54 protein-coding genes (1 of these 54 cut by a window edge) are annotated in these 55,777 nt (G+C 65.8%); 20 read left to right on the forward strand and 34 right to left on the reverse strand.

The window, feature by feature from the left end:
* Positions 1–336: 336 nt before the first annotated feature.
* The 3 genes from ACNSN7_RS11335 to ACNSN7_RS11345 all read left to right on the forward strand — a co-directional run bounded on the left by ACNSN7_RS11335 (position 337) and on the right by ACNSN7_RS11345 (position 3,227).
* Positions 337–825, forward strand: a complete 489-nt coding sequence (locus ACNSN7_RS11335; RefSeq protein WP_418282400.1) for an Lrp/AsnC family transcriptional regulator — start codon at positions 337–339, stop codon at positions 823–825.
* Positions 822–1,961 carry a pyridoxal phosphate-dependent aminotransferase gene (locus ACNSN7_RS11340; protein WP_418282401.1) on the forward strand — a complete coding sequence of 380 codons (1,140 nt, stop codon included), beginning with the start codon at positions 822–824 and terminating at the stop codon, positions 1,959–1,961. The genes ACNSN7_RS11335 and ACNSN7_RS11340 overlap by 4 nt, the downstream gene beginning before the upstream one ends.
* A gap of 111 nt (positions 1,962–2,072) precedes the next feature.
* A complete protein-coding gene (locus ACNSN7_RS11345) occupies positions 2,073–3,227 on the forward strand; it encodes an acyl-CoA dehydrogenase family protein (protein WP_418282402.1) in 1,155 nt (384 codons plus the stop codon).
* 58 nt (positions 3,228–3,285) lie between these two features.
* Here ACNSN7_RS11345 and ACNSN7_RS11350 read toward each other — a convergent pair whose 3' ends face one another.
* On the reverse strand, positions 3,286–3,879 hold the full coding sequence (locus ACNSN7_RS11350; RefSeq protein WP_418282479.1) for a trimeric intracellular cation channel family protein: 594 nt from the start codon (positions 3,877–3,879) through the stop codon (positions 3,286–3,288).
* A gap of 242 nt (positions 3,880–4,121) precedes the next feature.
* Here ACNSN7_RS11350 and hisF point away from each other — a divergent pair, with 242 nt between their 5' ends.
* Together hisF and ACNSN7_RS11360 are read left to right on the forward strand one after the other, a co-directional pair.
* Positions 4,122–4,940 carry an imidazole glycerol phosphate synthase subunit HisF gene (hisF, locus tag ACNSN7_RS11355; protein WP_418282403.1) on the forward strand — a complete coding sequence of 273 codons (819 nt, stop codon included), beginning with the start codon at positions 4,122–4,124 and terminating at the stop codon, positions 4,938–4,940.
* A gap of 167 nt (positions 4,941–5,107) precedes the next feature.
* A complete protein-coding gene (locus ACNSN7_RS11360) occupies positions 5,108–5,293 on the forward strand; it encodes a DUF7511 domain-containing protein (protein ID WP_418282404.1) in 186 nt (61 codons plus the stop codon).
* A gap of 172 nt (positions 5,294–5,465) precedes the next feature.
* Here the strand turns inward: ACNSN7_RS11360 and gatB are convergent, their stop codons facing one another.
* Entirely contained in the window at positions 5,466–6,953 is a 1,488-nt protein-coding gene (gatB, locus tag ACNSN7_RS11365) for an Asp-tRNA(Asn)/Glu-tRNA(Gln) amidotransferase subunit GatB (RefSeq protein WP_418282405.1), read from the reverse strand.
* 531 nt (positions 6,954–7,484) lie between these two features.
* Between gatB and ACNSN7_RS11370 the strand changes: the two genes are divergently transcribed.
* The 4 genes from ACNSN7_RS11370 to ACNSN7_RS11385 all read left to right on the forward strand — a co-directional run bounded on the left by ACNSN7_RS11370 (position 7,485) and on the right by ACNSN7_RS11385 (position 10,503).
* Positions 7,485–8,189, forward strand: coding sequence for a phosphoribosyltransferase (locus ACNSN7_RS11370; RefSeq protein WP_418282406.1), 705 nt, complete (start codon positions 7,485–7,487; stop codon positions 8,187–8,189).
* A gap of 18 nt (positions 8,190–8,207) precedes the next feature.
* The gene (locus tag ACNSN7_RS11375) at positions 8,208–9,074 is read left to right on the forward strand and encodes an HD domain-containing protein (RefSeq protein ID WP_418282407.1); all 867 of its coding nucleotides are present in this window, start codon (positions 8,208–8,210) and stop codon (positions 9,072–9,074) included.
* Between the two features lie 65 nt (positions 9,075–9,139).
* Positions 9,140–9,508 (forward strand): hypothetical protein, encoded by a 369-nt coding sequence (locus ACNSN7_RS11380; RefSeq protein ID WP_418282408.1) that lies wholly within the window; start codon positions 9,140–9,142, stop codon positions 9,506–9,508.
* On the forward strand, positions 9,508–10,503 hold the full coding sequence (locus ACNSN7_RS11385) for a YeiH family protein (RefSeq protein WP_418282409.1): 996 nt from the start codon (positions 9,508–9,510) through the stop codon (positions 10,501–10,503). The genes ACNSN7_RS11380 and ACNSN7_RS11385 overlap by 1 nt, the downstream gene beginning before the upstream one ends.
* Before the next feature lie 71 nt (positions 10,504–10,574).
* On the opposite strand, the gene ACNSN7_RS11390 is transcribed toward ACNSN7_RS11385, so the two are convergent.
* The 9 genes from ACNSN7_RS11390 to ACNSN7_RS11430 all read right to left on the reverse strand — a co-directional run bounded on the left by ACNSN7_RS11390 (position 10,575) and on the right by ACNSN7_RS11430 (position 18,760).
* Positions 10,575–11,015, reverse strand: coding sequence for a DUF7313 family protein (locus tag ACNSN7_RS11390; RefSeq protein WP_418282410.1), 441 nt, complete (start codon positions 11,013–11,015; stop codon positions 10,575–10,577).
* Between the two features lie 49 nt (positions 11,016–11,064).
* Positions 11,065–11,817, reverse strand: a complete 753-nt coding sequence (locus ACNSN7_RS11395; protein ID WP_418282411.1) for an NAD(+)/NADH kinase — start codon at positions 11,815–11,817, stop codon at positions 11,065–11,067.
* A gap of 169 nt (positions 11,818–11,986) precedes the next feature.
* Positions 11,987–12,616: a DUF420 domain-containing protein gene (locus tag ACNSN7_RS11400; protein ID WP_418282412.1), complete on the reverse strand. Its 630-nt coding sequence runs from the start codon at positions 12,614–12,616 to the stop codon at positions 11,987–11,989.
* A gap of 120 nt (positions 12,617–12,736) precedes the next feature.
* Positions 12,737–13,783 carry an NAD(P)-dependent glycerol-1-phosphate dehydrogenase gene (locus tag ACNSN7_RS11405; RefSeq protein WP_418282413.1) on the reverse strand — a complete coding sequence of 349 codons (1,047 nt, stop codon included), beginning with the start codon at positions 13,781–13,783 and terminating at the stop codon, positions 12,737–12,739.
* Positions 13,784–13,944: 161 nt separating this feature from the next.
* The gene (locus ACNSN7_RS11410; protein ID WP_418282414.1) at positions 13,945–14,637 is read right to left on the reverse strand and encodes a LysE family translocator; all 693 of its coding nucleotides are present in this window, start codon (positions 14,635–14,637) and stop codon (positions 13,945–13,947) included.
* 240 nt (positions 14,638–14,877) lie between these two features.
* Complete coding sequence (locus ACNSN7_RS11415) at positions 14,878–15,453, reverse strand: response regulator transcription factor (protein ID WP_418282415.1); 576 nt, start codon at positions 15,451–15,453, stop codon at positions 14,878–14,880.
* A 216-nt stretch (positions 15,454–15,669) separates the two neighbouring features.
* On the reverse strand, positions 15,670–17,157 hold the full coding sequence (gene guaB / locus ACNSN7_RS11420) for an IMP dehydrogenase (protein WP_418282416.1): 1,488 nt from the start codon (positions 17,155–17,157) through the stop codon (positions 15,670–15,672).
* A gap of 210 nt (positions 17,158–17,367) precedes the next feature.
* Positions 17,368–17,673, reverse strand: coding sequence for a PRC-barrel domain-containing protein (locus ACNSN7_RS11425; RefSeq protein ID WP_418282417.1), 306 nt, complete (start codon positions 17,671–17,673; stop codon positions 17,368–17,370).
* 157 nt (positions 17,674–17,830) lie between these two features.
* Positions 17,831–18,760: a ZIP family metal transporter gene (locus tag ACNSN7_RS11430; protein ID WP_418282418.1), complete on the reverse strand. Its 930-nt coding sequence runs from the start codon at positions 18,758–18,760 to the stop codon at positions 17,831–17,833.
* 243 nt (positions 18,761–19,003) lie between these two features.
* Between ACNSN7_RS11430 and gyrB the strand changes: the two genes are divergently transcribed.
* Genes gyrB through ACNSN7_RS11445 form a run of 3 tightly spaced genes read left to right on the forward strand, consistent with a single transcriptional unit; the run spans position 19,004 to position 25,575 of the window.
* Positions 19,004–20,920: a DNA topoisomerase (ATP-hydrolyzing) subunit B gene (gene gyrB, locus ACNSN7_RS11435; protein ID WP_418282419.1), complete on the forward strand. Its 1,917-nt coding sequence runs from the start codon at positions 19,004–19,006 to the stop codon at positions 20,918–20,920.
* Positions 20,920–23,466 (forward strand): DNA gyrase subunit A, encoded by a 2,547-nt coding sequence (gyrA, locus tag ACNSN7_RS11440; protein WP_418282420.1) that lies wholly within the window; start codon positions 20,920–20,922, stop codon positions 23,464–23,466. Before gyrB ends, gyrA begins: the two co-directional genes overlap by 1 nt.
* 57 nt (positions 23,467–23,523) lie before the next feature.
* A complete protein-coding gene (locus ACNSN7_RS11445; RefSeq protein WP_418282421.1) occupies positions 23,524–25,575 on the forward strand; it encodes an AMP-binding protein in 2,052 nt (683 codons plus the stop codon).
* Between the two features lie 31 nt (positions 25,576–25,606).
* On the opposite strand, the gene ACNSN7_RS11450 is transcribed toward ACNSN7_RS11445, so the two are convergent.
* Entirely contained in the window at positions 25,607–25,885 is a 279-nt protein-coding gene (locus tag ACNSN7_RS11450) for a transcriptional regulator (RefSeq protein ID WP_418282422.1), read from the reverse strand.
* 140 nt (positions 25,886–26,025) lie between these two features.
* Between ACNSN7_RS11450 and ACNSN7_RS11455 the strand changes: the two genes are divergently transcribed.
* Positions 26,026–27,000 carry a nucleotidyltransferase family protein gene (locus tag ACNSN7_RS11455; RefSeq protein WP_418282423.1) on the forward strand — a complete coding sequence of 325 codons (975 nt, stop codon included), beginning with the start codon at positions 26,026–26,028 and terminating at the stop codon, positions 26,998–27,000.
* A gap of 24 nt (positions 27,001–27,024) precedes the next feature.
* Here ACNSN7_RS11455 and ACNSN7_RS11460 read toward each other — a convergent pair whose 3' ends face one another.
* The 6 genes from ACNSN7_RS11460 to tpiA all read right to left on the reverse strand — a co-directional run bounded on the left by ACNSN7_RS11460 (position 27,025) and on the right by tpiA (position 33,063).
* Positions 27,025–27,546 (reverse strand): macro domain-containing protein, encoded by a 522-nt coding sequence (locus ACNSN7_RS11460; RefSeq protein ID WP_418282424.1) that lies wholly within the window; start codon positions 27,544–27,546, stop codon positions 27,025–27,027.
* 72 nt (positions 27,547–27,618) lie between these two features.
* On the reverse strand, positions 27,619–28,365 hold the full coding sequence (locus ACNSN7_RS11465; RefSeq protein ID WP_418282425.1) for an AMP-binding protein: 747 nt from the start codon (positions 28,363–28,365) through the stop codon (positions 27,619–27,621).
* 109 nt (positions 28,366–28,474) lie between these two features.
* The gene (locus tag ACNSN7_RS11470; protein ID WP_418282426.1) at positions 28,475–28,795 is read right to left on the reverse strand and encodes a cupin domain-containing protein; all 321 of its coding nucleotides are present in this window, start codon (positions 28,793–28,795) and stop codon (positions 28,475–28,477) included.
* A 76-nt stretch (positions 28,796–28,871) separates the two neighbouring features.
* The gene (gene dnaJ, locus ACNSN7_RS11475) at positions 28,872–30,020 is read right to left on the reverse strand and encodes a molecular chaperone DnaJ (protein WP_418282427.1); all 1,149 of its coding nucleotides are present in this window, start codon (positions 30,018–30,020) and stop codon (positions 28,872–28,874) included.
* A 128-nt stretch (positions 30,021–30,148) separates the two neighbouring features.
* Positions 30,149–32,104 (reverse strand): molecular chaperone DnaK, encoded by a 1,956-nt coding sequence (gene dnaK / locus ACNSN7_RS11480; RefSeq protein ID WP_418282428.1) that lies wholly within the window; start codon positions 32,102–32,104, stop codon positions 30,149–30,151.
* A 314-nt stretch (positions 32,105–32,418) separates the two neighbouring features.
* On the reverse strand, positions 32,419–33,063 hold the full coding sequence (tpiA, locus tag ACNSN7_RS11485; RefSeq protein WP_418282429.1) for a triose-phosphate isomerase: 645 nt from the start codon (positions 33,061–33,063) through the stop codon (positions 32,419–32,421).
* Between the two features lie 136 nt (positions 33,064–33,199).
* Here tpiA and ACNSN7_RS11490 point away from each other — a divergent pair, with 136 nt between their 5' ends.
* On the forward strand, positions 33,200–33,961 hold the full coding sequence (locus ACNSN7_RS11490) for a DICT sensory domain-containing protein (protein WP_418282430.1): 762 nt from the start codon (positions 33,200–33,202) through the stop codon (positions 33,959–33,961).
* A gap of 131 nt (positions 33,962–34,092) precedes the next feature.
* Here ACNSN7_RS11490 and ACNSN7_RS11495 read toward each other — a convergent pair whose 3' ends face one another.
* The 5 genes from ACNSN7_RS11495 to ACNSN7_RS11515 form a co-directional block, all read right to left on the reverse strand.
* Positions 34,093–34,413, reverse strand: a complete 321-nt coding sequence (locus ACNSN7_RS11495) for a transcription factor S (protein ID WP_418282431.1) — start codon at positions 34,411–34,413, stop codon at positions 34,093–34,095.
* Positions 34,414–34,507: 94 nt separating this feature from the next.
* Positions 34,508–34,765, reverse strand: coding sequence for a DUF5789 family protein (locus ACNSN7_RS11500; RefSeq protein ID WP_418282432.1), 258 nt, complete (start codon positions 34,763–34,765; stop codon positions 34,508–34,510).
* Positions 34,766–34,864: 99 nt separating this feature from the next.
* Positions 34,865–35,293 (reverse strand): HTH-type transcriptional regulator LrpA1, encoded by a 429-nt coding sequence (gene lrpA1 / locus ACNSN7_RS11505; RefSeq protein ID WP_418282433.1) that lies wholly within the window; start codon positions 35,291–35,293, stop codon positions 34,865–34,867.
* Between the two features lie 87 nt (positions 35,294–35,380).
* Complete coding sequence (locus ACNSN7_RS11510; protein WP_418282434.1) at positions 35,381–36,319, reverse strand: thiamine pyrophosphate-dependent enzyme; 939 nt, start codon at positions 36,317–36,319, stop codon at positions 35,381–35,383.
* 2 nt (positions 36,320–36,321) lie between these two features.
* Entirely contained in the window at positions 36,322–38,217 is a 1,896-nt protein-coding gene (locus tag ACNSN7_RS11515) for a 2-oxoacid:acceptor oxidoreductase subunit alpha (RefSeq protein WP_418282435.1), read from the reverse strand.
* A gap of 170 nt (positions 38,218–38,387) precedes the next feature.
* On the opposite strand from ACNSN7_RS11515, the gene dph5 reads away from it, so the two are divergent.
* The 3 genes from dph5 to ACNSN7_RS11530 all read left to right on the forward strand — a co-directional run bounded on the left by dph5 (position 38,388) and on the right by ACNSN7_RS11530 (position 40,225).
* Positions 38,388–39,179 carry a diphthine synthase gene (gene dph5 / locus ACNSN7_RS11520; protein WP_418282436.1) on the forward strand — a complete coding sequence of 264 codons (792 nt, stop codon included), beginning with the start codon at positions 38,388–38,390 and terminating at the stop codon, positions 39,177–39,179.
* Positions 39,180–39,340: 161 nt separating this feature from the next.
* Complete coding sequence (locus ACNSN7_RS11525; protein WP_418282437.1) at positions 39,341–39,739, forward strand: CBS domain-containing protein; 399 nt, start codon at positions 39,341–39,343, stop codon at positions 39,737–39,739.
* A 111-nt stretch (positions 39,740–39,850) separates the two neighbouring features.
* Positions 39,851–40,225, forward strand: a complete 375-nt coding sequence (locus ACNSN7_RS11530) for a CBS domain-containing protein (protein WP_418282438.1) — start codon at positions 39,851–39,853, stop codon at positions 40,223–40,225.
* Positions 40,226–40,358: 133 nt separating this feature from the next.
* Here the strand turns inward: ACNSN7_RS11530 and ACNSN7_RS11535 are convergent, their stop codons facing one another.
* The 7 genes from ACNSN7_RS11535 to ACNSN7_RS11565 all read right to left on the reverse strand — a co-directional run bounded on the left by ACNSN7_RS11535 (position 40,359) and on the right by ACNSN7_RS11565 (position 49,972).
* Complete coding sequence (locus tag ACNSN7_RS11535) at positions 40,359–41,549, reverse strand: MgtC/SapB family protein (protein ID WP_418282480.1); 1,191 nt, start codon at positions 41,547–41,549, stop codon at positions 40,359–40,361.
* A 232-nt stretch (positions 41,550–41,781) separates the two neighbouring features.
* On the reverse strand, positions 41,782–42,753 hold the full coding sequence (gene artA / locus ACNSN7_RS11540; RefSeq protein ID WP_418282439.1) for an archaeosortase A: 972 nt from the start codon (positions 42,751–42,753) through the stop codon (positions 41,782–41,784).
* A gap of 114 nt (positions 42,754–42,867) precedes the next feature.
* A complete protein-coding gene (locus ACNSN7_RS11545) occupies positions 42,868–45,594 on the reverse strand; it encodes a hypothetical protein (RefSeq protein WP_418282440.1) in 2,727 nt (908 codons plus the stop codon).
* Between the two features lie 591 nt (positions 45,595–46,185).
* Positions 46,186–46,527, reverse strand: coding sequence for a hypothetical protein (locus ACNSN7_RS11550; protein WP_418282441.1), 342 nt, complete (start codon positions 46,525–46,527; stop codon positions 46,186–46,188).
* Positions 46,520–46,933, reverse strand: coding sequence for a MarR family transcriptional regulator (locus tag ACNSN7_RS11555; protein WP_418282442.1), 414 nt, complete (start codon positions 46,931–46,933; stop codon positions 46,520–46,522). The genes ACNSN7_RS11550 and ACNSN7_RS11555 overlap by 8 nt, the downstream gene beginning before the upstream one ends.
* A 250-nt stretch (positions 46,934–47,183) precedes the next feature.
* Positions 47,184–49,841 (reverse strand): DUF7827 domain-containing protein, encoded by a 2,658-nt coding sequence (locus tag ACNSN7_RS11560; RefSeq protein ID WP_418282443.1) that lies wholly within the window; start codon positions 49,839–49,841, stop codon positions 47,184–47,186.
* The gene (locus tag ACNSN7_RS11565; protein ID WP_418282444.1) at positions 49,838–49,972 is read right to left on the reverse strand and encodes a hypothetical protein; all 135 of its coding nucleotides are present in this window, start codon (positions 49,970–49,972) and stop codon (positions 49,838–49,840) included. The genes ACNSN7_RS11560 and ACNSN7_RS11565 overlap by 4 nt, the downstream gene beginning before the upstream one ends.
* 253 nt (positions 49,973–50,225) lie before the next feature.
* Here ACNSN7_RS11565 and ACNSN7_RS11570 point away from each other — a divergent pair, with 253 nt between their 5' ends.
* Positions 50,226–50,495, forward strand: coding sequence for a hypothetical protein (locus ACNSN7_RS11570; RefSeq protein WP_418282445.1), 270 nt, complete (start codon positions 50,226–50,228; stop codon positions 50,493–50,495).
* A 114-nt stretch (positions 50,496–50,609) separates the two neighbouring features.
* On the opposite strand, the gene ACNSN7_RS11575 is transcribed toward ACNSN7_RS11570, so the two are convergent.
* On the reverse strand, positions 50,610–51,017 hold the full coding sequence (locus ACNSN7_RS11575; protein ID WP_418282446.1) for an ArsR/SmtB family transcription factor: 408 nt from the start codon (positions 51,015–51,017) through the stop codon (positions 50,610–50,612).
* A 98-nt stretch (positions 51,018–51,115) separates the two neighbouring features.
* Here ACNSN7_RS11575 and ACNSN7_RS11580 point away from each other — a divergent pair, with 98 nt between their 5' ends.
* Entirely contained in the window at positions 51,116–51,733 is a 618-nt protein-coding gene (locus ACNSN7_RS11580) for a DUF7509 family protein (RefSeq protein ID WP_418282447.1), read from the forward strand.
* Between the two features lie 83 nt (positions 51,734–51,816).
* Here the strand turns inward: ACNSN7_RS11580 and ACNSN7_RS11585 are convergent, their stop codons facing one another.
* Positions 51,817–52,260, reverse strand: coding sequence for a VanZ family protein (locus ACNSN7_RS11585; RefSeq protein WP_418282448.1), 444 nt, complete (start codon positions 52,258–52,260; stop codon positions 51,817–51,819).
* Positions 52,261–52,414: 154 nt separating this feature from the next.
* On the opposite strand from ACNSN7_RS11585, the gene citZ reads away from it, so the two are divergent.
* A complete protein-coding gene (citZ, locus tag ACNSN7_RS11590; protein WP_418282449.1) occupies positions 52,415–53,566 on the forward strand; it encodes a citrate synthase in 1,152 nt (383 codons plus the stop codon).
* Positions 53,567–53,907: 341 nt separating this feature from the next.
* Here citZ and ACNSN7_RS11595 read toward each other — a convergent pair whose 3' ends face one another.
* Positions 53,908–55,071, reverse strand: coding sequence for an acyl-CoA dehydrogenase family protein (locus ACNSN7_RS11595; protein ID WP_418282450.1), 1,164 nt, complete (start codon positions 55,069–55,071; stop codon positions 53,908–53,910).
* A gap of 329 nt (positions 55,072–55,400) precedes the next feature.
* On the reverse strand, positions 55,401–55,777 hold the end of the coding sequence (locus ACNSN7_RS11600) for an ABC transporter substrate-binding protein (RefSeq protein WP_418282451.1). The gene runs 862 nt beyond the window's last position; the window shows 377 of its 1,239 coding nt (coding positions 863–1,239); its start codon lies beyond the right edge, outside the window; its stop codon occupies positions 55,401–55,403.

A 55,777-nucleotide genomic window follows, 5' to 3' on the forward strand; every position in this document is an offset into this window, starting at 1 on the left:
CGAACGGCCTCGCGCGAGGGAGTCAGGGGCGGTCGCCGGAACCGCTCGGCGACCGCCCCTGACGAGGCTGGGGAGGCGTGAGGTACGGGTGCGGTCCGGTCGGGGTTGGGCTTTGCAGGTGTTTATCGTCGATCGAACGAGGTCACTTATAAGCGAGCGGCTGGGGCTTTGCGGGTGTGTATCACAGAGTTGTCGATCATTTATAAACACCCGCCAGCAACACCCCAGTTCCACGTATAAGCCGTCCTCGAACGTGTGGGGTGAGCACCGAGCGTGTGGAGCGACTCGTTTGTGCAGGCCGCCATATTGAAACCCTCCCCGCGACTCACACGACGTATGGAAGCCGAGCGCGAGGTACTCGACGTGTTGGCGCGGAACGCCCGCGAGGACGCCGCCGACATCGCGGCCCAGACGGGTCTCGACGTCGACGAGGTCGAGGCGGCGATCGCGGCACTGGAGGCTGACGGCGTCGTTCACGGCTATCAGGCGGTCGTCGACTGGGACGGCGTCGACGAGGGCAAGATCCGGGCGCTCGTCGAGATCAACGTCGAACTCGACCGCGAGACGGGCTACGAGCAGGTCGCCGATCGGATCGCGAAGTTCCCCGCGGTCGACGCCTTACACCTCGTCTCCGGTGACTACGACTTCGCGGTCGAGGTGCTCGGCGAGACGATGCAGGACGTCTCGCGGTTCATCTCCGAACAGGTCGCGCCGATGCCGGAGGTCACCCAGACGGTGACCCACTACATCATGGAGACGTACAAGGACGGCGGGATCCGGTTCGAGGACGGCGACGACGACGATCGACTCTCCGTGTCGCCATGAGACTGTCCGAGCGCGCGAGCGACCTCCCGGCCTCCGGGATCCGGAAGTTCTTCGAGCTCGCGGAGGCACGCGACGACGTGATCTCACTGGGCGTCGGCGAGCCCGACTTCTCCGCACCGTGGTCGGCCCGAGTCGCGGCGATCGATTCGCTGGAACGCGGGAAGACCTCCTACACCGCGAATCGCGGGATGGCGGAGCTGCGCGAGGGGATCGCCGACCATCACGACCGCTACGACCAGCCGTACGACCCCGACGACGAAATCCTCGTCACGACGGGCGCGAGCGAGGCGGTCGATCTCGCCTTCCGCGCGCTTGTCGATCCCGGCGACACGGTGGCCGTCCACGAGCCCACGTACATCTCCTACGCGCCGGGGATCGAGCTGGCTGGCGGCTCGCCCCTCGCGGTACCGACCCGCGCCGCCGACGACTTCGCGCTCACTCGCGAGCGGCTCGATGCCGCCGGTGCGGCCGACGCGGACGTACTGGTCCTCTGTTACCCGAACAACCCGACCGGCGCGACGATGTCCGACGAGGAGCTCGCCGAGGTCGCCGCGTTCTGTCGCGACCACGACCTCCGGGTGATCGCCGACGAGATATACGCCGCGTTGACGTACCGCGGCGACCACGCGTCGATCGCGACCAAGCCCGGCATGCGCGGGCGGACCGTCGTCGTCAACGGGTTCTCGAAGGCGTACGCGATGACGGGGCTCCGGCTCGGCTACGCGCTCGGCCCGGCCGACGCGATCGGTGCGATGAACCGGATCCACCAGTACACGATGCTGTCCGCTCCGACGACCGCCCAGTACGCGGCGTTGGAGGCGCTCGATCGGTGCGACGACGAGGTGACCGAGATGGTCGACGAGTACAACCGCCGCCGCCGACTCGTCGTCTCGCGGTTCAACGAGATGGGACTCGACACGTTCGAGCCGACCGGCGCGTTCTACGCGTTCCCCGACTGCGGCGGCGACGACGAGGCGTTCGCCGAGGAGCTCCTCGAGGAGCAGGGCGTCGCCGTCGTCCCCGGTTCCGTCTTCGGCGCGGGCGGTGAGGGTCACCTCCGGGTGTCGTACGCGACCTCGATGCGTGAACTAAAGGAGGCGACCGATCGGATCGCCGCGTTCGTCGACGGACGATAGCCCGGGTGTCGGGGGCGCGTGCGTCGGAACGCCCGCCGAGAGAACTTTCAACTCGTATCGAATTGTTCCGGGTTTGGGAACGATTAACATTCGGTGCGACGGAGTACCGGTATGGAGTTCCAGCTTTCCGACGAACAACAGCAGCTTCGCGAGGAGGTCCGACGGTTCGCGGACGAGGAGATCAAGCCGGTCGCGACCGAGTACGACGTCGACGAGGAGTACCCTCACGATCTGATGGACCAGGCCGCCGAGATGGGGCTGCTCGCCCCGCACATCCCCGTCGAGTACGGCGGCGTCGACTACACCGCCCTCGAGAACGCGATCCTCACGGAGGAGCTGTTCGCCGCCGACCCGGGGATCGGACTGTGCATCTCCAGTGCCGGCTTCGGTGCGGAGGCGATCATGGAGTTCGGGACGGACGAACAGAAAGCGGAGATCCTGCCGGAAGTCACGGCCGGCAACGCGATCATGGGCTCGGCGATCAGCGAGCCGCAGGCGGGATCGGACGTCACGTCGATCGCGACGCGTGCGGAGCAGGACGGCGACGAGTGGGTGATAAACGGTTCGAAGATGTGGATCACCAACGGCACCGTCGCGGACTACTTCGTCGTGGTCTGTGAGACGGACCCGGAGATCGAGGACCGATACTCCGGCTACTCGCAGATCCTCGTCGAGGCCGACCGCGACGGTCTCACCCGCGAGAAGATCACGGGCAAGCTCGGTATCCGCGCGAGCGACACCGCCGAGCTCGTGTTCGACGACGTGCGCGTTCCCGAGGAGAACCTGATCGGTCAGCGCGGGATGGGGTTTCTCCAGCTCATGCAGTTCTTCGACGAGACGCGGACCGCGGTCGCGGCACAGGGCGTCGGCATCGCCCGCGGTGCCGCCGAGCGGGCGCTCGAATACGCCGAGGAGCGCGAGCAGTTCGGCCGCCCGATCAGCGACTTCCAGGCGATCAAACACAAGCTCGCGGAGATGCACACGAACACGGAGGCGGCCCGCTGGCTCACCTATCGCTCCGCGTGGGCGGTCGACAACGAGCCCGGTGATCTGACGGCGCTCGCCTCGATGGCCAAGGAGTTCGCCTCCCGAGTCGCCGTCGACGTCGCCGACGAGGCCGTCCAGGTCCACGGCGGAGCCGGCTTCGTCAACGACCACGACGTCGAGCGGTTCTACCGCGACGCGAAGATCACCCAGATCTACGAGGGGACCACGGAGATCCAGAAGAACATCATCGCCCGAGAGCTGCTCGACGAGGGGTTCTGACGCACGGTGAGCGCCGGGAGTCCGGCATCACGGGGGTTCCGCTCCGCGCGTGCAGTCGTCACCGGTTCGGTATCGTTGGGAGACGCCAGCCGTACGCGACCGCGAGCAATCGACTTCCGACGGTCACCGCCGCACACGCGGCCGCAGCGACGCCGCCAGTCGTGCCCACGCTACCGAGGACCCAGTAGGTACACCCGCCCAACACCGCACAGCTCGCGTAAAAGTCGTCGAACAGGATGAAGGGAGACCGGTCGAGAAGCACGTCCGCGAACGCGCCGCCACCGACCGCGTTGATCGTCGCGATCGCGACGACGCCGAACGCCGACACGCCCGCCTCGCTGGCGACGATGGCACCGGTCGTCGCGAAGGCGGCGAGGCCGATGGCGTCGGCGACGAGCGCGGTCGGACGGTCGTCGGGCGACGTGAGAACCAGGCTCAACGCCACCGCGAGGACGACGCCGAACAGCCCTAACGCGATCTCGATCGGTGACTGAAGCGCGAGTGGAACCCGGCTCACGAGGAGATCTCGGGTCACGCCACCGGCGAACGCCATCGCCAGCCCGACGACGGTGACGCCGAAGAGGTCGAACTCCTCACGGATCGCCTTGGTCGCCCCCACGAGTGCGAACGCAACCAAACCGATCGTGTTCATCACGGCGAACGGGTCACCGGCCAGTATCGTGACGGGATCCTGACTCACTGTCCACGCATATGTCGGTCCCGCTCTTGAGCACTCCGACTTGACCGCTCCGACTCGACCGCTTCGGCTCGACCGCTCCGACTCGACCGCTCCGGCTCGACCGCTCCGACTCGACCGCTCCGGCCCCCGTACCGGAGACGCGTTGCACATCCCCGCGCCTTTTAACCCCCGCCGTCGCCAACGATCGATACCGAATGGGACTCACGAAGCGAATCATCCCCTGTATCGACGTCGACCTCGACGACAGCGGCGACGCCGCCGTCTACACCGGGGTCAACTTCGAGAACCTGGAGTACACCGGCGATCCGGTCGAGCTGTCCAAGAAGTACAACGCGGCGGGGGCCGACGAGTTCGTCTTCCTCGACATCACCGCGAGCGCGGAGGGGCGCGAGACGATGCTCGACGTCGTCAACGCGGTCGCCGACGAGTGTTTCATCCCGCTGACCGTCGGCGGAGGCATCAGGACGAAAGCGGACATCAAGGAGACGCTCCGTGCGGGCGCGGACAAGGTGTCGATCACGACGGGTGCGCTCGAACGCCCCGAGCTCATCAACGAGGGCGCGGCCGCGTTCGGCAGCCAGTGTATCGTCATCTCCGTCGACGCCCGTCGCCGGTACGACGACGCGGGCGACCACTTCTTCGAGGACGACGACGGCGAGGCGGTGTGGTTCGAATGCACCAAGAAGGGCGGCCGCGAGGGAACCGGGATCGACGCCGTCTCGTGGGCGCGCGAGGCGGAGGAGCGCGGGGCCGGTGAGCTGTTCGTCAACTCCATCGACATGGACGGGACGAAGGACGGATACGACATCCCGCTGATGACGGCGATCTGTGACAACGTCTCCACGCCCGTCATCGCTTCCTCGGGCTGTGGCGGCCCCGAGGACATGTACGAGGTGTTCACCGAGGCGAACGCCGATGCCGGCCTCGCCGCCTCCATCTTCCACTTCGGGGACTACTCGATCGAGGAGACGAAACAGTACCTCGCCGAGCGCGGGCTACCCATCCGCCTGTAGGTGACGCCCCTCGATCCGCCGGGCGATGGCGCGTCACGGACGGCCGGCCGTGGTTTTGCCCGATCGATCACTTACATTACTTCTTCTCACAGTTCCTCAAGCGTGTTTTTTCACTCACGCGGATTGAAACCAACACCTCTTATGTAATGGCAGTTGTACGCTCGAACATGGCCACGTCACCGACACGTGCGTTCCGTGCGGAGCCGCCGGAGCTCGTCTGCCGACCGAGCGAGGAGGGGTCCGACGACACCGAGGTGACGTTTTACGAACCCGACCGCGATCCCGCCGAGCGGACGACGCGGTGGATCACGGCCGACGAGTCCGACTGTATCCCCGAAGCGGCGTGGCGCTGACACGCGGCGTCTCCCGAGTTCGCGGATACGCTCCGTTCTCAACACGCCGATGACGTGTCGAGTGGGTCGTTGACACGTCGTCGGGGTCGCGCTCCGTCTCGCTCGGATAGCCCATGTGATCGAGTCGTGACTCGGAGGCGTTCCGAATCGAGCAGTCGCGAACGGATCGACCTCAGCCGTCCAGTCGCTCGCGGAGCAGCCCGTTCACCTGTCCGGGGTCCGCGCTCCCGCCGGTCGCGCCCATCACCTGTCCGACGAGGAAGTTGATCGCGCCGTCGTCTCCCTCGTGGTAGTCCGCGACCGCGTCCGGATTCTCCTCGATGGCGGCGGCGACCGCCTCCTCGACCTCGCCGGTGTCGGCCTTGCCGAGCCCCTCGCGGTCGATGACGGTCTCCGGGTCCTCGCCCTCGTCGAGCATCTCCCGGAGCACGACCTCCTCCGCGTTTTTCACCGTGAGCTCCCCGGCGTCGACCAGTTCGATCAAGCGCTTGAACTCGTCGAGGCGGCCGTCGACGTCCGTGATCGCCATCTCGCGGTAGTTGAGTTCGCCGAGGAGGTTGTCCGCGACCCACGTCGCCGCGAGTTCGGGGTCGAACGCGCCCGCGACGTCCTCGAAGAAGTCCGCGACCTCCTTCGTGGAGGTGAGTTTCGAGGCCGCCTCCTCGTCGAGTCCGTACTCCTCGCTGAACCGCTCGCGGCGCGCGTCCGGCAGCTCCGGGATCGGTATCCGGGACTTCCAGTCGGACACCTCCAGTGCGGGCAGGTCGGCCTCCCGGAAGTAGCGGTAGTCCTTCTCCGCCTCCTTCGACCGCATCGAGACGGTGACGCCGCGACCCTCGTCCCAGTGGCGCGTCTCCTGTTCGATCTCCCGACCGCGTCGGAGCACGTTGCGCTGGCGAGTGATCTCGTATGCGAGCGCCTTCTCAGCGCCCTTGTGACTGGAGATGTTCTTCACCTCGGCGCGGTTGGCGTCGGCGAGGACGTCCTCGGGGACGGAGCCGTCGTCCGCCATCTCCGAGGCGGGAACCAGGGAGACGTTGGCGTCGACGCGTAAGCTCCCGTCGCGGGTCGCATCGAACACGCCGAGATACTCGAGGACCTCCTCCAGTTTCGCGAGGAACGCCCGCGTCTCGGCGGGCGACCGGAAGTCCGGCTCCGTGACGATCTCCATCAGCGGCGTCCCCGCCCGGTTGTAGTTCACGAGCGTGTGCGTCGCCGACTCGATCGACCCGCCCGCGTGTTGGAGGCTTCCGGGGTCCTCCTCTAAGTGTGCGCGAGTGATGCCGATGGTCCGTCGATCGCCCGCGACGCTCACGTCGAGTTCGCCGCCGGCGCAGATCGGCGCGTCGTACTGGGTGATCTGGAAGTTCTTCGGCAGGTCGGGGTAGTAGTAGTTCTTCCGGTGGAACGTCGTCGTCTCGGGGATCTCGGCGTCGATCGCCTTTCCGATCTTCACGGCGGCCTCGACCGCGCCCTCGTTGAGGACGGGGAGCGCGCCGGGCAGTCCGAGGCAGGTCGGACACGTGCGCGTGTTGGGCTCCTCGTCGTCGTCGGACTCGGTCGAACAGCCGCAGAAGATCTTCGTGTCGGTTTCGAGCTGGACGTGGACCTCCAGCCCGATCACGACCGCCGTCTCCTCCGCCGCGGCCTGAGTACTCATTGGCGAGTCGTTGCGCGCCGGCCCCCTAAACCGTGTCGGGACGTCCCCCGTCGCGGGTCCCTGCCCACGTTTCCGTCCTCCGGCGCGCGCGAGGAACGCGCGCGAGGGCCCGACAGCGGGCGGGAACGAAGTGAACGCCCGCGGTCGCCGGCTGGGGAGGACGAGGTGCGGACGAGGTGCGGTCGCGGTGCGGTCGCGATGCGGCCGTTGTGCGGTCGCGGTGCGGTCGCGATGCGGTCGTTGTGCGGTCGCGGTGCGGTCGCGATGCGGTCGTTGTGCGGTCGCGGTGCGGTCGCGATGCGGTCGTTGTGCGGTCGCGGTGCGGTCGTGGAACGATCGTCTCCCGACACCCATGTTCTCGGCTTGCCCCCCAGCCACGACTCCTTATACCCCCTCACGACCCGCGGCCATGGCCCCTTATACCCCCTCACGACCCGCGGCCAGCAACGGCGGGCGCTCCCGGACCGGGTGTTCGTCCTCGACGGACGGTTGCTAAACCCTTATCAGCGCGGACGTGTCACTCTCGGACGTATGAGCGACCTCCCGGACGACTTCGACTGTACAATCACCAACTGGGAGTACATTTACGGACTCTGCCGGACCGTCTCGAACGAGGTGAAACGCGCCGAGTTCGAGCCGGACGTCGTCGTCGCACTCGCTCGCGGCGGCTGGTTCGCCGGCCGATGTACCTGCGATTTCCTCGGCTTGGACGACCTCACGAGCCTCAAGATGGAACACTACGTCGGGGCCGGCATCAAGTCCGACGAGCCACAGGTCAGGTACCCGATGCCGGAGGGCAGCGTGGAGGGGAAAGACGTCTTAGTCATCGACGACATCGCGGACACCGGCGGCTCGATCCGGCGCGCACACGAGTACGTCGAGGAGCGCGGAGCCGCAGAGATCCGGACGGCGACGCTCCAACTGCTCCAGACCTCGGAGTTCGAGCCCGACTTCGTCGGCGAGCGGTTGGAGGAGTGGACGTGGGTCGTGTACCCGTGGAACTTCATCGAGGACATGATCGACCTCACCTCGGGTGCGATGGACCAGGCGGAGATGACGACGTTCGACCGGGAGTCGATCCGACACTACCTCGATGAGTTCCACGGGATCGACCGTATCGCCATGGAGATCGCACAGCCGAGCCGGCTCGACGAAGTGCTTGCGGAGATGGAGCGGCGTGGCGTCGTCGAACCCGTCGAAACCGACGGTGACGACGAGTGGCAGCTCGCGAAGTGACTCCACGGGGACGACACGATGAGGGATAGCCGAGACGACCACGATCCGGACGGCGACGACCCCGACCTCGACCCGGACGGCGACGACCCCGACCTCGACCCGGACTGCCACGACCCGGACGGCGACGACCCCGACCACGGCCCGGACGACGACGACCACGAGGGAGACGACGGCGACGACCCGGACGACCGAGACACACACCGTCCCGACGTCGCCATCGATGCCGTCCTCCACGCCTACGAACTGAAAGACGAGCGGCGGACGGGGTGGCAGCTCCGCGGCGTCGACGCCCCCGAGTCGGTCGCCGCCCACTCGTGGGGCGTCGCGTACCTCGTGTTGGCGCTCGGCGACCGGTTCCGCGAGGAGCTACCGGGCCTCGATCTCGATCTCGCGCTTCGGCTCGCGGTCGTCCACGACGTCGCCGAGGCGAAGACCGGTGACGTCGCGACGCGCGCGGACGACGCCGTCGAGCCGGTCGATCGGGCCGCGAAGGAGGCGGCCGAGCGCGCGGCGATGGCGGAACTGGCCGCTCCGCTCCCGGATCGGATCCGGGAGGCGTGGGAGGCGTACGAGGCGCGCGACTCGCCGGAGGCCGTCCTCGTCAAGGAGTGTGACCTGCTCGACACGTGTCTACAGGCCGTGATCTACGAGCGCGACGATCGCTACGATCCGGCCGACGGCGACCCGGGCGCATTCCGGGAGTACGAGGACCTCGACGAGTTCTTCGCGACCGCCGAACCGCGGATCCGAACGGTTGCCGGGCGGACCCTGTTCGAACGACTCCGCGATCGGTACCGATCGATCCGTGACGGTGACGGCGACGGCAACTGCGTCGGTGACGGCGACGGCAACTGCGTCGGTGACGGTGACGGCGACAACCCTTAACAGGGAATAGGAACTGAATTAACCGCCGAGTAGAGACTCACGTGCGAGCGGAGCCTCACGAACGAATGTCCGAACACACCGATCTCATCGGTATCGGAGGAGGAACCAGCGGATCGTCACTCCTGTACACGATATCGAGCCCGAATGGCACCGACAAACGGAGCGAGCCCACAGGCACCGACGAACGGAGCGAGCCCACAGGCCCCGACGAACGGAGCGAGCCCACAGGCCCCGACGAACGCGCCGGCCCCGACGGCCCCGACGAACGCGCCAGCCCCGCCAGCCCCGGCGGCCCCGACGGACGTACCGAACCGACCGACATCGCCGTCGGCGACCGCGTCGTCGCGTACTGGACCGGCCTCGATCGCGGCTGGCAGGCGCTGTGGTTCGGGCTGGTGATCGTCGTGGGTCAGCTCGTCATCCAAGCGTTCTGATGGGTGTCGTTACTGCGTTCAGGCCGTACGTCCCGGGACTGGCGCTGCTCGGCGGCGGCGCGCTCGCCGCCCACCTCCTCGCCGGCATAGTCGACGGGTTGCAGCCGCTCGTCGTCGCCGTCGGGGTCGGCGTCCTCGTCGGAAATCTCGTCGGGACACCGAGCGCGGCCGAGACGGGCGTGGGAGTCCACAAGCTCTTCTTGGAGACCGGGATCGTCCTGCTCGGCGCGGCCGTCGTCGTCGAGGAGTTCATCGTCGCCGGCCCGACCGTCCTCGGACTCGTCGTCGCCGCGGTGGCGGGCGGACTCGTGCTCGCCGAGGCGGTCGCCCGGCTCCTGTTCCGGCTCGACGGTGAGACGCCGTCGCTGTTGGCGGCCGGCGCGAGCATCTGCGGCGTCTCCGCGGTCGTCGCGGTCGGCCGGGTGCTCGATGCGCGGGGGTCCGCGCTCACGTTCGCCGCGGCGACGATCCTGCTTTTCGACGCGGTCACGCTGGTCGCGTTCCCGATCGCGGGCGAGTGGCTCGACCTCTCCGCCCGACAGTTCGGCGTCTGGGCCGGCGTCAGTATGTTCTCGACGGGTCCGGTCGCCGCCGCCGGGTTCGCTCACTCCCCGGAGGCCGGCCAGTGGGCGACCGTGACGAAGCTCGCCCGGAACTCGCTTCTCGGCGGCGTCGCGATCGCGTACTCGATCGCGTACACCGCACGCTCGGCGACCGAGCCGGGCGTCCGGAGGCTGTGGGCGGAGTTCCCCAAGTTCCTGCTCGGCTTCCTCGTCGTCGCCGCGATCGCCAACGTCGGACTCCTGTCTCCGGCCGCGATCGACTCCATCGGCGCGACGTCGGACGCGCTGTTCACGCTCGCGTTCGTCGGTCTCGGCCTCTCGATCCGGATCACGGAGATGCGTCGGGTCGGGGCCGCCCCCGTCGGCGTCGTGTTGGTCCACCTGCTGGTCGTGAGCGCGCTAGCGCTCGTCGCGGTTCGGCTACTGCTGTGAGCGTCCCGTTCGATTCGCCGTGCGGCGTACCGGCTCCGGGCGCGTGAGAACTCCGAAAACGTTCCGACCGCTCAGGCGATGATCGCGCCGACGAGGTCGTCGACGAGGAAGAACAGCGCGTAGTAGGCGGCGTACAGGACGACCAGCGCGGACGCGACGATCGCGCTTTTCGGGGCCTCGATCGGCATGTCGTTGCGCGCCTCAACGCTGCGCGCCTCGAGCTCGAACAGGTCGGCGATCAGCATCGTCACGACGAGCACACCGAGGATCGTGCCGCCGACCGGTGCCTGAAGCGTGTACAGGAACGTCAACAGCACGAGCCCGATGTTCGTGAACGCGTGGGGCGTAAACCGGTCGACGTCGTCGCCGGTTCTCCCCTGATCGACGTGTCTCTTGTGTTGAACGTGTCGTGTTGCGAGGTTCGCGACCGCCATCACGAGGATCGCGAACGGCAGCATCGGCCCGACGACGGTCAGCCAGTCGAGGGGGACGAGGAACTGCAGTGGGTCCATACGACACCATCCGTGGACGACTCATTAGAGTTTTTCCAATCGGCGGCGCTTACCAGTCCCCACGGGTCGCCGGAACCGACAGGAGTTCCATCCGCTCGTGGGCGGTCACGCGGACCGGCTCGTGGGGCGGGACGCGCTCGCGACGTTCGTCGTCGACGACGAGCGAGACGGGCTCCTCGTCGCGTTCGACCGACAGCGTCACCGCGCCGTCAGCGACCCACGTCTCCGCGCCGGTCGTGAAGGGCGCAACGGGGACGACTGACAGTCCCGCCCCCGGATCGATCGTCGGCCCTCCTGCAGCGCCCGCGTAGCCGTCGCTGCCGAGCGGCGTGGCGACGACGATCGCGTCGGAACGAACCGACGCCTCGTGCTCGCTCGGGAACGCGGCCCGGTACTCGGAGATGCGAGCCGGCTCGTCCGTCACGATGGCGACGTCGAAGACCGCACGTCCGACCCGATCGCCGTCGAGGGAGACGGACAGGAGGGGGTGTTCGACGCTTCGTCCCGCGCCGGAGAGCAGCTGACGGATCGCGTCCGACGCCGACGGCCGTGCCACCGCGTAGCGCCCGGATCCGACGGGGAGGATCGGAGGACGATCCACAGCGGGCTCGCTGCCGCCCGGTCCGGATTCCCCGATCGCTGCCTCGACGAGTGCCCTTTCGCCGACGGTGACGACCGCGTCGGCGTCGGACGGGTCCGAGAGTCGTCCCCCATCGTCCTCGATGGCGGCCCGAAGCCGACGGCCGTCCCGGTCGTCTCCTCCGTCATCGACGACCGCGACACGGAGACCCGACTGGCTCATGGGAACCCGTCCGCGTGGCGGCGGTGAAAAACTCTCGGTTCGGTCCGCAGATCACACGGGCGTCGTTGGCGTGAGCCGATCCGATGACGTGAGCCGATCCGACGACGGGAGCCGATCCGACGACGTGATCCCATCCGACGACGTGAGGCGATCCGGCACCGGAAGTGGGTCACGTTCCCGCGACGATCGGGAGCAACACCGTCGCTGCGGCCTCGAACGTCGAGTCGTACACGTGGTTCAACAGGACGTACGCGACGATGCCGAGCACGAGCGAGATCAGCCACGACCCGGCCGCGATCCGCCCGATCGTCGCGTGGGGCGTCTCGGTCCGAAGCTCCGTCTCAGTGTGGGTGAGTCCGAGGATCACGGCGTACAACACGACGGGAACCGACACGATGGATAACACGATGTGGATCCCGAGCATGAGCAGGTACGCGTAGTACGCGAGGTCGGGACCGACGAAGTATTTCGTGCCGCCGCCGGCGACGCGCGGGACGTACATTCCGAGGAACACGAGGATGAGCACGAACGACGTCGCCATCGCGGTCGCGTGTTTCCGGACCTCGTCACGGCGGATCCAGTACCAGCCGAGCGCCAGACAGACGACCGTGACGGAGTTGACCGCGGCGATCGCGTGGGTGAGGAACTCGACGACGCCGCGCGAGAGATCGGGAAACAGCGCCTGGAACTCCGGGACGAGGAACGCGCCGAGAACCGCGCCGTAGCCGACGACCGTGAGGAGGGCGGTGAGCGCTCCCGGCCGACGTTTCGCTCGGGCGCGCACGCTGGCAACTAACATACGAACACGTTGGGACGGGCCCGTAATTCGTCTTCGGATCCGCCGACGGACCAGATCCCGGTGGGAACCTCGGACGCGATCAGATACGCGATCAGATCCCGGTGGGAACCTCGGACGCGATCAGATGACGTCGGTCGTCGTCGCGACCGCCACGGCGGCATCCTCGCTGATCCCCCCTTGGAGGATCGTGTACCGATCGCGGATCTCGTGAGCGCCGGTGAACGCCTCGATCAGCTCCGCGTCGGAGATCCCGAGTTCGTCGGCGGTCGTCGGCGCGTCGAGCGAGGCGAGCGCATCGCGGATCGCGGCCCACTGCCCGCCCTCGCCGCTGTGGAGGAACTCGGTCATGATCGACGCGACGCCGACCTGGTGGCCGTGCAGCGCCTTGCCGGGCGCGATCCGGTCGAGCTGGTGGGAGATGAGATGCTCCGCGCCGGACGCCGGCCGTGACGAGCCCGCGATCGACATCGCGACGCCCGAGGACACCAACGCCTTCACGACGATCCACGCGGACTCCTCTAACCCGGGTTTGATGGTGTCCGCGCTCTCGACGAGCAGTTCGGCGGTCATCTCCGAGAGCGCGCCCGCGTACTCGCTGTACTCGACGTTGCGGAGCCGGTGGGCGAGCCGCCAGTCCTTGACCGCCGTGTAGTTCGAGATGATGTCCGCACAGCCGGCGGTCGTCAGCCGCCACGGTGCCTCCGCGATCAGTTCCGTGTCGGCGACGACGGCGAGCGGCGGGTCCGCCGCCACCGAGTGGCGCGTGTCGCCCTCGGGGATCGACGACCGCCCGGAGACGATGCCGTCGTGGGAGGCGACGGTGGGAACGGAGACGAAGCCGACGCCGAGGTGGTCGGCCGCCATCTTGGCGGTGTCTATCGGCTTCCCGCCGCCGAGCGCTATCAGGTAGCCGGGGTCGACCGCCTCGGCCGTGTCGATGAGCTCCTCGACCGAACGGAAGGAGGCGCTCTCGACGACAGCAGTCGCCGGGTCGTCGAACTGCGCGCGCACGCGGTCGCCGGCGATCTCGTTCGGCGTCGGGCTCGTCACGATCAGCGGCCGGCCGGTAAGATAGAGCTCGTCGACGGCCTCGCCGAGCCCTTCGACGACGCCGTGCCCCACGAGGACGTTTCGCGGGAGCTTGATCCACGTCGACTTATCGAACATATCCCCAGATCACGCCGGCGGGTCAAAGCCGTTGTCCATGTCGCCCGCGGCGACGAGTCGGGGGACGTCATCGTCGCGAGTCGGTCGCTGCGAATCGGTCACTGTGAGACGCTCGCACCCGCTACGAGTCGGTTGTTGCGAGCCGCGCGTCACCCGTCGACTCACACGGGCAGCAGCGTCGTGGCGGCGTCCGCGAGGAAGAACACGCCGAAGCCCGCGAGCACCCCAGCGGAGCCGATCGCGACGACCGGGGCGAACGTCTCGATCCGGCTCTCGGCCGCGACGAGCGCGGCGGGAAACGCGACGACCCAGCCGATCACGCCGAGGAAGAAGCCGACGATGAGCGCCGGCGAGCCGGTCGTGACCACGAGCGTCCCGGCCAGGTCGCTGCCGACGACCGGAACCCGCGCGAGCACGTCGAGCCGACCGGGCCGAAGGAGGCCGACGCCGACGGTGAGCCAGAAGAGCACCTGATACGGGTTCGTCAGCGCCAACACCAGCGCCTTTCGGAACCCCTTCCCGGCGTCGATCCGGGGCTCGTCACCGGCGGTCGGTCGGAACGACGCGCGGGCGCTGCGGACCGCACCGACCGCGAAATAACACATGAGGACGCCGCCGACCCCGACCATCACGGACTGGAGCCGTGGGGCCGATTCGACGATTCCGACGACGCCGAGATACGCCAACAGGAAAAAGAGCACGTCGGCGACCGCCGCACCGAGCCCGGCGCGAGCGCCCGCGACCCATCCACGAACGACCGACTCCTCGGCGATGACCGCGTTCATCGGGCCCGGCGGGGCCGCGAGCGCGAGCCCGAAGACCGCACCGACCGCGATCGTTCCAACCGTGTTCACGACAGCGTACACGCCCGGTTTCGTGAAAAACCCCCTGAAGGAGACGTGGTAGACGGCGACGGTTCCTCGACATCGATGAACGGATACGGGACGTACGCACCGATGTCGTACCACACGAGCGACGGCGAGCGGCCTCGCTATCTGCGACTGACGGTCCCGATTCATCTCGAAGCGCCCACAGACCCGTTTAAAACGCCCACGGCCCTCTCGAAACGCCCTTAAAAGCGATCGGCGACCCTCTCAGTCGTCGACGTCGAACTCCTGGAACAGCTTCTCGAACTCGTCGTGCTCGTCGATCTCCCCGATCGTCCGGTCGAGCTCCGCTCGGAGGTCAGCGATCCGCTCGGAGAGGTCCTGATACTCGTCGTTGTCGGCGAGTTCGCTGGCGCTCTTTTCGGACTCCAGGATCGCCTTCTTCGAGGTCAACGCGAACAGCTCTTGGACGTCGCCGTCGTAGCCGCCGCGCCGTAACAGCCCCTCGACCGTCTCGTGAAGCACCTCCTTCGTAACGGGTTTGACGAGGTAGTCGTCGAACCCCATCTCGAGGATGTCGAAGTCGGGTTCGACCGCGGTGACCATCGCGACTCGGCAGTCGATACCGCGCTCCCGTACCGCAACGAGCACTTCGTCGCCCGAGAGGCCGGGCATCCGACGGTCGAGAAGGATCGCATCGATCTCCTCGTCCAACTGCTCGATCGCCTCGTGACCGCCGTATGCAGTTCGTACTTGATACTGATCGCCGAGCCACGCAGCATACAGGTCGGCAAGGTCGGGTTCGTCCTCGGCGACGAGGATCACGGGCGGTTGTTCACTCATGGGTGATCGGAACGGCGACGGTCTCGCTCACATCTCCCATCTCTCGTCACGCTATATCAAAATACCTCTTCTCGGCACCCGGGTGCCTCGATACAAGCGGCGAGTGTTTCCGAAAGGACACGGGTCGGTCACACGTCTCCCCCTCCGATCCCTCGCATCGACGGAGCGTCGTCGACGACGACGGTCACCCGGCCGGCCAACTGCCCGATCGGTCCGTCACTCGTTCGGGCTGTAGTTCGGGGCTTCGTCGGTGATCATCACGTCGTGGGGGTGCCCCTCGGTCTGTCCCGCACTGGAGACGCGGACGAACGCCGCACGCTCGTGTACCTCGGGGATCGTGTTCGCACCGACGTAGCCCATCCCGGAACGCATGCCACCGGTGAGCTGGTACAGCTCGGAGGCGAGAGTCCCCTTGTACGGCGTCGCGGCCTCGACGCCCTCGGGGACGAACTCCTCGTCCTCGTCGGCGTCCTTGAGGTAGCGGTCGCCGCCGCCGGATTTCATCGCGCCGACCGATCCCATCCCGCGGTACTGCTTGTACTTTTTCCCTTGCATCGTGATGACGCGCCCCGGGGCCTCCTCGGTGCCCGCGAAGTACGACCCGAGCATCACGGCGTCAGCGCCGGCGGCGATCGCTTTGATCGCGTCGCCCGAGTAGCGGATCCCGCCGTCGGCGATCACCGGGATGCCGTGGTCGCTGGCGACGTCAGCGACCTCCGAGACCGCGGTGATCTGCGGCATTCCGGCCCCGCTGACGACCCGCGTCGTACAGATCGAGCCCGGTCCGATGCCGACTTTCAGTCCGTCAGCGAACCCGACTGCTGCCTCCGCCGCCGCTCGCGTCCCGACGTTGCCGACGACGACGTCGGCGTCGACCGTCTCCTTGATCGCCTCCGCGGAGTCGAGCACGTTGAGGTTGTGTGCGTGTGCACAGTCGATGAAGATCACGTCGACGTCGGCCTCGTCGGCCGCGATCGCGCGCTCCTCCTCGAACGGACCGACGGCGACGCCCGCGAGCAGGCGGCCGTCCTCGTCGCGGGCGGCGTTCTCGTGTTCGCGGCGCTGGAGGATACCCCCCATCGTCACGAGTCCGACGAGCCCGTCGCCGTCGTCGACGATCGGGACGCGTTCGATCTTGTGCTCGTACATCAGCTCCAGCGCCTCGCGCGCGTCGACGTTCTCGGATGCGGTGATCACTTCGTCGGTCATCGCCTCGCGGACCGCGTCCTCCTCGCCGACCTCAAGGTACGGCCGGATGTCGGTACCGGAGATGATGCCGAGCACGACGTCGTCGTCGTCGACGACCGGCGCGCCGGAGACGCCCGCTCGCTCCATCCGTTCGTCGGCCTCGCTCACGGTGTCGTCGGGGTTCACGGTGACGACGTCCTCGCGCCGGATGATCAGCTCGTGGGCGCGTTTGACGCGCTCGACCTCGGCGGCCGTCTCCTCGACGGTCATGTTGCGATGGAGCACGCCGAGTCCGCCCTCGCGAGCCATCGCGATCGCGAGATCGCTTTCGGTCACCGTGTCCATCGCCGCCGACAGTATCGGAACCGTCAGTTCGACGTTCCTCGAGACGCGAGAGGACAGATCCGCGTCGTCGGGCTCCACGCGGCTCTCCATCGGTCTGAGCAACACGTCGTCGAACGTCAACGCCTCTGGTACGTCGAGTTTCGCCGAGAATCGGCCGGAATCCTTCGCCATGTAAACCGTCGTGACGGATCACGCAAAAACGTTGCGAGTCTACACGGACGTGCAACACGATCACATCCGCACCCAGAAAATGTTCAGTATCGTGCGATCAGGACGGGTGCCGCAGGGTTCACCGATCACCGAGCCGCCGGCTCCGCGGGTCGATCGCCGAGAACGCTGGCTCTGTGCGCCGCGTTTCGCGTCGACGATGACGGGTCGACTTCAGCCCGACGACGGTTCGACTTCGGCCTCAACCTCGTCATCGCCGGTGTCGAGTCGTTCGATGACGTCGTTGATCAACACGACGTCGCCGACCGCACGGACCCAGCGATACGGGACGATGATGCCCGTGTTCCGCTCGATGCGACCGGCGAACAGTTCGATGTTGAGCTCGCCCAAGGCGAGTCCGGTGACGGACTGTGCGTCGAGATCGAGGCGGACGTCCTCCACCTCCCCGACGAACACACCGTTGTTCGAGTACACCTCACGACCGACCAGCGACGTGATCTCCTCCGGTGGACCGTTCATAGTTCATACGGTCTGGAGCGCGCGTATTAAGCGTTCGTTGTCGAACGACGTCCGTCTGACGCGAGACGCGAACTCGGTGGACGAGCGCGGGCCGCGACCGTCATCGAACTGCGTCGGACGGGGATCGTCCCGCGTGACCGAGCGGCGACGGCCTCCCTCAGAGGACGAGAACCTCGTCGACGACGACGAGGACGACGAATCCGAGGAGGAACGCCGTCGTCGCGGCGTCGGCGTAGCCGTGCCCGTGCGAGGAGGGGATCATCTCCCGGAAGACGACCGCGAGCATCGCGCCCGCGGCGAAGCCGGCGGCGACGGGAAACAGCCCGGCCGCGAACGAGACGAGGTAGTACCCGAACGTGGCGGCGACGATCTGCGGGACGAACCCGGACAGCGTCGTGTAAAGCAACACTCGCCCGCGATTCATCCCCGTCTCGCCCATCGGGACCGCGAACGCGAACCCGTCGGGGACGTTCTGGAGGCCGATCACGATCGCGAGCAACACCGCGACCTCCTCCAGGCCGGACGCGAACGCGACGCCCATCGCCAACCCCTCCGGCGCGTTGTGCAGGGTGATGGCACCGCCGACGAGCAGCGCCTTCCGGATCCGCGCGTCGACGCCGTCCTGCTCGCTCGACGAGGGGGACGCCGGATCCGTCGCCGATTCCGGTGACGCGATCGGATCGGTCGACCCGCGCGGGGTATCCGACTCGACCGGATCGGTCGGCCCGTCCGGATCGAACGGCATCGCGCGCTCAGAGACCGCCGTGACGTCCGCCTCGGTCGCGCCTCCTTCCGCAGTCCACTCCCGGTAGGCGGCGTGAACGTGGGGTATCGCGCGGTTCCCGGCGAGCAGCGCGAACCCGCCGATGACGAGTCCGATCATGACGGTCGCGAGCCCGCCGTCCTCCATGCCGGGGAGGATCAGCCCGAACACGCTGGCCGCGACCATGATCCCGGCCGCGAGTCCGAGCGCGGCGTCGTACGTTCGATGGCTCACGCGCGCTCGGACGAACACCGGAAGCGCGCCGATCCCGGTCGCGAGGCCGGCCGCGCCCGTGATCGCTAGCACGGTCACGATGTCGGTCATATCGCCCGATTACGCGGTGAGGAACATAAAGCCGGGAGCAACGACCTCGACGACCTCGACGACCGGAGGCCGGACCGCGCGGTCGGACCGGTTCCGGTCCGTCTCCGAACGGAGGCGGGTCGCTTCGTCCCCGGAGACGGGTCGATTCGTCCCCGGAGGCGGGCACTTCGTCCTCGGACACTTTCGCCCGCGCGCGCGTACGCCGGGTTTATAACCCGGCATTGACTACATCGGGTAAGTTCTATGCCAGAGGAGAGTGAGTACGGAGCAGGCCAGATCCAAGTTCTGGAAGGCCTGCAGGCCGTACGCAAACGTCCGGCGATGTACATCGGATCCACGGACGACCGTGGGCTCCATCATCTCGTCTACGAGGTCGTCGACAACTCCATCGATGAAGCGCTCGCGGGGTACTGCGACGGGATCGAGGTGACGATCCACGAGGACGGCTCCGTCGGCGTCTCCGACGACGGGCGCGGGATCCCCGTCGACACCCACGAGAAGTACGACCGACCGGCCCTGGAGGTCATCATGACCGTCCTCCACGCCGGCGGGAAGTTCGACTCGAAGTCGTATCAGGTGTCCGGCGGGCTCCACGGCGTCGGCGTCAGCGTCGTCAACGCCCTCTCGGAGCGACTCGAGGTCGAAGTGAAACGCGACGGCGGGGTCTACCGCCACCGGTTCGAGCGGGGCGAACCCGCCCCGGACGGCTTCGAGCGCGTCCGGGACATGGAACCGGACGAGGGGACGGGAACCCACATCCGGTTCTGGCCCGACGGCGAGATCTTCGAGACCGACGAGTTCTCTTTTTCGACGCTCGCGAACCGGCTCCGCGAGCTCGCCTTCCTCAACTCCGGCGTCGAGATCGTACTCGCCGACGAGCGCGACGGCGAGCGGGAGCGGTTCCTGTACGACGGCGGCATCCGCGAGTTCGTTGCGTATCTCAACGAGACGCGCACGCCGATCCACGAGGAGGTCATCTACTTCGCGGACGAGGCGGACGGCGTTCACGTCGAGATCGCGATGCAGGCGACCGAGGAGCTACAGGGCTCCGTCCACGCGTTCGCGAACAACATCAACACCCGCGAGGGGGGAACCCACCTCACGGGCTTTAAAACGGCGCTCACGCGCGTCGTCAACGACTACGCGAACGAACACGGGCTCGTCGACGACCTCGACGCCAACCTGAAAGGCGAGGACGTCCGCGAGGGGCTCACGGCGGTCATCTCGATCAAACACCCCGACCCGCAGTTCGAGGGCCAGACGAAGACGAAGCTCGGGAACAGCGAGGTCCGGGGGATAGTCGAATCCGCGACCCACGAGAAGCTCGGCACCTTCCTCGAGGAGAACCCCGACACCGCCCGGACGGTCGTACACAAGGCCGCCGAAGCCGCCCGCGCCCGCAAGGCGGCAAAGAAGGCCGAGGAGCTGACGCGCCGGAAGTCCGCACTGGAGTCGACGGCGCTGCCCGGCAAGCTCGCGGACTGTCAGACGCGGGATCCCGCCGAGGCGGAGCTGTTCGTTGTGGAGGGAGATTCGGCCGGCGGAAGCGCCAAGCAGGGACGAAATCGGGAGAATCAGGCGATTCTCCCGATCAAGGGAAAGATCCTCAACGTCGAGAAACACCGGCTCGACCGCATCCTCGAGAACACGGAGATCCGCTCGCTGATCACGGCGATCGGCGCGGGGATCGGCGAGGAGTTCGACATCGACGAGGTCCGGTACAACAAGATCATCCTGCTCGTCGACGCCGACGTCGACGGCGCACACATCCGGACGCTCCTCTTGACGCTGCTGTACCGGCACATGAAGCCGCTGATCGAGGCGGGCTACGTCTACGCGGCCCAGCCGCCCTTATACCGCATCCGGAAGGGCTCGGAGACGTACGACGCGATGACGGAGGCGGAGCGCGACCGCCTCATCGAGGAGCAGTGCGACGGCGATCCCGACCAGGTCCAGCGGTTCAAGGGGCTCGGCGAGATGAACCCCGACCAGCTGTGGAACACGACGATGGACCCGGAGAACCGCATTCTGAAGCGGATCACCATCGACGACGCGGCCGCCGCCGACCGCATGTTCAACGTGTTGATGGGCGACGCCGTCGAGCCGCGCAAGCAGTTCATCAAGGAACACGCGACTGAAGCCGAGTGGGTGGACATCTGATGAGTTCCGACGTACCCGATCCCGACGACGCGCCCGCGGCACGGGTGAAGAACGCACGCATCGAGGACGAGATGGAGCAGTCGTACATCGACTACGCGATGTCGGTCATCGCGGGACGCGCGCTGCCCGACGTCCGTGACGGGCTCAAACCCGTCCACCGCCGCATCCTCTACGCGATGCAGGAGGCGGGCGTCACGTCCCGTTCGGCCCACCGGAAGTCCTCCTCGATCGTCGGGGAGACGATGGGTGATTACCACCCGCACGGCGACAGCGCGATCTACGACACCCTCGCGCGGATGGCACAGGACTTCTCGATGCGGTACCCCCTCGTCGACGGGCAGGGGAACTTCGGCTCCGTCGACGGCGACCCGCCCGCGGCCATGCGGTACACGGAGGCACGGATGGCTCCCATCGCGGAGGAGCTGCTCGCGGACATCGAGCGCGACACCGTCGACTTCCAGCCGAACTACGACGACCGGCTCATGGAGCCGGAGGTGTTGCCCGCGGCGTTCCCGAACCTGCTCGTCAACGGCTCCTCGGGGATCGCGGTCGGGATGTCGACGAACGTCCCGCCGCACAACCTCGGCGAGGTGATCGACGCGACCGTCGAGCTGATCGGGACCCCCGACTGCACCGTCGAGGACCTGATGAACCACGTGAAGGGCCCGGACTTCCCGACCGGGGCGAACATCGTCGGTCGGAACGCGGTTCACAAGGCGTACAAGACCGGTCGCGGTCGCGTTCGCGTTCGCGCGGAGTTCGAGGTCGACGAGGAGGAGGGCCGGATCGTCATCACGGAGCTGCCGTTCCAGCAGAACAAGGCCCGCCTCGTCGAGCGCATCGCCGACGACGTCAACGAGGGCTCGATCGAGGGGATCCGCGACCTCCGCGACGAGTCCGACCGGGACGGGATCCGCGTCGTCGTCGAGCTGAAGCGCGACGCGATGGCCGAGGTGGTGAAAAACCAGCTGCTCGAGAGCCACCTCGAACGCACGTTCGGCGTTATCAACCTCGCGTTGGTCGACGGCGCGCCGCAGGTGCTCGATTTAAAGGAGACGCTGGAACACTACGTGGACCACCGCCGCGAGGTCGTTCGTCGGCGCTCCGAGCACGAACTGGCCGAGCGCGAGGACCGTGCGCACATCCTCGAGGGGCGGCTGAAGGCGCTGGACAACGTCGACGACGTCGTCGAGACGATCCAGGACTCCGAGGACCGCGACGCCGCGAAGGCGGCCCTGGAGGCCGGGTTCGACTTCTCGGCGGCGCAGGCCGAACACATCGTCCGGATGCAGCTCGGATCGCTGACGTCGATGGAGACGGCGGAGATCGAGTCGGAGTACGACGACGTCACTGCCCGCATCGAGCGGTTGGAGACGATCCTCGGGGATCCCGACGAGCTCGATGCGGTGATAATCGAGGAGCTGGAGGCGGTGAAAGCCGAGTACGGCGACGAGCGCCGGACGAGCTTCATCGAGGACACCGGAACCGTCACTCACGAGGACCTGATCCCCGAGGAGGAGTGCGTCGTCGTCATGAGCGAGGACGACTACATCAAGCGGATGCCCCTGGACGGCTTCCGGGCGCAGAACCGGGGTGGGAAAGGGATCATCGGCGTGGATCTGAAGGAGGGCGACCGCGTCTCCTCGGTGTTCCGGGCGAACTCCCACGACTACCTGCTCGTGTTTACGAATCAGGGACAGATCTATCGGCTCAAAACGTACGAGATCCCGGAGATGTCTCGAACCGCCCGCGGGAAGTCGGCGGTGAACCTCCTCGATCTGGGTGACGGCGAGGAGATCGAGGCGGTCGTCAACACGGACGATCTGACCGACGACGAGTTCCTCACGATGGTCACTCGCGACGGCTACATCAAACGGACCGCAGTCGGGGAGTTCGAGAACATCCGATCGACCGGGATCCGTGCACTGACGCTGGGCGACGGCGACGAACTCGTCGACGTCGAAGTGACAGATGGCGAGACGGAGATCGTCATCGGTAGCCGAAACGGAATGGCGATCCGGTTCGACGAGGACGAGGTCCGAGCGATGGGTCGGACCGCCCGCGGCGTCTACGGGATCGACCTCCGCGAGGGAGACGCGGTCGCGGGCGTCGCCGCGATCGACGAGGACCGTCACAACTGGGTGTTGACCGTCACCGAGAACGGCTACGGGAAGCGGTCCGACCTCGACGAGTACCGCCCGCAGTCCCGGAACGGAATGGGGCTCGTCGACATCAAGACCGGCGACCGCAACGGACCGGTCGTCGCCCTCGAGGCGGTCACACACGGCGACCACCTGCTCGTGATGAGCGCGGGCGGTCAGATCATGCGGACCCGAGTCGAGGAGATCTCGACGGTCGGGCGAAACACGATGGGCGTCATCGTGATGGATCTGGCGGCGGACGACGAGGTCGCCTGCGTCGACGTCGTGCCCGAGGCGGACGTCGAGAGCGGCGCTGAGATCGACGCCGACGCCGACGCTGAGATCAACGCCGACGCTGAGATCAACGCCGACGCTGAGATCGACGTCGAGAGCGACGAGGACTGACGACCGACCGATCCGCCGGAAAGCTACTTACGGTCCCCGCGGGAACCGTTCGACGAGATGGATGAGTACGAGGGGACGAGCGAGATCGTCCACGAGCCGGACCCGGCGTTCGTCGAGTCGACGAACGTCGCCGCGTTCATGCGTGAGTACGGTATCGACGACTACGAGGAGCTGATCGAACGGACCACCTCGGACGTCGACGGCGAGCCCGAGTCGGGGATCGACTGGTTCTGGGACGAACTCGTCGACTACCTCGACATCGAGTTTTACACCGACTACGACGTCGTCCGTGACGATACGGACGGCCCGCAGTTTTCCGACTGGTACCCGGGCGGCGAGCTCAACGTCGCTCACAACGTCGTCGACCGCCACGCCGCCGCCGACTCTCCGAACCGTAACCGGGTAGCGCTGATCTGGGAGGGTGAACTCGGCGACGTCCGCGAGATCACGTTTCACGAACTGCATCGGTCGAGCAACCGCGTCGCGAACTACCTGGAGTCCGTCGGCGTCGACACCGGCGACACGGTCGGACTCTACATGCCGATGGTGCCCGAGGTGGCGGCGATACTCTACGGCTGCCTGAAGGTCGGCGCGATCGCGGTCCCGATCTTCTCGGGGTTCGGCACGGACGCGACCGCGACCCGAATAGCCGACGCCGAGCCGTCGGTGATCTTCACCGGGGACGGCTTCTACCGCCGCGGGAGCGAGGTCCGACTGAAGGGGACCCTCGACGACGCGATGGCCGAGGCGGGCGGCGTCGGGCACGTCGTCGTGTACGACCGGATCGGCGCGACGCCGGAACGCGGTTCGACGCCGTCGACGGTCGGCCCCGACGACCCCGAGCGTCGGAGTCAACCGGTCCCGTGGGACGACGACCGCGACGACACGTGGGAGGCCGCCGTGGAGTCCCGCTCGGCCGACTACGACACGAAGGCGCTGCCGTCCGACCAGCCGTCGATGTTGCTGTACTCCTCGGGAACGACGGGGGAGCCGAAGGGGATAGTGCAGACGCACGCGGGGGTACAGACGCAGTGCGCCAAGGAGATCCACTTCGGCTTCGACCACAAGCCGCACGACCGGTTCTTCTGGGTGTCCGATATCGGGTGGATGATGGGGCCGTGGACGCTGATCGGCAATCACACGTTCGGCGGGACGGTGTTCATCTACGAGGGCGCGCCCGACCATCCGCAACCCGATCGTTTGTGGCGGATGATCGACCGCCACGACCTCTCCGTGTTCGGCGTCTCCCCGACCGCGATCCGGGCGCTCCGCAAACACGGGGATGAGTGGGTCGAGAGACACGACCTCTCCTCGCTGCGGCTCCTCGGCTCGACCGGCGAGCCGTGGGATCCGGAGTCGTGGAACTGGTTTCACGAGGCGGTCGGGGGCGGCCGCTGTCCGATCATCAACATCTCCGGCGGAACGGAGATCTGCGGCTGTTTCCTGATGCCGATGCCGACCCAGCCGCTGAAACCCTGCACGCTCGGTGGCCCCGGACTCGGGATGGCGATCGACATCGTCGACGAGGACGGGAACTCGGTCAGGGAGGCCAACGAGCGCGGCTATCTCGTCGCGCGCGACTCGTGTCCGTCGATGACGAGGAGTCTCTGGTCGGGCGACGAGCGCTACCTCGCGGAGTACTGGTCGACGTTCGAGGACCTGTGGAACCACGGGGACTTCGCGCAGAAGGACGCGGACGGCTTCTGGTTCCTCCACGGCCGCGCGGACGACGCGTTGAACGTCGCCGGGCGGAAGGTCGGCCCGGCGGAGATAGAGGGCGTGCTCATCGATCACGACGCCGTCAATCAGGCCGCGGCCGTCGGCGTCCCCGACGACACCACCGGCACCGCCGTCGTCGCGTACGTCGTCTTGGAACCCGGCGTCGAAGCGAGCGACGACCTCCGCGAGGAGCTCCGCGCGCTCGTCGGCGCGGAGCACGGCAAACCGTTCCGGCCGCGCGAGCTCCTGTTCGTCGACGCGTTCCCGAAGACGCAGTCCGGCAAGATCATCCGGCGGGCCATCGCGTCGGTGTATCGGGGCGAGGACCCCGGTGACCTCTCCTCGATGGAGAACCCCGAATCGCTGGAGCGGCTGCGGGACGCGAGCTGAACGGGTCGTCCATCCCTCCCGTCGAAGCCGGTCACTCGATTCGGAACGCCGGCTCCTCGATGCGCTCGCTTTTGCACTCCGGACACCGAGAGGGGTGGTTGAGCGGCTCGTCGAAGCCGTCGAAGCCGCACTCGTGGCACGCGGGCGGCGCGACGAGGAACGTCTCGCCGTCGGCGACGGATCGGGAGACGTGTTCGAGGTGGTCGTACACGACGTGAGTCGGCAGCGACAGCGCTCCCCCGAGCTCGCTCGCGGTCGCCGCGTCCTCCCGGAGTCGGTCGGCGATACGCTGGCGCGTCGTCGGCTCCATACCGGGATCTGGAGCCGATCGGGTAAAACGACGACGCTCGAGGAGATCGAATGCGGACGCAGCCGACGGAAACGTCGTCCACGTTTCACAAGGTTGTCACGGGCGCAAGAAGTATGGTGCCCGCTGCCGGGAATACGCGTATGAAGGCAGTTGTACTCGCAGGCGGCTACGCGACGCGGCTCTGGCCGATCACGAAGGATCGACCGAAGATGTTCCTCCCGGTGGGAGAGAACACGGTCATCGACGAGATATTCGCCGACCTGGAGGCGGACGACCGGGTCGATGAGGTGTTCATCTCGACGAACGAGAAGTTCGAGGAGCCGTTCGAGACGTACCTCGCCGACAGCGAGTTCGAGAAGCCGACCCTCTCCATCGAGGAGACCGTCGCCGAGGACGAGAAGTTCGGCGTCGTGGGCGCGCTCGCTCAACTCGTCGACCGCGAGGACGTCGACGACGACCTGATGGTCGTCGCGGGCGACAACATGATCAGCTTCGATCTCGGCGAGTTCGCCGACTTCTTCGAGGAGAAGGAAACGCCCGCACTGGTCGCGTACGACGTCGGATCCAAGGAGCGCGCGAAGTCGTACGGGCTCGTCCAGCTCGACGGCGACCAGGTGGTCGACTTCCAGGAGAAGCCGGACGACCCCAAGAGCACGCTCGTCTCCATCGCCTGCTACGCGTTCCCCGCGGAGACGCTCCCGGACCTGTCGACGTATCTGGAGGAGGGGAAGAACCCGGACGAGCCCGGCTGGTTCATCCAGTGGCTCCAGAGCCGACAGCCCGTCCACGCCTTCACCTTCGACGGCGCGTGGTTCGACATCGGCACGGCCGCGAGCTACCTCGACGCCGTCGAGTACGCCCTCGACGGGGGAACGCTCGTCCACGACGACGCGACGGTCACCGACTCCACGTTGGGCGACGTCGTCCACGTGATGGCGGGCGCGACGGTGACCGACTCCTCGCTCGAACGGACCGTCGTGTTCCCGAACACGGAGATCACCGACTGCGACGTCCGTAACTCCGTGATCGACGAGAGCGCAACCCTCGAGAACCTGGATCTCTCGGGCGCGCTGATCGGCTCGCACACGAGCATCACCGACGGCGGCGACTTCTGAGACCGCCGCTCCGCAACTCTCGGACTACCCGGCTTCGTCACCTGTGACGACGGCCTCGGCGACGCTTCGAACCGTCTCGTACTCGTCGTCGGAGTACGCGATGAATCGCACATCCGAGAGGTGGTCCGGCTCGAAGGCGTCGATCGTCTCGGCGATGATCCGAGCCCCCTCCCGGAGGTCGAAGCCGGCGACACCGCAGCCCAGCGCGGGGATCACGAGCGACTCACAGCCCCGCTCGTCGGCCGCGGCGAGGGCGTTCCGCGTCGCCTCCCTGACGCTTTCGGCGGTCGCCTTCCCGTCCCCGTAGTGGGGCATCGCGGCGGCGTGGACGACGACGTCGGCGTCGAGATCGAACGCCTCCGTCACCGCGACCCCGCCGAGGTCGACCGGCCCGGCCGCCATGGCCGCCTCGTTGATCGGCCCGCCCGCCCCGCGGCGGAGCGCGCCCGCCACTCCCGAACCCATCCGCAGGCTCGTGCCCGCGGCGTTGACCAGTGCGTCCGCCGACTGCCGGGCGATGTCGCCCTGTACGACGGTGAACTCCATATCCGAACCGAGGTGTGCCACTCACAAATCGTTTGGCGGGACGGCCGGCCCTCGATCGGTCCGTTCGCCGACTCAGTCGACGGGATCGATCCGACGCGGCTCCGGAACCGTCTCCGGTCCGCCCGCGTCGACGCCGGGGACGACGGCGAGGTCGCCGCGAGACGCCGCGTCCGTCCCACTCGGATCAGTCCCGGCGAGGACGGTCGCTCCGCCGCTGACGAGCGGCGCGACGACGCCGACCGCGATGGTTCCGGGCTCGGCGAACGACGTCCTGACGACGACCCGTGAGGAGTCGTCGAGACCGAACGCCTCGACGACCTCCCGCGCAGCCGAGAGCACGTCGCGGTGGCTGACCGTCCCGTCCGCGGACACGATCACGGGGTCGTCCGCGCCGACCGTCGACGGCGGGGTCCCGGGATTCTCGCTCCACAGTTCCGCCTCCCAGTGGGTGGTCCCGGCGCGCGCCGGCGGTCCGCCGAAGACCGCGAGGTTCGTCCCGGGGGAGGGAACGCGGTCCGGCTCCTCGGCGACGGGAACGAGCGCGACGCGGTCGCCCGCGTCGAGACCCGCTTCGGGGTCGAACCGGACGCACGCGCCGAGCCGCGCCGCGCCGAGGAACGCGAGCGTCGTGTGAACGCTCGGCTCCGGCGCGACCGCCACCGTCGAGCCCTCGCGAGCGCCCAGGTGCCGGAGGACGTTGGCCGCCTTGTACGCGTTCGTGATCACGTCGTGGTAGCTCCGTTCGCTGCCCTCGCGCGTGACGAGCGCGAGGTCGCGACTCCGACGCTCCCGGGCCAACAGGTCGCCGACGACGTCCATGGTCGGAACTCGGGACGACCGGGAGTTAAAAACCGCGGCTACGACCGGGGGTTCCGACGGTCGGGGGTTCCGACGGTCGGGGGTTCCGACGATCGTCCCGCGAGTCGGTTCAGGGAGCGCCCGCGATCACCATCCGCGAGCCGTCCTCGGTGAACGAGAGCGACCGCGTCGCCTCGGCGTCGACCCGGACCGCCTCACCGGGAGTCACCGCGAGGTCGTCGCCGTCGACGGTGAGCGTCGCGGCACCGTCGAGGAGGAGATACACCTCCTCCTGTCCGTCCTCGGCGTGGTCGTGTTCGAGGCCGTCCCACCCGTCGTCCGCCTCGACGACCGTCACCCCGAGCGCCGAGCAGTCGAGCGCGTCCCGCAGGAAGTACATCCCCGGCGCGCGCGGTTCCACGTCCGCGTAGTCGACCTCGTCGTATCCCATGCCCGATCCGTCGGTCCGGGCATGCAAAAGCTTCGGGCCGAGCCGACCGGATCGAGCCGAGGAGACCGCGAGGCGATCAGAAGGAGCTCTTCAGCTTCTCGAAGAAGCCGCCGCCGACGTCGATCTCCTCGCCGCCGGCCTCCGCGAACGCCTCCAGCGCCTCGCGCTGTTCCTCGTTCAGGCTCTCGGGAACCACGACGGCGACTTTGACGTACAGGTCGCCGCGACCGCGCCGTCGCAGACGGGGCATCCCCTTCCCCTTCAGCCGGAACGTCTCGCCGCTCTGCGTGCCGGCGGGAACGTCCATCTCGACGGAGCCGTCGACCGTCTCCACCTCGATCGTGTCGCCGAAGACGGCCTGCGGGAACGACACGGCCTCCGTGACACGGAGGTCGTCACCGTCACGCTCGTACCGCTCGCCGACGTCGACGTCGACCTCGATCAGCAGGTCGCCGTTGGGACCGCCGTTCTCGCCGGGCGCACCCTCGCGTTCCATTCGCAGGCTCTGTCCCGACCGGATCCCGGCCGGCACCTCGACGGACAGGGTCGCCTCCTCGCGGACGACGCCGTCGCCGCCGCAGTCCGCGCAGTCCTCGCTGTACGTCTCGCCGGTGCCCTCACATCGGGGACACGTCGAGGTCTGTTGGACGCGCCCGAGCGGCGTCTGCTGGACCTGTCGGACCTGTCCCTGCCCGTTACACTGCGGACAGGTCCGGACGTCGGCGTCGGAGGGATGTCCCTCGCCGTCGCAGGTCTCACACGTCGTCGGACGCGTGAGTGTCAGCTCCTTGGTCGTCCCCTCGAACGCCTCCGCCAGATCGACGGTGAGGCCCGTTCGGAGGTCACGCCCCTGCCGCGGGCGGGTGTCGCGACCGCCGCCGCCGCCGCGACCGCCGAAGAACTGGTTGAAGATGTCCTCGAAGCCGCCCGCGCCGCCACCGCCGCCGAAGGGACCGCCCGCGCCGCCGGGGCCGCCCCCGCCGGTCGCACCGCGCTTGTCCGCCTCGGTGAAGCGTTCGTGACCGAGTTGGTCGTACTGACGACGCTTCTCCTCGTCGGTCAGCACCTCCTTTGCCTTCTGTATCTTTTTGAACGTCTCCTCGGCGTCGTCGGCATCGCTGACGTCGGGGTGATACTCGGCGGCTTTCTTCCGGTACGCCGTCTTGATATCGTCCTCGTCGGCGTCCCGTGAAACTCCGAGGACGTCGTAGAAATCCTCACTCATGCGTTGCGTTGGTTGTGTTGGGTTAGATCGTCCGCTCGGTTAAAAAGCCCGTCCGCCGCGCGCGACGGGGTCCGATTCGTCGGCCACTCGTCGACGCACCGTCGATTACTCGTCACCGGTTCCGTCGGCTACTCCTCGTCGCTCTCGGTCTCGCCGCCGTCCCCGTCGTCGACGTCCTCGAAGTCGGCGTCGACGTACTCCTCGTCGCTTTCTCCGGCCGCGCCGCCGGGACCCGCGCCGCCGGGGCCCGCACCGCCCATGCCACCCATGCCGCCCATACCGCCGGGACCGGCACCGGGACCCGCGCCGCCCGCGCCGCCGGGGCCGGCCTGTGCGGCCTGTTCTTGATACATCTGCTTGCCGATCTCCTGGAGCTGTTCGGTGAGGTCCTCGGTCGCCGCCTCGATCTCCTCGGTGTCGGCGTCCTCGTCCTCCAGTACCGCCTCGACGTCCTCGATCGCGGCCTCGATGTCGGCCGTGAGGTCGTCGTCGACGTTCTCCTCGTTCTCCTCTAAGAGCGTCTCCGCGCGCTGGACGGACGTTTCGGCCTCGTTGCGCGCCTCGATGCGCTCGCGGCGGGCCTCGTCCTCCGCTTTGTGTTTCTCGGCTTCCTCCTGCATCTGCTCTATCTCCTCGTCGGAGAGGCCGACGCCGCCCTCGATGGTGATCGACTCCGCGTTGCCCGACCCCTGGTCCTCCGCCTCGACGTTGACGATGCCGTTCTCGTCGATGTTGAAGGAGACCTCGATCTGCGGGGTGCCGGCCGGCGCGGGCGGGATCCCCGTCAGCTGGAACGCGCCGAGCAGTTCGTTCTCGTTGGCGATCTCGCGTTCGCCCTGGAACACGCGGACGTTGACCGACGTCTGGTTGTCGGCCGCCGTGGTGAACACCTTCGACTCCTCGGTCGGGATCGTGGTGTTCTTCTCGATGAGCCGCTCGAAGAGGCCGCCCTTCACCTCGATACCCAGCGAGAGCGGAGTCACGTCCAGCAGGACGATGTCGTCGACGTCGCCGGAGAGCACGCCGCCCTGGACGGCCGCGCCGAGCGCGACCGCCTCGTCGGGGTTGACGTTCTTCTTCGGCTCCTGTCCGACGAGATCTTCGACCTTCTCTTGGACCTGCGGCATTCGCGTCGAGCCGCCGACGAGGATCACCTCGTCGATGTCCCCTTTCGCGTAGTCGGCGTCCGCGAGCGCCTGTTCGGTCGGCTCGACCGTCCGTTCGAGCAGGTCCGAGGTGAGGTTCTCGAAGGTCGCCCGCGTGATCGACTGTTCGAGGTGGACCGGACCGCTGTCGGTCGCGGTGATGAACGGGAGGTTAACCGTCGTCTCCTTTTTGCTCGACAGCTCGATCTTCGCCTCCTCGGCGGCGTCTTTCAGCCGCTGAAGCGCCTGCCGGTCCTCGCGGAGGTCGATCCCGTGATCGTTTCGGAACTCCTCGGCGATGTGGTCGATGACCGCCTCGTCCCAGTCGTCACCGCCAAGGTCGTTGTCCCCGTTCGTCGCGACGACCTCGTACACGCCGCCGCCGAGATCGAGGACGCTCACGTCGAACGTCCCGCCGCCGAGGTCGTACACGAGCACCGTCTGGTCGGACTCGTCGTCGAGGCCGTACGCCATCGACGCGGCCGTCGGCTCGTTGACGATCCGCTCGACGTCGAAGCCGGCGATCTCGCCCGCGTCCTTCGTCGCCTGCCGCTGCTTGTCGTTGAAGTAGGCGGGGACCGTGATGACCGCCTTCTCGACGTCGTCGCCGAGGTACTCCTCGGCGTCACGCTTGATCTTCTGGAGGATCATCGCCGAGATCTGCTCGGGCGTGTACTCCTCGCCCTCGATCTCGACGGCGTACCCCTCCTCGCCCATGTGCCGTTTGATCGACTGGATCGTTCGGTCGGGGTTCTGGACCGCCTGGTTCTTCGCCGGCTTCCCGACGAGCCGCTCGCCGTCGTCGGAGAAGGCGACGACGGAGGGGGTCGTCCGGTCGCCCTCCGCGTTCGCGATGATCTCGGGCTCGTCGCCCTCCATCACGGCGAACGCCGAGTTGGTGGTACCGAGGTCGATACCGAGGATCTTGTTGCTCGCCATCTTGCCCGATCCTATCGGCTTGCGTCGGTTAAAGGTTACTAGATACGGCGGCAAGCGGTTCAGACCAACCCCGACGCAGTCTTGCGGTTTCTTCGTTCGTGGGATCGGACCGGTCGGAGTATTTATACAGATCCGCAAATCCAGTCAACGCGTTCGACTCGCATCCATCTCGGTCGGCCCCCCGCACCCATCTCGGTCGGCCTCCCGTACCCATCTCGGTCGGCCTCCCGCACCGCCCCGAACCGACCAGTCCGCGGTTCGATGTCCGCCCGGCTTCCGTTCGGGGGACCCCGAAGTCGTTCGGTCGCGTCGCGTCAGATGCCCGAAACGAGGTCCGCCAGCGCCGCCTTCGGATCGTCCGCCTTGGCGACGCCGGACGCCAACAGGATCCCGGACGCCCCGAGGTCGCCGGCTGCGACGACGTCGTCGCCGGTCGAGACGCCGGCCCCACAGAACACGTCGACGTCGGGGTCGACCGCGTCGGCCGCCGTGACGGCGTCTTCCACGATGCCGGGGTCGGCGGTGGAGACGGAGACGTCGCCGCCGATGAGTTCGGGGGGTTCGACAGCCACCGCGTCGGGGCCGAGCGCCGCGGCGGCACCGACCTGCGCCGGGTTGTTCGCACAGACGATCGTTTCGAGGTCCGTGCGCTCGGCCGCGCGAACGGAGCCGTCGACGTCGGCGAGTGTGAGCCGGTTCTCGGAGTGGTTGATGAGCGTTCCCTCGGCACCGTTGTCGGCGACCGCCTCCGCGAGCGTCGAGCCGGTGTGCGAGCCGTGTGCGTTCGGCGAGACGTGCTGCGCCCACGTCTCGACGCCCGTCTCCGCCACGCGAGCGATGTCGGCCGCCTGCGGCGAGACCGCGATCCGCGCCCCGGCGTCGTCGGCCACGTCGCGTGCGGCGGTCGCGACGTCGATCGGATCGCACGGATACGCCTTGAGGTTCACCAGGATGAACATGGTTCGATAGGGGACCCGAACGTGCAAATAGCTTCATACTCCGATCCGGGAGGACTCTCACCGCCGATCCGGGAGGACTCTCACCACCGATCCGGGGGTAGTTCCATATACCCACGGAGAGTCGATCGATCACGGAATGTCGCTCATCGAGTTGATCGCCGGAGTGGAGGCGAGCGAGGCCACTCTGACGGTGTTCAATGCCGATCCCGCGGTCCGAGAGACGCTCGCGGAGCACTTCGCGGACCGCAACGTTCGAGTCGTGGCCGCGGAGACGGACGCGGGACCCGACGAGTTCGCCGTCCTCGCCCGCGACGAGGCGTTCGTGACCGCGGTGTCGATCGACGACCTCCTCCCCGAACGGAACCCGGACGCGACCGGGACGTCGTCGACCGACGGCGACGGGCGACCGAGGCGCACCGGACGACCGGTGTTGGACCGGATGGACGAGACGCTGTTCACCTCCTACTCGAACGCCGACATGGTCGCGGCCTCGCGCGAGATCGAGGACCGCGCCTGGCGCGTCGGCGACGGGGAGCTCCACGCCGGGTTCCAGACCCTCGACGTGCTCACCGGCGAGGCGCGGACGTACAGCCGGCTCGCGACGCTCGCGGATCTCGACGTCCACGCGTACGCGGCCGCGGAGGGGGACGCCCCCGAGGCCGATCGATACACGGTCCATATCGAGCGCGCGCCCGAGATACGGGAGACGTGGTTCGTCGCGTACGACGGCGGCGGCTTCGACGACGCGAAATGCGTGCTGTTGGCCGAGGAGCGCGAACCCGGCAGGTTCTACGGGTTCTGGAGCTACGATCCGGAGACCGTCGACGAGGTGATCGACTACCTGACCGACCGATACGGCTCTCCCGAACCGACCGGTGACGATGGCACGGTCGTGTAGTCGAGAACGGGAACGAACGTATCACCGGTCACGGACGCGTCATCGGACACGATCACGGACGTACCACCAAAACCGGTCACGGACGCGCCACTGGACACGGTCACGCCACTCACGCGTCGGACGCGATCCGGTCAGTGGTCGTCCTCGCGCCACTTGTGTTCACACTCGGTGCAGACGAAAAACCGGGTCTCGGACTCGTCCGCCGAGCGGATCTGCTGCATGTACCAGTACGCCTGGTCGTTGTCACACTCGGGACAGAGAGCGGTCGTCGTCGGGAGCCCCTTGTCCTCGGCGTCACTGACGTCGATGATCTCCGACTCCTCTTGGGCCTCGGTGATCCACGCGTCCGCCCCGTCGTCACGTCCGCTCTCGTACCCGCAGGAGTCACACACCCAGTGGTCCGCTCCCTCACCGGACTTCATCATGGAGCCACACTCGTCGCAGAACTTCATGGCGGAACCAACCGCGGATCGTATTTAAACGACGGGATCCGCGTCGATCGCCGCGAGTCGCCGTCCGGGTCGCTCACGGGCGACGGTCGTTCGATCAGGCGTCGCCGTCGGACTGGCCGGGTTCGCCGACCGCCTCGATCGGCACCACGTTCTGGATGGCGACGTACAGGTCGTTGGGACCCTCGAATCGCTCCTGTTCGACCGACGCGATCAGCTCGCCCAGATCGCCTTCGCCGTCCGCGTACAACACCGTGGTGCCGGCGTGTCTCTCCGACAGTTCGCTCCGCGACGACGGATACGACTCCGACCGGAACGCTTCCTCGAGTCGGGCGAATTTAACTTCATCGTTCATGATAGATTCATCGTCACGAACGTATTTAAACACGTCAGTCGGTTCGGGTTCGTCGTCGCCGTCGGTCGTCGCGGGCGTGGTCGGCGTATACCGGGCGTGTCACTTGAGCCGTTCCTGCAGGAACGAGGGGTGGGCGGCGGTGACGCCGTCGATCCCGAGGAGCTTCTCCGAGATGACGTCACCGAGCTCGTCGCCGTCGGTCGCGCGAACCTCGGCCATCAGCATGTGGTCCCCCGAGGAGGTGTACAGCGTCTCGATCTCCGACAGTCCCTTCAGATCGCGGGTCGCTTCCACGTACTGTCCCGAGTCGACGTCCATCCCGACGATCGCGATCGACTGTGACGCGAGTTTCTTGGGGTCGACGTCCGCGGAGTAGCCGACGATGACGCCGTCAGCCTCGAGTTGACTGACGTACTTTCGAACCGTCGGCTTCGAGACGTCCGCGCGATCGGCGATCTCCGCACAGGAGGCCTGCGCGTCCTCCTCTAACACCGATAGGATCCGTTCCGCCGTCGATACGGTACTCATACCGATACGTTTGTCGCCACGGAAAAAATACCTTGCGAACCCGTAAAGATCGAGTGAAGGGCCCAGAACCGGCCGTTCAACGCCGATTCAGGCGTGTTTCTCGAGGAATCGGTCGTACGAGCGTTCCCACTCGTAGTCGTCGTCCCAGTAGCGCTCCGCCAGCGGTTCCTCGGGCATCTCGCCGATCTCTCGTTTCTCCTGGCCGTAGGAGAGACGGTCCTCGTCGACGTAGTAGCGGCCGGTGAGCACTTCGCCGTCGTACAGTGCCTCCTCGGTCTTGCGCATCATCTCCGCGGCCTCGACTTTGTTCGTCGGGTCGAAGTCGTAGTCGTCGGACTCGTTGACGTCGATGTACGGGACGTACTGGCGCGCGTCCTTGTTCCAGGTCGGACACTGCGTCAGGAAGTCGACGTGTGCGAACCCGTCGTGTTCGATCGCCTCGATGATGATCTCTTTCGCCTGGTTCGGGTTCACCGCGGCCGTGCGAGCGACGTACGACGCGCCGGCGGTGAGCGACAGCGAGAGCGGCTTGAGCGGCTCCTTGGCGCTGCCGGACGGCTGCGTCTTCGACTTGTGGCCCTTCGGGCTCGTCGGGGACGTCTGTCCCTTCGTCAGCCCGAAGATCTCGTTGTTGAAGACGATGTACGTCATATCGTGGTTCTCGCGGGCGGTGTGGATGAAGTGGTTTCCGCCGATCCCGTAGCCGTCGCCGTCTCCGCCGGCGGCGATCACTTCGAGTTCGGGGTTCGCCAGTTTCGCCGCGCGAGCCACGGGCAGCGAGCGCCCGTGGATCGTGTGGAAGCCGTACGTGTCGAGGTAGCTGTTCAGCTTGCCCGAACAGCCGATCCCGGTACACAGAAGCGTCTCCTCCGGAGACCGTCCGACCTCCGGAAGCGCCTGTTTCAACGCCTTCAGGACGCTGAAGTCACCGCAGCCGGGACACCACGTGGGCTGTGGCTCGACGCCGGGCGTGTACTCGTCTCCGTCCAGTTCCCGATCCTCGTTGATCGCTGAGAATGCACTCATTGTTAGTCACCTGCCGCTTTGACGAACGTGGTCTGTTCGCCGGGGACGTCCGGCTCCCCCTCGACGATAACGGCCTCGAAGCCGTCGACGATCTCGGCGGGCTCGAACGGGTTCCCGTTGTACTTCAGCAGGCTCGATAGCTTCTCCCCGTACTGGCCGAGGTTCTTCTGGACGAGCCCGCGGAACTGTCCCGAGGCGGTCATCTCGACGACGAGCACCTCGTCGACGCCGCGGATGAACTCGGCGACCTCCTCGGACGCGAACGGCAGCATCTCGGAGACGCCGAGCGACTGGACGGAGTGACCCGCGTCGTTGAGGCGGTCGACCGCCTCCTCGACGGTCCCCTGCTGGCTCCCGAACGTCAGGATGCCGTAATCGGCGTCGTCGGGACCGCGGTAGGAGGCCGTGGACTCCGAATCGAGGTCCGCGCGGATCGCCTCGAGCTTCTCCGTCCGGCGGTCGATCTGCGCGCGACGGTTGTCCGGGTCCTCGCAGATGTGGCCGGTCTGGTCGTGTTCGTTGCCCGTCGCGAGATAGCGGCCGTCCGTCTGGCCGGGCAGCGACCGCGGCGGGACGCCGTCCTCGACGTCGTGCTGGAAGCGGTGGAACTTGCCGTCCTCGGAGTGGGGCTCCTCGGCGAGGTCGGCCTCCGACAGCGTGTTGCCGAGCGTCGGGTTCGGCTCGCGGTCGAAGTGGCTCTTCGGAACGTTGACCAACTCGCCGCCGAGCTTCTGGTCGTACAGCAGGATCGTCGGGATCTGGTACTCGTAGGCGAGCCGGAAGGCGAGCCGCGACTGCTCGTACGCCTCCTCGACGGTCGCCGGTGCGAGGACGACGCGCTGGGAGTCGCCCTGCGAGGTGTACAGGACGTGTTCGAGGTCGGACTGCTCGGGTTTCGTCGGCAGCCCGGTCGAGGGACCGGCGCGCATCGCCTCGACGAGGACGACGGGCGTCTCGGTCATCTCGGCGAGCCCGAGCGGCTCGGACATCAGCGCGAAGCCGCCACCGGAGGAGCCGGACATCGCCTTCACGCCGGCGTGAGAGGCACCGACCGCGAGCGCGGCCGCTGCGATCTCGTCTTCGACCTGCTCGGAGATCCCGCCCAGTTCGGTCAGGTTCTTCGTCATGATCGTGAACACTTCCGTCCACGGCGTCATGGGGTAGCCGGCGATGAACCGACAGCCCTCGTCGATCGCGCCGTACGAGATGGCGTCGGAGCCGGACATGAGCAGCTGCGGTTCGTCGTGCTCGCCGGTGGGTACCGTGACGTCCGGCTCGTCGACGTCGTACTCCTCGGTGACCTGGTCGTAGGCGATCTGCAGGATCTCGAGGTTCGGTTCGAGGATCTTCTCGGGCATCGCGTCGCGCATGAGGTCCTGGACGTGGTCCAACTCCATGCCGATCAGCGCGCAGGTCGCGCCGATGCCGGCGGTGTTCCGCATGACCTCACGGCCCTGCTCGCGGGCGAGCCCGCGGAGGTCGAGCGGGTACACGTGCCAGTCGTTCTCCTCGGCACGCTCCTCGAAGTCCGGAATCTCGGAGGCGTCCAGCAGCCCCTCGTCGTACACGATGACGCCGCCCTCGCGGAGCTCGTCGAGGTTCTCCGAGAGCGGCTTGATCTCTTCGTTCCCGTAGACGGCTCCCTCCTGCGGGTTTCGAGCGAACGAGTCGCCGAGCGCCAACAGGAAGTTGTAGCCGTCGCCTCGTGACCGTACCGGGTCCGAGGCCGCGCGGATCTCCGTGTAGGTGTGACCGCCACGGATCCGCGACGGGTAGTGCCGATGCGTGAACACGTTCAACCCCGAACGCATCAGGGCTTTCGCGAAGTTCTGGCTGGTGGAAGCGATCCCGTCGCCGGACCCCCCCGATATGCGCCAGATGAGTTCTTCCTCAGTCATAGTATGGTCTGGGCCTTCCGCAGGCCTAGTAAATGGAAGTTACGCCGGTCACCTCTTAGGGTTTGCTATGGATTCGCAAGGAACGATTATGAAAGACCTGCCGCTATCGGAACCCACTCGTTCGACTGCCGTTCCGCGCACCTTTAGGCGTCGGCCCGCCGAGCGACGGTATGCTCACCTTCATCGGACTCGGACTCTACGACGAGCGGTCGATCACCGTCGAGGGGGCGGAGACGCTCCGTTCGGCGGACCACGTCTTCGCGGAGTGGTACACGAGTCGGCTCGTCGGTGCCGACGTCGCCGACCTGGAGGCGTATCACGACGTCGACATCGAGGTCCGACCGCGGGAGGGAGTCGAGCAGGACCCCGAGGCGATCCTCGCGGCCGCGGAGTCGGGTGACGCCGTCTTCCTCACGGCGGGGGACACGATGATCTCGACGACGCACACGGACCTCCGCCTGCGGGCCGAGGACAGGGGGATCGACACCCGCGTGATCCACGGCGTCACCGCCCAATCCGCGGCGTCGAGTCTGACCGGCCTCCAGAACTACCGGTTCGGGAAGGCGGTCACGCTCCCGTTCCCGTACGCGCACGGCGGCGACGACGTGCCCGCGAGCGTGATCGAGACGATCGAGGCGAACCGTGAACGAGGCCTTCACACCGTCGTCTACCTCGACATCAAGGTCGGTACCGGCCCGTCGGGTCCCGACCCGGACCACGAGGAGTACATGACCGCGGAGTACGCCGCCTCCCTCCTCGCGGCGGGCTGGGCGGACGAACTCGCCGTCGTCGTCGCGCGGGCGGGCTCGCCGGACGCGGTCGTCGCCGCCGACCGGCTCTCCGCGCTGGCGACGCGCGAGTTCGGCGAGCCCCTCCACCTCCTCGTGATCCCCGGCGACCTCCACCACGTCGAGGCCGACGCGCTCGCGGGACTCGCGGACGCGCCCGAAGCCCTCCTGTAGCCGCCAGCTATCCGGTCGTCGTCAGTCGCCCAGTCGTCGTCAGTTGCCCGGTCGTCCGGTCGTCGCCAGCCGTTCAGTCGTCCAGTCCACGGTCTCCGTCCCGTCGTCGGCGTCAGATGCACCCCGTCAATTGATATATGTGTGGAAAGGTATCAGTACACATGGACGAGGTACCCGTCACTCGGATCATGTCAACGGAGCTGGTGACCGTCGACGACGATGCGACCGTGGCGACCGCCGCACAGCGGATGCTCGACGAGGCGGTCGGCTCGATCCTCGTCGTCGACGACGAGAACCGGCTGAAGGGATTGCTCACTGCGACCGACTTCGTTCGGTTAGTGTACGAGAACGACCCGGAGGACGCGACTCCGATAGATGCCTGTATGACGACGGACGTGATCACGGCGAACGAGGGAGATACCCTCGCGGACCTCGAGGAGTTGTTCGAGTCCGGCTATACGCACTTTCCGGTCACGGCCGAGGACGGCGAGGTCGTCGGGATCGTATCGACGACGGACGCCACGAAACACGTCGTGAACGCGAAGCCGGGACGACGCTGATTCACCCGCTGACGCCGCATCGGACACCGTCCCCGATCACAGCGCCGGTGTCGGTCCGGCACCGTTCCGCGATGTCGAAACATCCATGAGCCGTGGTGGCGAGAATCGAACATGGATCCTAACGATCGGACACGGGTCTCGGAGATCATGTCGACGCCGCTGGAAACGATCGCTCCCGACGCGTCGATCCGGGAGGCGGCAAAACGGATGCACGAGAAGGGCATCAGCGCGCTCGTCGTCACGACGAGTTCTCGCGCCATCGTCACCCAAAGTGACGTCATCGCCGCCGTCGGAAGCGGTCGGGACACGGACGAGACCGTCGTCGCCGACGTAATGACCGAGAACGTCGAGACGGTGACGCCCGACCTCCTGATGGAGGAGGTGGCGGCGATGATGACGATGTACGGCGTGAAACACCTCCCGGTCGTCGACGATGACTACGTCGGCATGGTGTCGTCGACGGACGTCACCGCGCACCTCTCCTAGGAACGCTCGGTTCGGGTCCGGGCTCGGTCCGGGTTCGATTCCGGTCCGGTCCAGTTCGATTCCGGTCGGTCCGGTCCAGTTCGATCCCGGTCCGGTTCCGCGGCGGCCTCGCGTCGATCCGTGCTCGACCGACTCACACCAGCAACAGCGGCGCGCCGACGAGGACGCCGACCGCGATGAGCACGAGGTTCCAGATCAACACGGGCCGGACGAGGTCGCGGGTGATGCTCGCGGCGAACACGGTTTTGACGAGGATGCTCGCGGCGGTGCCGGCGACGACGCCCGCGACCGCGGTGTCGACCGTGATCTGTCCGGTGCCGAGCAGCGAGACGGCAGTCGTCGTCGCGGTGCCGGAGGAGACGAGTCCGGCGAGGAACGCGGTGGCGACGAACCCGCCCGCGCCGAACGTCCGCTCGGCGAACACCGACAGGAGGAGGACGACGAGAAACAGGAGTCCGAACGTGAGCGCGTTCCGGAGGCTGAACGGGGAGGTGAGGTCCGCCTCCATCGTCGTCCGCCAGTCGCTGCGCAGAACGGCGATCGTCACCCCCGTCACGGCGATCGCGCCGAGGGGCGCACCGATGATGAGGGCGGCCTCGGGGACGAACGCCGCGACGATGACGGCGTTTCTGACCGCCATCGCGGCGTTCGCGAGCAGGATCGAGCCGACCGCGATGTCGAGCAGGTCCGTCCGCTCCTTGGCGCGTTTGGCCATCTCGGCGACGACCGCCGTCGAGTTGACGAGGCCGCCGAAGAAGCCGGTGACCGCGTAGCCCCGTCCCTGGTACTTCTTCACCAACACGTAGTTGACGAAGCCGATGGCGCTGATCGCGATCACGAGCGACCAGATCAGCCGCGGCTGGATCGCGTCCCACGGGTCGATCGTCTCCGCGGGAAGCAGGGGATAGATGACGAACGCGAGGATCGTGAACTCCACCGCGCTGCGCATCTCCTCGCGGGAGAGCCCCCACGCGAACTGGTGGAGCTCCCGTTTCAACACCAACAGGAGCGAGGAGAGCACGGCGACGGTCACCGCCTCGATGAGGAAGTCGTTCGCGACCAGGGCCCCGAGCCCGTACGCGACGAACATCGACACGGAAGTCGTCAGCGAGAGCCCCTCGGCGTCCGCCTCGACGAAGCTCCGGACCGCCAACAGCACCGCGATCGCGACCAGCAACAGCCCGCCGACGACCAACAGCGGGTCGTTGTCGAGGATCGAGAACACGGCCGCGAGCAGGCTGATCAGCGCGAACGTCCGGATCCCCGCCGTCTTCTGGGACCACTCGCGTTCCAGCCCGAGGAACATCCCCAGAATCGTCGCCATCACCAGTTTGAGGACGTCCGCCTCCAAGTAGACGACCACGTCGACGCCGCTCAGCGACACCGCGTCTCACCGCCCGTCTGGCCGTCGGCGTCGAGCCGATCCGACCGGATCCGCGCCCGCATGCGTGCCTCGGTGTACCGTTTACGGCCCCCTATACGTTGCCATCCGGGACGACGTGTGCTGTGGTCGACCGAACGGGCGGTCCGTCGGGGCAGCCAGTCGACGCGATCGATCAGTCGTTCGCCCCGTTCGTCGGCTCCCGCGGGAGGTCGATCGATTCGGTGAGGTCGTGTTCCTCGCCGGTGAGCACGTAGAGGACGTCCTCCAAGACGACGACGAGCTCCGGGAGCTCGCGGGCGACGAGGTAGGTGATCCCGATCAGGGCGACGACGGCGAGCAGTTGGCTGATGATCCGGTCGGAGACGAGAAACGACACGCGGTACGGGTCGGTCGCGCCGAACATCGCCAACACGAGGTCGGGCTGCCAGTGCATGTACTGGTTGCCGGCGACGATCGTGATGAACGTCGTCCGGAGGATGTTGAGCGCGTAGATGAGCGGGATCGAGACGGCGAGCGCGCGGAGCTTGCGAACGAGCGGTGCCTTCACCGCGGCGACGAGCCCGCCGAAGATGGCCATGCTGCCGAGGCCCGTACACGCCAACACGACGTGGACCCGGACGGTGTGCCCGTCGTCGAGCACCCACTCGTAGGCGGCGTCGTACCCCTCGCTGCTCGTGACGCGTTCGGGCGCGTAGCCGAGCAGGTCGATCACCATCCCCGTGTGGGTCGCGACGATCTCGATGAGCACGCGGCGCGGTTCGGGGATCGCGAGCCCGGCGACGGAGAGGGCCGGGATCGTCTCGAACGGGAGGTAGATGAACAGCATCAGCGCGACCGCGCGCGTCAGCACGAACAGCGACCCGCGGCCGCTGTACAGGAGGTAGCCCGCGTACGCACACGCGGGGACGCCGACGAGCGCGAGAAGGGACTCGACGTAGCTCTGGTGTTCGAACGCGAAGTACGGCACCATGCTTAGCCAGAACAGCCCGAACAGCCCCCACGTCCCCGCGGCAAGCGTGCGTCCCGCGTCGTGGCCGTAGCCGTCGAGCACCCACGCGATCCCGAACAGGATCGCGACGAGCCACGCGAACGTGAACGTGTCGGGGAGGGCAGCCAGCACCGCCGGCACGCTCACAGCAGTCATACCGACTCGGTCGGGTTTCGCCGGATAAAGCCCTTGTCGTTGCCCGCGCTCCGTTCCGGTGTCGCGGCCGCCGATCGCACCGGCCGCGTCGTCCGGCGACGTCGCCGCCGCCGGTCACGCCGTCCGCCGGGCCGCGGCCGCGCTCGTGGCGAGCGCCGCGAACGTGCCGAGCGGTCCGAAGCCGGGGACGTCCCCGACGGTCAGTCCCCTGCCCTCGCCGTCGTCGGCGCGGAGGTCGGACAGCGAGAGGTCGCGCTCCGGCGTGGGCTCGGCGGCGGCGTCGGCGCGCTCCCCGCCGGACGGGCGCTCGTCGACGAGGCCGGTCGAGACCAACTCCTCCTCGGAGACGATGGTCTCCTCCGTCCCCGGCTCGAACGCCGGGTCGTCGTCCCCGTCTGGAGCGGGCGTGTCGGTCGCGCCGGAGTCCGCATCGGTCGCCGGCGGGTCCTGATCGACGACGTCGGACGCGTCGGAGTCGGTGTCCGTGCTGTCGCCCGTCCCGCCGTCGGTCGACGTCGTCACGCTCGTGTCGGTGGTGTCGGCGTCCGCGTCGGTGGTGTGGATGTCCGTGTCGCCGTCGGTGTCGTCGGTGATGTCGCCGTCGGTGTCGTCGGTGTCGCCGTCCGCGTCGTCGGTGATGTCGCCGTCGGTGTCGTCGGTGTCGCCGTCCGCGTCGTCGGTGATGTCGCCATCGGTGTCGTCCTCATCAGCCGGTTCGTTGGTAGTGGTGTTCTCAACGCTAAGCGAAGTAGATCTCTCGACGTTTGATTTGAGATCAGTCGCAGTGATTCGATAGTCCCCTTCTGGTTGTGAGGAGAAACTGAAGTGTGTCTCTCCCTCATCAGTTGTATAAGTGAAATTGCTGGCGACGAGATGACCCGCCTCATTTGCCAGTGAAATGTTGACTGGACGATCCGAGCCATTCATTTCTATTTTACCTTCGATCTGTGTTTCTGTATCTACCACTGATTCCGTGGGATTGATCTGAACGTTGAGTTCTTCGATTTCTAGAGTAGTTGAAGTAGAAAACACCGATGTCGATACAGAGTATTTCTCGTTAGTTCTATTTGTCGTGTCGAAGCTTGCAATCCGGCTGTTAATCCCGGATGTGATGCGTATCGATTCACTACTGCTATTTAGATCAACTGAGAAATTATCAGAATCTTCGCTTTCAATAGCGACCTTGCTTCCTTTAAATATAGTCGCATTCTCACCGCCAGAAATCGTTTCTCCAAGGAACTGAACATCCGTAGATTTAGATTTAATACCCTCACCTTCACCTTCTGGATGGATGTTATAGAGGGTTAGACGGTTGAGAGACGGGAATACACCGCTTTTGAGTGGGCTATCGTATTCAAGTCCACTAGTATTGATGACTAGCTGGCCGTCAGTGTGGGTATATAAATTCGTATCGTTACCGAGATCAATGGTAGCCGTTTGGGACGATGTAAGTTCGACCTCAATACTTCCTCTAGTATCGTCTATAGCGATATTAAAAGGGATTTCAATAACCCCTCGAAGCGAATCGTTTGTTGTATTAGTCGAGGTAGCAAAATGGAGTGGAATATTTTGCAGAGCGACATCTCCATCCACCAAGCTGGGCGATATCTGAACAGATGATGTTGATGTATCTTCATTGCCAACGCCATCACGAAGAGAAACGTTAACCAGATACTCACCACTGTCGTGTGGATTTTCGACTCCGTCGTATGCAAGGATCAGTTGGTCACCATCAGAGAGTTGTGGAGCAGTTTCAAGCGGAGAAAAATCAAAAGTGACGGTGTTATTTGAGGAGGAAATATTAATATTGTCCTGATTTGAGAGGTCTGTTGTTCCTTCTCCCGTATAGTGTACTAGCTCTACTAGTTGTCCCTCAGACTCAACCGCAGAAGAATTTCCTTTTGAATTCACAAACTGCTCGTCATATTCGATCGTCACTTGTTCGAGATGATCACCAGTCGCTGCAGATTCACCTGTAACTGATATATTAACAGAATGTGTTGAGTCACTAGTAGCCGCATGGTCTGGGTCTGCAGTGACATTCGTAGTGTTAACAGATCCATTTTCAGGAGCGTCTACATTCGCGATATCACCAGCATAAATTACGTTCTCATTTGGAGTCCCGTCATCTGGATGGACCGCAGCAATTAATTCAACCTCACCAGTGAGCTCTTCAACGTCAATAGATACTGAATCCTGCTGGCCCTGTACTGTACCTAGTTTTCTTGCGGCTTCCCCATCTTCATCAGTCTCCCATATGACGACGTGATCCTTTTCAGGATCTTCTAGCTGAACGTTCGAGACGGAGATTGTGTTCGTTGTATGGTCATACGCTTCCGAGTCGATGTCTACAGAAGCATTAGATACAACTGAGAATGTACCGATCTCATACCCGTCTCGTTCGATTTTATACTCTAGATCGGTGGCAGTAGCTGAAAGAGAACTATCAAGAGTACTAACATTTGTCGTGTCTATATTAGAAATCGTGAAATCAAATTCATCATGGCTACTATCCGTAGAGGTTTCCACAATGAGCTTTGCATTTGATGTTGTTCGATCTTCAATCGTCACACTCTCAATTTCCGTCGCCTGAGTGTTTGAGATCTCATACGAAGAGGTATTAGGATCCAGTTCAGCCCCTGCCTCAACCAAGTCTCCTACCTCAATGACAATCGGATCCGAATCTTCCCAGACGACAATATCGTGGATCGTCTGGGATTCATTGTTTCCAATACCGACGTCCTCAACTTCGCCAAGATCGACAACACTCGCCGCGCCCGGCAGCACCATGATGCCGAGGGCGACGACGACGGCGATCGACACGACGACGAGCGGCGTCACGGGCGTCCGGACAGTAGCTGTCATAGCGCGTAGTGGTTCCACAAGCGTCGATGTCGAGTCGCTGCGATCGACGGAGCGGCGGCTGTCGGGTGCGGAAAACCCGTCGACTGCGAGCGTATCGACGTCGCGTCGTGGATCTACTCGGGACTGAATCGTCGATCGGTGTAAATCCCTTTCGTTCTCGATAGTTTCACGATCTCGAAACGTCGGGGTTCGGTCGTCGATCTCAGTCCTCGCTCGTCGTCGACGGCGGACTCGCTCCGGAAGGGATCTCGCGCGTGTCTCCCGTACTCGGGGATGAACCCGACGCAATGTCGTGGTAGCCGTCGGAGTAGATAAACCGTTTATAATTAGTTGCTCGATGAGTGGCTCTCGGCGGAGCGAGTACTACCACCTCCAAAGCCCCAGCCGCGACGGCTCGCGCGCGCCGACCGCAGAGACTCATCCGGCACGTGGGTTTGGATTTATAAATGGTATTCTGAGAGAATACCGATGGAGAAAGTAGTACTCAATATACAACTCACGTCACTACGACTTGCTTACGCCTCAGACCGGCTCAACTGGACTGTGCCCGCTTCCACTATCCAGCAGTTACGCAAGTAGGGAAATGAGTGATTTTTTCACCAGTCTCCGTCCATTTTCTGTTAGCTCTCCTGTCGTTCTTCCGTTCATGAGCGATGCCGGTGCGATCGTGTATAGTGCCCATGGCATCAGGTACGACGTATCGGAGAACGAGATACCGTTGAGGTGCTCGTCTTTGAGCTCAGGTGTGGTTTGCTGGTACTTTCCGGCGCTTGTTCCGACACACATCACGGTACAATCAGTGGCGCTGAACGGGTGTGTCTCGTGAGCTAAGACGATAATTGGCCTCTGCGGATGTGCATTCGTTGGATCCTGTGCCCAGCAAACATCTCCTGCGGAGAGTTTACTCATTCAGTTCGTCCATGTCGTCTTCCAACTCCGTGAGCTCTGCGTCGAGTTCCTCGTCAGTGAAGCCCTCACCGATCCGTGTCTCGGGTTGTTCAGGGTTCGCGTCCACATCGCGGTGGTGGCCGAACATCCGGTTCAGTTGGTCGAGGCTGGAGACGTACCGTCGGATGTCTTCGCGGTCGCTCAGGGCGTGGTAGTAGCCGTCGTCGGTTTTTCCGACGTAGTCGTCGTCGAACAGACGTTTCAACGTGGTTGTGGCAGTTCCTCGGGGGATGTCGAGAGCGTCCGTGATCTCCTGTGGGGAGTACCCCCACTCGGGGTTCCGATACAGGTACGCCACGATGTCCGACTTCGTGGTTCCCGGCCGAAGGGTGAGCTCGGGGTCGTGGTCTTCGATGAGCACCGGCATTATGTACCCGAATGTAGTCCATTGTATTATAAGGATGTTTCGGTGGGGTCACGGACGTGGGTCCCGCTACTCGCCGAGCGATCGCACGATGAGTCGCGTCGCCCGTCACGTCGCGTGTGCGTCGACGTCGCGATCGCCGTCGCTGGTCGACGTGGGTGCGATAAAGAAACCGTGTGTGGGTCGGCCCGCGTGGGCCGGTGGTTCGAGTGTGAGACGCCGAAGCGCTTAGTCGCGAGTGCGTTCGTCCGAGTTAGGGACGGCGGCGGGTCGCGAGCAGCGCGGCGGCGAGGAGCGCGACGAGAGCGACGACTGCGCCGAAGCCGGGCGTGTCATCTTCGGTCTCCTCGGTCTCCTCTTCGGTCTCCTCGGTCTCGGGTTCCTCAGTCTCGGGTTCCTCGGTCTCCGGCTCTTCCGTCTCCGGTTCCTCGGTCTCCGGTTCCTCGGTCTCCGGTTCCTCGGTCTCCTCGGTCTCCTCTTCGACCGCTTCGACCACAGTGCCGTCGACGTCCGGGTTGTCATCAAGGCCGCTCTGGCGGACCGTGATGGTGTACTCGTCGCCGATGTTCTGCGGACTGAAGTCGAATTCGGTCGACCACGTGCCGTCAGCGGTGACAGCAACGTCCTCCTGCGTCTTAATGAAGGACGGGCTGGTTCCGGATGCCGAGCGCACGCGGAGGTTCACTTCGCTACCGGGTGCGACGTTGGACGTTCCTTCGACGACCTGGCCCTCAGCGTTCGTCACGTTGTAGGGGTCCTGGTCGAACTCGAATTCACGCTCCTCCACGCTGAAGGAAGCCGTCACGCTCTGGTAGTAGTTGTTGCGCAGCTCAGTCGTCGTGAGCTCGTCGCGGTCGTCCTCGTCAACGTCGAGGAGGCGCTCGTCCTGCACGCGGAAGCGTGCGTCGAACGCGTCGCCGTCCTCAGCCGTTCGCTCACCGTCAGTCTCGACCTGGTCGAGGTCGTAGACGATGTAGAGGTTGTCCGAGTCCTCGTCCTCGTAGACTTCCGTGTCTGCCGCGTCGAGGACGTTGAGGACCTTACGCTCTGCGTTCGTAGTCGTCGTGTCTGCCGTCTGGCGGACACGCAGGCTGAGCGACGCCTGGTCGTCAATGCCGTTCTGGTTGCTGACGAGAGCGTCCAGCGCATCGGACGGGTTGTCGCTCACGTTCGCGAGCAGACCGGTGAGGCCCGATGCCTCAACCTGGTGGATGACGTAGTCGCCCTCTGCGACCGTGTCGGTCTGCGTCACTGCGTCGTTTTCGATCTGGGAGGTGAGCTCCGCGATCGCGTCGTCGTCGTCGCTGTCCGCGTCGCGGACGTCGTCGACGGTGTCAGAGGAAGCCGTCCAGATGGTCTGGCCGACCGTCTCACGGTCTTCGATCACGAGCGTCCCGATCGTGTCGGGGTTCTCGAGCGTCTCGCCGTAGTCGGCGTCAGTCGTCGAACGGATGGAGAGGTCGTAGTCACCCGTACCGAGGATGCTCAGTCCGTCTCCAATCTCGTTCTGCTGAGGGCTCGAGAGCGAGGCGTCGGAGTCGTCGTCCGCGATCTCGAAGAGGTCGTCTGCGTAGTCGGAGGAAGTGTTCCCTGCAACGTACGTGTTGAACAGGACGGTTACTTCGTCTTCGCCGTCGGAGTCAATCGTCACGTTCGCCTGGTAGCCAACGTTCTCCTCGTCACCGATGACGAGGTGGCCTTCTTCAGTGTCGTCGAAGGTGACGGTAATCGCGGCAACGTCACCCTGCTGTTCGGTGACGATCTGCTCATCAAGGCCGAGTTCGCCTTCACCAGCCTCGGTCACTTCGATCGAGGTGGTGTCTTCGGCTTCAGTGTCAGTCGACTCGAAGAGGAACTCGTAGTTCCCCGTCGAGATGTCGGACACGTTCGAGAAGTTCGCGGAGTACGTGTCGTCAGTGACGCCTTCAATCGTGATGCGGTCCTCGTCATCGTCGACAGTCGTAACGTCGAATTCCTCGGTGAAGAGGGCTTCGAGTTCGTCAGCGTCGAGGTCGCCGTCGGCGCTCACGTTGAGCGCGTAGGAACCGCGGTTGGAGTCAATCTCAATGTCGGCACTGTCATCAGCCGCGACAGTGTCGTCCTCGAACTCCGTGTCGAGAGTCATGAGCCGAACCTCGAACGTGTTGTCGAGGCTGGGTTGACTAGGTAGGTCGGGACCACGAACGAAGTAGTCACCAGTCTCGAGGTCGCTGGTGTCGATGACGATCTGGCCATCGTTTTCCGGACTAACTTCTTCGACGAACTGGCTGTTAGTGACGGAGCCGCCTTCGGACGCAGTCACACGGCGCAGGTCGTAGTTTTCAGTGGAGTCAATCGAACTGTTGTAGAAGGTAACTTCCTGTCCCTGGAACGGGTTGCTCGGGACGTAGCCATCTTCCACATTCAGCGTCTGTTCTGCAGATGCGTAGTCGTTCCCGCCTGCAGAGACTACCCCGGTAGAGGAGTTGTTAAGGACAACACGGTGGTCGTAGGAACCAACGTCAAGGTTACCGATGGCGGTTGCTGCACCAGTGAATTCGTACTCCTCAGATTCACCAGGCGCGATGTTGAAGTTCCCGTCAGTGAAGGCTATGCTGTCAACAGAGGCGAAGCCACTGCCTTGGTCGACTTGGAACACCAGTTCATCGCCTTCAGCGATGTTAGTGGCGTTGAAGTTGTTTGTCGCATCGTCGCCGTCAACAGAGACGGTGACACTCGGTGCTACTTCAGTTCCCTGTGCGATGGTCTGACCATCGGTAGGAACATTATATTCGATCGTCACATTGTCGCCGTCGGTGTCTGCTGCAGCCGCAGGAGCGGCAGCAAAGCCGACCGCAACCATGGAGACGACCATGATCACCGCGAAGAAGACCGCATTGGCCTTCTTGCGTGTGTTATTGTCGTTTGTCATTGTTTGTTGTGTGTTGTCTGCATCGCGGCAGTAGCTTTCTCCTGACCTTCGACCGCCCGATCATCGTCGACGCCAACGCCCTCAGCGGGATACAGCCGGACTCGGTCGCGGATACTCAACTCCTGTCGCATTAGGGTAGGGGTTGCAGCCGTGTGTTAAAGGGGTCAGTATAAATACTTTGTGTGGTTGCCACGATTCGTGTGAATGGCTCACACGGACGTCTGACGGGGGTGAGACGACCGTTCTCGATCGTGAGAACCCGGTGTGATCGATGATCGTGAGCACCGACCCATAAGCGCCGTCTCCCCCGGTCGTGAACGCCGTGAGCGACACCCGTGTACGCCCGTTCGAGAAGGTCGTCGTCGCGCGTCGGCGCTCGAGTGTGTGGATCCTCCGTCCGCACGCACGCGCAGTGGAGGATCTGCCGGTGCCGCCGCCGCCGAACCCCGCGACGACGAGGAACGCATCGATCGCGTGGACAGGGACGCCGTCGAGCACGCCTCGCCTCTCGTCGATGTCCTCCCGAACGACCGCCGCATCCATTGTTCGTCGTCCGCGCCCGTCTCCGCGTCGGACGCGAGACACCCGTCGATGACCGTCCCGCCCGCCTGTCCGACCCCGATGAGCGCGGGCTTCACGCCGAGGATCCCCTGATACGGTCCCGGACGTCGTGCGACGGCGCGTATGAAGGGTGGAAACGGAACACGAACGGTACGAGGGCGGCGACGACGACCATCGGATCACCTGCCGTTCGAAACGGGCAACTACCTACTGTGAACCGTCGTACATGGACTCGAACGCCTGCTCCCCTCGGATCAGCTCGTCGACGCCGTCCGTGAGCGTTACCTCGCCGAACACCGTCGCACGGTAGTACGTGAAGAACCCGTCTTGCCCGCGTTGCGTGCGTTGGCGCTTCTCGATCAGTCCGACAGCGACCAGCTTGTTCAGGTGATAGTGGAGCGTACTGTCGTCGATCCCGATCGCCTCCGCAAGCTCCGTGGGGCTTCGTTCCCCGCCGTGGACGAGCCGATAGAGGATCTCATACCGGGTGCGGTGTCCGACGGTCGCGTGCATATCGAGGTACTCCTCGAGGCGGAGGACGCTGTCGTCGGGCAGCAACTCCGCTGGATCCGTCGGCAGATCCCCGTCGACCGTCCGCGTTTGATCGGTTGCCATCCTGCGTTACAGTACGTGAAGAACATACTTAGTCGTTCTCGAGCCGGGATTCCCCAAAAACACCGTCTATTATATATGCGAGCCGGGTAGGAGTCGCCATGTCGGGCGAGATCACCCGGACGAGGATCGCTGAGCGATTAGGGAGTGTGACGTATGACCAGTTCCTGTTCTATCTGATGGGACCGTACAAGTCTTTCAACCTCAATTACGTCCTCAGTGAGGAGGAGCGGCAGGGGATCGACGTCGATTCCCTGCCGGGGCCGTTGCGCCGACTCTTCCGTAACGAGGACGACATCAACGAGGCGAAAGCCCTGTTGCGGCGAGTGCAAGGTGCGCTCCGGACGGACCCGGGAGTGAACGCCTTCCTCGCGATCGACGTCGACATGGATCTCAAAGACGTGGATGCGGTCACGCAAAGCATCGAGTTCACGCGATGTAGTAACGCCACTGCGTTCGTGGTCCCGTTTCTCGGCCACAATTTCGGTATCGGAGAGGAAGCCGGGAGCATCCTTCAAACGCTTTCGGACACCCACGGCGAGCGGTTCGTGTTCGTGCACGAGGCGGACGTCTCGAGCGCAATGATCCGGTCCGCAAGAGTCCGATGGGATCTCCGCGTTGAAACGTACGAAACCGAGGCGGAACTCGTTGCCACGCTTCGACGATTCGCGGGCGAGATCATGCATCGTGAACGCCGGGGCGAACTCGACACGAAGTGACGGCCCGTCGGACTCGACTAACCGAGAGATCGTGCGGAACTTCGGGCCCGCATGGCCCGAGTCGAGTGTTTCGCCCCGATCGGCTACCCGAGGTGGGGATTCGAGCACCGCCGGGCGAGCCGCCCGAACCGAACGTACCGGTCGATCACCCGCCAGCAGCCGACTGCGACGACCGCACCGAACGCGTTGACTACCATATCCGTGCGGTCGAACGTGCGGGACGGAACGGTCGACTGGAGGAGTTCGATCGCGACCCCGTAGCCGACTGCAACGGCGAACACGACGATCAACACCTGCCAGTCCGGCCATCGAGAGTCGTGGAGTGCGTACGCGAGCGTTGCCGCGAGTCCCCCGTACGCGAGGAAGTGTAGCCAGTTCGAGAAGGCGAACACCCCGAGTGGGCCGGTCCGGAACGACCCGGATCCGGGCGGCGTCAGTATCGAGTAATACAGGATCGTTCCGGCGACCGCGAGCACGATCCCCCAACGGAGCGGTTTCGGAACGAGGGGAACGCGGAGTGGACGCATGTCGACTCGGAAACGCGTCAGCGTCAAAAAGACGTTGCAGTCGAGTCCATATCCCCCGAGAAACGACGTTCAACGCCGTCCCGTACGCCGATCGTCGACACGTAATCATCCCGAAAGATAACACTTTTCGGGTGGTAGCGGAAACCGATCGGATATGTCTGACGAGCTAAAGCGGGGATTGGAGGGTGTACTCGTCGCCGAGTCCGGACTGAGCCACGTCGACGGCGAAGTCGGGAAACTCGTCTACCGAGGGTACGACATCGACGACCTCGCCCACGAGGCGACCTACGAGGAGGTGTTGTACCTCCTCTGGAACGGCGAGCTACCCACGCGCACGGAGCTCGACGCGTTCACCGCCGAGCTCGACGCCGAACACGACGTCCACGACGACGTCCTCGAAACCGTGACCCAACTCGCCGACGCCGGCGAGCGACCGATGGCCGCGCTCCGCACCGCCACGTCGATGCTCTCGGCGTACGACCCCGAGACCGACGCCGACGCCGAGGACCGCGAGGCCGCACTCAACAAGGGCCGCCGCATCACCGCGAAGATGCCCACGGTCCTCGCCGCCTTCGAACGCGCCCGCCAGGGCAACGCGCCGGTCGACCCCGACCCCGACCTCTCTCACGCCGCCAACTTCCTCTACATGCTCACGGGCACCGAGCCCGACGCCGTGAGCGAGGAGACGTTCGACATGGCGCTCACGCTCCACGCCGACCACGGCCTCAACGCCTCCACGTTCGCCGCGATGGTGATCGGCTCCACGATGGCCGACGTCTACTCCGGCGTCGTCGGCGGCATCGGCGCGCTCAGCGGCCCGCTCCACGGCGGCGCGAACCAGGACGTGATGGAGGTGCTCCACGAGGTCGACGACTCCGCGAAGGACCCCGTCCAGTGGATCACCGACGCGCGCGACGCCGGCCGCCGCATCCCCGGCTTCGGCCACCGCGTCTACAAGGTGAAGGACCCGCGCGCACACATCCTGGAGGAGAAGCTGCGCGACCTCTCGGAGTCCGCCGACGACACGAAGTGGCTGGAGTACACGACCGCCATCGAGGAGTACCTGAGCGAGGACGAGGGATTAGCCGAGAAGGGAATCGCCCCCAACGTCGACTTCTTCTCCGGCTCCGTCTACGACCACCTCGGCATCCCGATGGACCTGTACACCCCCATCTTCGCGGTGAGCCGCGCCGGCGGCTGGATCGCCCACATGCTCGAGTACCAGGAGGACAACCGCCTCATCCGCCCGCGCGCCCGCTACACCGGCGCGACCGACGCCGAGTTCGTCCCGATCGACGAGCGCTAGCCGCCATCGACGGGCGAAGACGAACGATCGCTCCCCGACGACCCTCCCCGACGGCCGTCCCCGACGACCCTCCCCGACGGCCCTCCCCGACACGCCCCCACGGTTGACTCTCGCGGTGATCGAACGACGACGGACGACGCGTCACCGATCCGGAGCCGAACGCGCGTTGCCCGAGCTCCGGCGCGAGCGGGACGCGCTCCGACCGGCCGGATGCCCGCTCTCCGACGACCCGTCCGAGCGAGCGCTCCGATCGAGCGCCGACTGACGGTCGAGACGCGTCCGCGCCCGCGGGCCGCAGCGAAACGGGTCCCGCCGTCGAGGGCGTGGGTCTCGCTACCCGCTCACTGATACGCCGCGATCCCCGTGAGGTCCTCGCCGAGGATCAGCGTGTGGATGTCGTGGGTCCCCTCGTAGGTGTAGACGGTCTCCATGTTCGCCATGTGTCGCATCGGCGAGTAGTCGGTCGTGATCCCGTTGCCGCCGAGCATCTCGCGGGCGATCCGCGACTGGTCGCGGGCCGTCCGGACGTTGTTGCGCTTCGCCATCGAGACGTGCTGGGGCCGGAGGTCGCCGCGCTCTTTCAGCTCCGCGAGCCGGTAGACCAACAGCTGGCTCGTCGTGATCTGCGTCGCCATCTCCGCGAGCTTCCCCTGTTGGATCTGGAAGCGGGCGATCGGGCCGCCGAACTGCTCCCGGTCGATCGCGTACTCGCGCGCCTGCTCGAAGCAGTCCCGCGCCGCGCCGACCGCGCCCCACGCGATCCCGTATCGGGCCTGCGTGAGACACGACAGCGGGCCCTTCATCCCGCTGACGCCGGGGAGGACGTTCTCCGCGGGGACCCGAACGTTCTGCAGACCGATCTCGCCGGTGATCGACGCCCGCAGGGAGAGCTTCTCGTCGATCTTCGCGGTCGTCACGCCGTCGCGGTCCGTCTCGACGAGGAACCCGCGAACCGGGCTCTCCTCGGCGGAGACGTCGCGCGCCCAGACGACGGCGACGTCGGCGATGGGCGAGTTCGTGATCCACGTCTTCGAGCCGTTGAGCACGTACTCGTCGCCGTCCCGCTCCGCGCGCGTCTCCATCGCCGAGGGATTCGAGCCGTGGTTCGGCTCCGTGAGCCCGAAGCAGCCGACCGCCTCGCCGCGCCCCATATCGGGCAGCCAGCGCTCCTTCTGGTCGTCGCTGCCGAACGCGTGGATCGGGTACATCACGAGCGCGCCCTGCACGCTCGCCATCGATCGAAGCCCGGAGTCACACGCCTCCAACTCCTGCATCAGGAGTCCGTAGGCGGTCTCGGAGACGTTCGGGAGCCCGTAGCCGTCGAGGTTCGGCGCGTAAAAGCCGAGCTCCCCCATCTCCTCGATCAGCTCCGTCGGGAACGTCCCCGCCTCGAAGTGGTCGCCGATGTCGGGCCGCACCTGCTCGTCGACGAACCGGCGAGCCGTGTCCCGGATCAGCCGCTCCTCCTCGTCCAGATCCCCTTCGAGCCCCACGTAATCGAGCATAATCGAACATGGGAGTCCTCTCGACAAAAGCGGATCGAATGGGTTCTGCGGCCGCCCCGCGCTCCCGGCAAGAATCGGTCGCCTCGTCCGCGCCGCGGCGAACGGCGGACGGCGGACGACGGACGACGGACGACGAACCGATCGGACCGAAACGACGAGGAGTGGGACGTCGAACCGATCGAACCGAAACGACGAGGAGTGGGACGGCGAACCGAACCGATCGGATCGGACCGAGATCGAGTCGGAACGGGTGATGCCGCGAGCGCGGTCGGGAGCGTACCGACTGGAGCCACGGCGAGGACGCCCCACCGACAGCCACGGGCCGTCGGCTACTCGTCGATGAACGCGTGGTCGTCCGGATCGAATCCGGGGATCGGTGACGACCGGAACGTGGGCGTGAGCCGGTACTCCCCGTCCGGATAGTGGTCGGGCGCGCCGGGTTCGAAGCCGCTGAGCATGTGGACCAGCCCGTCGAGTTCGCCCCACTCCGTGTACGAGATCGGCTCCGCGAACACCGTCTCGAAGGAGATGTCGTGGATCGCCTCGGCGATCGCGTCCGGATCGGCCTCCCCCGCGTCCTCGGCCGCGGCGGCGATCAGCTTGCCGGTCGCGTAGCCGTACGCCTCGTGGGTGCCGAACCGGGCTCCGCGGTCGTCCGCGAACCGCCCCGCGACCTCGTGGAACCGGTCGCCGTACGGGTCGCTCG

This window comes from Halorubrum rarum, from assembly GCF_048380895.1.
Lineage (GTDB): Archaea > Halobacteriota > Halobacteria > Halobacteriales > Haloferacaceae > Halorubrum.

What these genes read in the sequence shown, in the direction of transcription:
- ACNSN7_RS11465 (WP_418282425.1), bottom strand. Translation starts at nt 28,365, where the DNA reads ATGGACGTCGTCGGCGACCTGTTGGCCCGGGAGCGTCGGAGTCGCGAC.
- dnaK (WP_418282428.1), bottom strand. Translation starts at nt 32,104, where the DNA reads ATGGCGAGCAACAAGATCCTCGGTATCGACCTCGGTACCACCAACTCG.
- ACNSN7_RS11555 (WP_418282442.1), bottom strand. Translation starts at nt 46,933, where the DNA reads ATGCCGGTGCTCATCGAAGACCACGACCCCGAGCTCACCCTTCGGCCG.
- ACNSN7_RS11395 (WP_418282411.1), bottom strand. Translation starts at nt 11,817, where the DNA reads ATGAGCCAGTCGGGTCTCCGTGTCGCGGTCGTCGATGACGGAGGAGAC.
- ACNSN7_RS11525 (WP_418282437.1), top strand. Translation starts at nt 39,341, where the DNA reads ATGGACGAGGTACCCGTCACTCGGATCATGTCAACGGAGCTGGTGACC.
- ACNSN7_RS11575 (WP_418282446.1), bottom strand. Translation starts at nt 51,017, where the DNA reads ATGGCAACCGATCAAACGCGGACGGTCGACGGGGATCTGCCGACGGAT.
- gyrA (WP_418282420.1), top strand. Translation starts at nt 20,920, where the DNA reads ATGAGTTCCGACGTACCCGATCCCGACGACGCGCCCGCGGCACGGGTG.
- ACNSN7_RS11405 (WP_418282413.1), bottom strand. Translation starts at nt 13,783, where the DNA reads ATGTTCGATAAGTCGACGTGGATCAAGCTCCCGCGAAACGTCCTCGTG.
- ACNSN7_RS11565 (WP_418282444.1), bottom strand. Translation starts at nt 49,972, where the DNA reads ATGCGACAGGAGTTGAGTATCCGCGACCGAGTCCGGCTGTATCCCGCT.
- gyrB (WP_418282419.1), top strand. Translation starts at nt 19,004, where the DNA reads ATGCCAGAGGAGAGTGAGTACGGAGCAGGCCAGATCCAAGTTCTGGAA.
- ACNSN7_RS11445 (WP_418282421.1), top strand. Translation starts at nt 23,524, where the DNA reads ATGGATGAGTACGAGGGGACGAGCGAGATCGTCCACGAGCCGGACCCG.
- dnaJ (WP_418282427.1), bottom strand. Translation starts at nt 30,020, where the DNA reads ATGAGTGAGGATTTCTACGACGTCCTCGGAGTTTCACGGGACGCCGAC.
- ACNSN7_RS11430 (WP_418282418.1), bottom strand. Translation starts at nt 18,760, where the DNA reads ATGACCGACATCGTGACCGTGCTAGCGATCACGGGCGCGGCCGGCCTC.
- ACNSN7_RS11535 (WP_418282480.1), bottom strand. Translation starts at nt 41,549, where the DNA reads ATGGCGACGATTCTGGGGATGTTCCTCGGGCTGGAACGCGAGTGGTCC.
- ACNSN7_RS11490 (WP_418282430.1), top strand. Translation starts at nt 33,200, where the DNA reads ATGTCGCTCATCGAGTTGATCGCCGGAGTGGAGGCGAGCGAGGCCACT.
- artA (WP_418282439.1), bottom strand. Translation starts at nt 42,753, where the DNA reads ATGACTGCTGTGAGCGTGCCGGCGGTGCTGGCTGCCCTCCCCGACACG.
- ACNSN7_RS11450 (WP_418282422.1), bottom strand. Translation starts at nt 25,885, where the DNA reads ATGGAGCCGACGACGCGCCAGCGTATCGCCGACCGACTCCGGGAGGAC.
- ACNSN7_RS11375 (WP_418282407.1), top strand. Translation starts at nt 8,208, where the DNA reads ATGAGGGATAGCCGAGACGACCACGATCCGGACGGCGACGACCCCGAC.
- tpiA (WP_418282429.1), bottom strand. Translation starts at nt 33,063, where the DNA reads ATGTTCATCCTGGTGAACCTCAAGGCGTATCCGTGCGATCCGATCGAC.
- ACNSN7_RS11550 (WP_418282441.1), bottom strand. Translation starts at nt 46,527, where the DNA reads ATGAGTAAACTCTCCGCAGGAGATGTTTGCTGGGCACAGGATCCAACG.
- ACNSN7_RS11515 (WP_418282435.1), bottom strand. Translation starts at nt 38,217, where the DNA reads ATGACTGAGGAAGAACTCATCTGGCGCATATCGGGGGGGTCCGGCGAC.
- ACNSN7_RS11370 (WP_418282406.1), top strand. Translation starts at nt 7,485, where the DNA reads ATGAGCGACCTCCCGGACGACTTCGACTGTACAATCACCAACTGGGAG.
- lrpA1 (WP_418282433.1), bottom strand. Translation starts at nt 35,293, where the DNA reads ATGAGTACCGTATCGACGGCGGAACGGATCCTATCGGTGTTAGAGGAG.
- ACNSN7_RS11340 (WP_418282401.1), top strand. Translation starts at nt 822, where the DNA reads ATGAGACTGTCCGAGCGCGCGAGCGACCTCCCGGCCTCCGGGATCCGG.
- hisF (WP_418282403.1), top strand. Translation starts at nt 4,122, where the DNA reads ATGGGACTCACGAAGCGAATCATCCCCTGTATCGACGTCGACCTCGAC.
- dph5 (WP_418282436.1), top strand. Translation starts at nt 38,388, where the DNA reads ATGCTCACCTTCATCGGACTCGGACTCTACGACGAGCGGTCGATCACC.
- ACNSN7_RS11580 (WP_418282447.1), top strand. Translation starts at nt 51,116, where the DNA reads ATGTCGGGCGAGATCACCCGGACGAGGATCGCTGAGCGATTAGGGAGT.
- ACNSN7_RS11350 (WP_418282479.1), bottom strand. Translation starts at nt 3,879, where the DNA reads ATGAACACGATCGGTTTGGTTGCGTTCGCACTCGTGGGGGCGACCAAG.
- ACNSN7_RS11495 (WP_418282431.1), bottom strand. Translation starts at nt 34,413, where the DNA reads ATGAAGTTCTGCGACGAGTGTGGCTCCATGATGAAGTCCGGTGAGGGA.
- gatB (WP_418282405.1), bottom strand. Translation starts at nt 6,953, where the DNA reads ATGAGTACTCAGGCCGCGGCGGAGGAGACGGCGGTCGTGATCGGGCTG.
- ACNSN7_RS11500 (WP_418282432.1), bottom strand. Translation starts at nt 34,765, where the DNA reads ATGAACGATGAAGTTAAATTCGCCCGACTCGAGGAAGCGTTCCGGTCG.
- ACNSN7_RS11595 (WP_418282450.1), bottom strand. Translation starts at nt 55,071, where the DNA reads ATGCTCGATTACGTGGGGCTCGAAGGGGATCTGGACGAGGAGGAGCGG.
- ACNSN7_RS11385 (WP_418282409.1), top strand. Translation starts at nt 9,508, where the DNA reads ATGGGTGTCGTTACTGCGTTCAGGCCGTACGTCCCGGGACTGGCGCTG.
- ACNSN7_RS11560 (WP_418282443.1), bottom strand. Translation starts at nt 49,841, where the DNA reads ATGACAAACGACAATAACACACGCAAGAAGGCCAATGCGGTCTTCTTC.
- ACNSN7_RS11415 (WP_418282415.1), bottom strand. Translation starts at nt 15,453, where the DNA reads ATGAGTGAACAACCGCCCGTGATCCTCGTCGCCGAGGACGAACCCGAC.
- ACNSN7_RS11585 (WP_418282448.1), bottom strand. Translation starts at nt 52,260, where the DNA reads ATGCGTCCACTCCGCGTTCCCCTCGTTCCGAAACCGCTCCGTTGGGGG.
- ACNSN7_RS11400 (WP_418282412.1), bottom strand. Translation starts at nt 12,616, where the DNA reads ATGTTAGTTGCCAGCGTGCGCGCCCGAGCGAAACGTCGGCCGGGAGCG.
- citZ (WP_418282449.1), top strand. Translation starts at nt 52,415, where the DNA reads ATGTCTGACGAGCTAAAGCGGGGATTGGAGGGTGTACTCGTCGCCGAG.
- ACNSN7_RS11460 (WP_418282424.1), bottom strand. Translation starts at nt 27,546, where the DNA reads ATGGAGTTCACCGTCGTACAGGGCGACATCGCCCGGCAGTCGGCGGAC.
- ACNSN7_RS11380 (WP_418282408.1), top strand. Translation starts at nt 9,140, where the DNA reads ATGTCCGAACACACCGATCTCATCGGTATCGGAGGAGGAACCAGCGGA.
- guaB (WP_418282416.1), bottom strand. Translation starts at nt 17,157, where the DNA reads ATGGCGAAGGATTCCGGCCGATTCTCGGCGAAACTCGACGTACCAGAG.
- ACNSN7_RS11470 (WP_418282426.1), bottom strand. Translation starts at nt 28,795, where the DNA reads ATGGGATACGACGAGGTCGACTACGCGGACGTGGAACCGCGCGCGCCG.
- ACNSN7_RS11455 (WP_418282423.1), top strand. Translation starts at nt 26,026, where the DNA reads ATGAAGGCAGTTGTACTCGCAGGCGGCTACGCGACGCGGCTCTGGCCG.
- ACNSN7_RS11530 (WP_418282438.1), top strand. Translation starts at nt 39,851, where the DNA reads ATGGATCCTAACGATCGGACACGGGTCTCGGAGATCATGTCGACGCCG.
- ACNSN7_RS11425 (WP_418282417.1), bottom strand. Translation starts at nt 17,673, where the DNA reads ATGAACGGTCCACCGGAGGAGATCACGTCGCTGGTCGGTCGTGAGGTG.
- ACNSN7_RS11360 (WP_418282404.1), top strand. Translation starts at nt 5,108, where the DNA reads ATGGCCACGTCACCGACACGTGCGTTCCGTGCGGAGCCGCCGGAGCTC.
- ACNSN7_RS11335 (WP_418282400.1), top strand. Translation starts at nt 337, where the DNA reads ATGGAAGCCGAGCGCGAGGTACTCGACGTGTTGGCGCGGAACGCCCGC.
- ACNSN7_RS11510 (WP_418282434.1), bottom strand. Translation starts at nt 36,319, where the DNA reads ATGAGTGCATTCTCAGCGATCAACGAGGATCGGGAACTGGACGGAGAC.
- ACNSN7_RS11390 (WP_418282410.1), bottom strand. Translation starts at nt 11,015, where the DNA reads ATGGACCCACTGCAGTTCCTCGTCCCCCTCGACTGGCTGACCGTCGTC.
- ACNSN7_RS11345 (WP_418282402.1), top strand. Translation starts at nt 2,073, where the DNA reads ATGGAGTTCCAGCTTTCCGACGAACAACAGCAGCTTCGCGAGGAGGTC.